57 protein-coding genes and 1 pseudogene (2 of these 58 running past the window's edge) are annotated in these 57,671 nt (G+C 33.4%); 21 read left to right on the top strand and 37 right to left on the bottom strand.

What is annotated here, in order from left to right; all coding sequences use genetic code 11:
- The 6 genes in view from ccoN to BUB95_RS09615 are tightly spaced (at most 29 nt apart) and all read left to right on the top strand, a layout consistent with a single transcriptional unit that may run on beyond the window.
- Positions 1-340: the 3' portion of a cytochrome-c oxidase, cbb3-type subunit I gene (ccoN, locus tag BUB95_RS09640; protein WP_073085918.1), read on the top strand. The gene continues 1,853 nt to the left of window position 1, outside the view; the window shows 340 of its 2,193 coding nt (coding positions 1,854-2,193); the start codon falls outside the window, past its left edge; the stop codon is at positions 338-340.
- A 5-nt stretch (positions 341-345) separates the two neighbouring features.
- Positions 346-531 (top strand): cytochrome C oxidase subunit IV, encoded by a 186-nt coding sequence (locus tag BUB95_RS09635; protein WP_073085916.1) that lies wholly within the window; start codon positions 346-348, stop codon positions 529-531.
- Positions 528-1,496 (top strand): cbb3-type cytochrome c oxidase N-terminal domain-containing protein, encoded by a 969-nt coding sequence (locus BUB95_RS09630; protein ID WP_073085914.1) that lies wholly within the window; start codon positions 528-530, stop codon positions 1,494-1,496. The genes BUB95_RS09635 and BUB95_RS09630 overlap by 4 nt, the downstream gene beginning before the upstream one ends.
- A gap of 29 nt (positions 1,497-1,525) precedes the next feature.
- The gene (ccoG, locus tag BUB95_RS09625) at positions 1,526-2,950 is read left to right on the top strand and encodes a cytochrome c oxidase accessory protein CcoG (protein ID WP_073085912.1); all 1,425 of its coding nucleotides are present in this window, start codon (positions 1,526-1,528) and stop codon (positions 2,948-2,950) included.
- 10 nt (positions 2,951-2,960) lie between these two features.
- Entirely contained in the window at positions 2,961-3,407 is a 447-nt protein-coding gene (locus BUB95_RS09620; protein WP_073085910.1) for a FixH family protein, read from the top strand.
- 2 nt (positions 3,408-3,409) lie between these two features.
- Positions 3,410-4,111, top strand: a complete 702-nt coding sequence (locus tag BUB95_RS09615; protein WP_073085908.1) for a sulfite exporter TauE/SafE family protein — start codon at positions 3,410-3,412, stop codon at positions 4,109-4,111.
- Between the two features lie 128 nt (positions 4,112-4,239).
- On the opposite strand, the gene BUB95_RS09610 is transcribed toward BUB95_RS09615, so the two are convergent.
- Both BUB95_RS09610 and hemN read right to left on the bottom strand, forming a co-directional pair.
- The gene (locus BUB95_RS09610) at positions 4,240-5,073 is read right to left on the bottom strand and encodes a universal stress protein (protein ID WP_073085906.1); all 834 of its coding nucleotides are present in this window, start codon (positions 5,071-5,073) and stop codon (positions 4,240-4,242) included.
- A gap of 33 nt (positions 5,074-5,106) precedes the next feature.
- Positions 5,107-6,471, bottom strand: coding sequence for an oxygen-independent coproporphyrinogen III oxidase (gene hemN / locus BUB95_RS09605; protein WP_073085904.1), 1,365 nt, complete (start codon positions 6,469-6,471; stop codon positions 5,107-5,109).
- An 88-nt stretch (positions 6,472-6,559) separates the two neighbouring features.
- Between hemN and BUB95_RS09600 the strand changes: the two genes are divergently transcribed.
- From BUB95_RS09600 to BUB95_RS09575, 6 genes are all read left to right on the top strand, one after another.
- Complete coding sequence (locus tag BUB95_RS09600; protein WP_073085902.1) at positions 6,560-7,048, top strand: YdeI/OmpD-associated family protein; 489 nt, start codon at positions 6,560-6,562, stop codon at positions 7,046-7,048.
- 53 nt (positions 7,049-7,101) lie between these two features.
- The gene (locus tag BUB95_RS09595; RefSeq protein WP_449488977.1) at positions 7,102-7,686 is read left to right on the top strand and encodes a superoxide dismutase family protein; all 585 of its coding nucleotides are present in this window, start codon (positions 7,102-7,104) and stop codon (positions 7,684-7,686) included.
- A 75-nt stretch (positions 7,687-7,761) separates the two neighbouring features.
- Complete coding sequence (locus BUB95_RS09590; protein WP_073085898.1) at positions 7,762-9,360, top strand: tetratricopeptide repeat protein; 1,599 nt, start codon at positions 7,762-7,764, stop codon at positions 9,358-9,360.
- Positions 9,361-9,472: 112 nt separating this feature from the next.
- Entirely contained in the window at positions 9,473-13,933 is a 4,461-nt protein-coding gene (locus tag BUB95_RS09585) for a carbohydrate-binding protein (protein ID WP_073085896.1), read from the top strand.
- A 108-nt stretch (positions 13,934-14,041) separates the two neighbouring features.
- Positions 14,042-14,569 carry an RNA polymerase sigma factor gene (locus tag BUB95_RS09580; protein ID WP_073085894.1) on the top strand — a complete coding sequence of 176 codons (528 nt, stop codon included), beginning with the start codon at positions 14,042-14,044 and terminating at the stop codon, positions 14,567-14,569.
- A 1-nt stretch (position 14,570) separates the two neighbouring features.
- A complete protein-coding gene (locus tag BUB95_RS09575) occupies positions 14,571-15,359 on the top strand; it encodes an anti-sigma factor (RefSeq protein ID WP_073085892.1) in 789 nt (262 codons plus the stop codon).
- A gap of 132 nt (positions 15,360-15,491) precedes the next feature.
- Here BUB95_RS09575 and BUB95_RS09570 read toward each other — a convergent pair whose 3' ends face one another.
- The 3 genes and pseudogenes from BUB95_RS09570 to BUB95_RS14400 all read right to left on the bottom strand — a co-directional run bounded on the left by BUB95_RS09570 (position 15,492) and on the right by BUB95_RS14400 (position 20,312).
- A complete protein-coding gene (locus BUB95_RS09570; protein ID WP_143185585.1) occupies positions 15,492-17,717 on the bottom strand; it encodes a TonB-dependent receptor in 2,226 nt (741 codons plus the stop codon).
- Positions 17,718-17,719: 2 nt separating this feature from the next.
- Positions 17,720-18,997, bottom strand: a complete 1,278-nt coding sequence (locus BUB95_RS09565; protein ID WP_073085890.1) for a tetratricopeptide repeat protein — start codon at positions 18,995-18,997, stop codon at positions 17,720-17,722.
- 76 nt (positions 18,998-19,073) lie between these two features.
- Positions 19,074-20,312: pseudogene (locus tag BUB95_RS14400) on the bottom strand (DUF4331 family protein).
- 142 nt (positions 20,313-20,454) lie between these two features.
- On the opposite strand from BUB95_RS14400, the gene BUB95_RS09550 reads away from it, so the two are divergent.
- Positions 20,455-21,627, top strand: coding sequence for an LETM1-related biofilm-associated protein (locus tag BUB95_RS09550; RefSeq protein WP_073085884.1), 1,173 nt, complete (start codon positions 20,455-20,457; stop codon positions 21,625-21,627).
- A 49-nt stretch (positions 21,628-21,676) separates the two neighbouring features.
- Positions 21,677-22,108, top strand: coding sequence for a DnaJ domain-containing protein (locus BUB95_RS09545; RefSeq protein WP_073085882.1), 432 nt, complete (start codon positions 21,677-21,679; stop codon positions 22,106-22,108).
- Here BUB95_RS09545 and BUB95_RS09540 read toward each other — a convergent pair.
- The 11 genes from BUB95_RS09540 to BUB95_RS09490 form a co-directional block, all read right to left on the bottom strand.
- Entirely contained in the window at positions 22,100-22,855 is a 756-nt protein-coding gene (locus BUB95_RS09540; protein WP_073085880.1) for a LytR/AlgR family response regulator transcription factor, read from the bottom strand. The two genes, BUB95_RS09545 and BUB95_RS09540, sit on opposite strands and share 9 nt — an antisense overlap.
- On the bottom strand, positions 22,852-23,325 hold the full coding sequence (locus BUB95_RS09535) for a DUF2306 domain-containing protein (RefSeq protein ID WP_073085877.1): 474 nt from the start codon (positions 23,323-23,325) through the stop codon (positions 22,852-22,854). Before BUB95_RS09535 ends, BUB95_RS09540 begins: the two co-directional genes overlap by 4 nt.
- Before the next feature lie 12 nt (positions 23,326-23,337).
- Positions 23,338-23,652 (bottom strand): 2TM domain-containing protein, encoded by a 315-nt coding sequence (locus BUB95_RS09530; RefSeq protein ID WP_073087368.1) that lies wholly within the window; start codon positions 23,650-23,652, stop codon positions 23,338-23,340.
- On the bottom strand, positions 23,645-24,004 hold the full coding sequence (locus BUB95_RS09525) for a 2TM domain-containing protein (RefSeq protein WP_073085875.1): 360 nt from the start codon (positions 24,002-24,004) through the stop codon (positions 23,645-23,647). The genes BUB95_RS09530 and BUB95_RS09525 overlap by 8 nt, the downstream gene beginning before the upstream one ends.
- A gap of 4 nt (positions 24,005-24,008) precedes the next feature.
- Entirely contained in the window at positions 24,009-24,332 is a 324-nt protein-coding gene (locus BUB95_RS09520; protein ID WP_073085873.1) for a 2TM domain-containing protein, read from the bottom strand.
- An 11-nt stretch (positions 24,333-24,343) separates the two neighbouring features.
- A complete protein-coding gene (locus BUB95_RS09515; RefSeq protein ID WP_073085871.1) occupies positions 24,344-25,702 on the bottom strand; it encodes a histidine kinase in 1,359 nt (452 codons plus the stop codon).
- Positions 25,703-25,732: 30 nt separating this feature from the next.
- The gene (locus tag BUB95_RS09510; RefSeq protein WP_073085869.1) at positions 25,733-26,356 is read right to left on the bottom strand and encodes a tetratricopeptide repeat protein; all 624 of its coding nucleotides are present in this window, start codon (positions 26,354-26,356) and stop codon (positions 25,733-25,735) included.
- 25 nt (positions 26,357-26,381) lie between these two features.
- Positions 26,382-26,807, bottom strand: a complete 426-nt coding sequence (locus tag BUB95_RS09505; protein WP_143185583.1) for a DUF2141 domain-containing protein — start codon at positions 26,805-26,807, stop codon at positions 26,382-26,384.
- A 162-nt stretch (positions 26,808-26,969) separates the two neighbouring features.
- Positions 26,970-27,665 (bottom strand): tetratricopeptide repeat protein, encoded by a 696-nt coding sequence (locus BUB95_RS09500; RefSeq protein ID WP_073085868.1) that lies wholly within the window; start codon positions 27,663-27,665, stop codon positions 26,970-26,972.
- A gap of 75 nt (positions 27,666-27,740) precedes the next feature.
- On the bottom strand, positions 27,741-28,160 hold the full coding sequence (locus BUB95_RS09495; RefSeq protein ID WP_073085866.1) for a hypothetical protein: 420 nt from the start codon (positions 28,158-28,160) through the stop codon (positions 27,741-27,743).
- A 167-nt stretch (positions 28,161-28,327) separates the two neighbouring features.
- The gene (locus BUB95_RS09490) at positions 28,328-29,260 is read right to left on the bottom strand and encodes a peptidylprolyl isomerase (protein WP_073085864.1); all 933 of its coding nucleotides are present in this window, start codon (positions 29,258-29,260) and stop codon (positions 28,328-28,330) included.
- A 248-nt stretch (positions 29,261-29,508) separates the two neighbouring features.
- Here BUB95_RS09490 and BUB95_RS09485 point away from each other — a divergent pair, with 248 nt between their 5' ends.
- Complete coding sequence (locus BUB95_RS09485; RefSeq protein ID WP_073085862.1) at positions 29,509-29,937, top strand: hypothetical protein; 429 nt, start codon at positions 29,509-29,511, stop codon at positions 29,935-29,937.
- A gap of 8 nt (positions 29,938-29,945) precedes the next feature.
- Here BUB95_RS09485 and BUB95_RS09480 read toward each other — a convergent pair whose 3' ends face one another.
- Together BUB95_RS09480 and recQ are read right to left on the bottom strand one after the other, a co-directional pair.
- On the bottom strand, positions 29,946-30,398 hold the full coding sequence (locus BUB95_RS09480) for a hypothetical protein (protein ID WP_073085860.1): 453 nt from the start codon (positions 30,396-30,398) through the stop codon (positions 29,946-29,948).
- Between the two features lie 31 nt (positions 30,399-30,429).
- Positions 30,430-32,634 (bottom strand): DNA helicase RecQ, encoded by a 2,205-nt coding sequence (recQ, locus tag BUB95_RS09475; RefSeq protein ID WP_073085858.1) that lies wholly within the window; start codon positions 32,632-32,634, stop codon positions 30,430-30,432.
- A 96-nt stretch (positions 32,635-32,730) separates the two neighbouring features.
- Between recQ and BUB95_RS09470 the strand changes: the two genes are divergently transcribed.
- Genes BUB95_RS09470 through lptB form a run of 4 tightly spaced genes read left to right on the top strand, consistent with a single transcriptional unit; the run spans position 32,731 to position 35,673 of the window.
- Positions 32,731-33,696: a KpsF/GutQ family sugar-phosphate isomerase gene (locus BUB95_RS09470; RefSeq protein ID WP_234969254.1), complete on the top strand. Its 966-nt coding sequence runs from the start codon at positions 32,731-32,733 to the stop codon at positions 33,694-33,696.
- On the top strand, positions 33,696-34,526 hold the full coding sequence (gene tatC / locus BUB95_RS09465; protein ID WP_073085856.1) for a twin-arginine translocase subunit TatC: 831 nt from the start codon (positions 33,696-33,698) through the stop codon (positions 34,524-34,526). Before BUB95_RS09470 ends, tatC begins: the two co-directional genes overlap by 1 nt.
- Before the next feature lie 2 nt (positions 34,527-34,528).
- Positions 34,529-34,879: a carboxymuconolactone decarboxylase family protein gene (locus BUB95_RS09460; protein ID WP_073085854.1), complete on the top strand. Its 351-nt coding sequence runs from the start codon at positions 34,529-34,531 to the stop codon at positions 34,877-34,879.
- 50 nt (positions 34,880-34,929) lie between these two features.
- On the top strand, positions 34,930-35,673 hold the full coding sequence (gene lptB / locus BUB95_RS09455) for an LPS export ABC transporter ATP-binding protein (protein ID WP_073085852.1): 744 nt from the start codon (positions 34,930-34,932) through the stop codon (positions 35,671-35,673).
- A 153-nt stretch (positions 35,674-35,826) separates the two neighbouring features.
- On the opposite strand, the gene BUB95_RS09450 is transcribed toward lptB, so the two are convergent.
- The 3 genes from BUB95_RS09450 to BUB95_RS09440 are packed head-to-tail and all read right to left on the bottom strand — an operon-like array spanning position 35,827 to position 37,810.
- Positions 35,827-36,252, bottom strand: a complete 426-nt coding sequence (locus BUB95_RS09450; protein WP_073085850.1) for a hypothetical protein — start codon at positions 36,250-36,252, stop codon at positions 35,827-35,829.
- A complete protein-coding gene (locus BUB95_RS09445) occupies positions 36,242-37,051 on the bottom strand; it encodes a TerC family protein (RefSeq protein WP_073085848.1) in 810 nt (269 codons plus the stop codon). Before BUB95_RS09445 ends, BUB95_RS09450 begins: the two co-directional genes overlap by 11 nt.
- Before the next feature lie 6 nt (positions 37,052-37,057).
- Positions 37,058-37,810 (bottom strand): CDP-alcohol phosphatidyltransferase family protein, encoded by a 753-nt coding sequence (locus tag BUB95_RS09440; protein WP_073085846.1) that lies wholly within the window; start codon positions 37,808-37,810, stop codon positions 37,058-37,060.
- Between the two features lie 126 nt (positions 37,811-37,936).
- Here BUB95_RS09440 and BUB95_RS09435 point away from each other — a divergent pair, with 126 nt between their 5' ends.
- Together BUB95_RS09435 and BUB95_RS09430 are read left to right on the top strand one after the other, a co-directional pair.
- Complete coding sequence (locus tag BUB95_RS09435; protein WP_073085844.1) at positions 37,937-39,007, top strand: putative type IX sorting system protein PorV2; 1,071 nt, start codon at positions 37,937-37,939, stop codon at positions 39,005-39,007.
- Between the two features lie 16 nt (positions 39,008-39,023).
- On the top strand, positions 39,024-40,193 hold the full coding sequence (locus tag BUB95_RS09430) for a lipoprotein N-acyltransferase Lnb domain-containing protein (protein WP_073087362.1): 1,170 nt from the start codon (positions 39,024-39,026) through the stop codon (positions 40,191-40,193).
- Here the strand turns inward: BUB95_RS09430 and BUB95_RS09425 are convergent, their stop codons facing one another.
- The 16 genes from BUB95_RS09425 to BUB95_RS09350 all read right to left on the bottom strand — a co-directional run.
- Positions 40,194-41,591 carry a sugar transferase gene (locus tag BUB95_RS09425; RefSeq protein ID WP_073085842.1) on the bottom strand — a complete coding sequence of 466 codons (1,398 nt, stop codon included), beginning with the start codon at positions 41,589-41,591 and terminating at the stop codon, positions 40,194-40,196.
- Between the two features lie 54 nt (positions 41,592-41,645).
- The gene (locus BUB95_RS09420) at positions 41,646-42,662 is read right to left on the bottom strand and encodes a glycosyltransferase family 4 protein (RefSeq protein ID WP_073085840.1); all 1,017 of its coding nucleotides are present in this window, start codon (positions 42,660-42,662) and stop codon (positions 41,646-41,648) included.
- Positions 42,619-43,872, bottom strand: coding sequence for an O-antigen ligase family protein (locus BUB95_RS09415; protein WP_083573362.1), 1,254 nt, complete (start codon positions 43,870-43,872; stop codon positions 42,619-42,621). The genes BUB95_RS09420 and BUB95_RS09415 overlap by 44 nt, the downstream gene beginning before the upstream one ends.
- A gap of 124 nt (positions 43,873-43,996) precedes the next feature.
- The gene (locus BUB95_RS09410; RefSeq protein ID WP_073085836.1) at positions 43,997-45,121 is read right to left on the bottom strand and encodes a glycosyltransferase; all 1,125 of its coding nucleotides are present in this window, start codon (positions 45,119-45,121) and stop codon (positions 43,997-43,999) included.
- Positions 45,118-46,224, bottom strand: a complete 1,107-nt coding sequence (locus tag BUB95_RS09405) for a glycosyltransferase family 4 protein (protein ID WP_073085834.1) — start codon at positions 46,222-46,224, stop codon at positions 45,118-45,120. The genes BUB95_RS09410 and BUB95_RS09405 overlap by 4 nt, the downstream gene beginning before the upstream one ends.
- Positions 46,224-47,543, bottom strand: coding sequence for a glycosyltransferase family 2 protein (locus BUB95_RS09400; protein WP_073085833.1), 1,320 nt, complete (start codon positions 47,541-47,543; stop codon positions 46,224-46,226). Before BUB95_RS09400 ends, BUB95_RS09405 begins: the two co-directional genes overlap by 1 nt.
- Positions 47,533-48,387 carry an FkbM family methyltransferase gene (locus BUB95_RS09395; RefSeq protein ID WP_073085831.1) on the bottom strand — a complete coding sequence of 285 codons (855 nt, stop codon included), beginning with the start codon at positions 48,385-48,387 and terminating at the stop codon, positions 47,533-47,535. The genes BUB95_RS09400 and BUB95_RS09395 overlap by 11 nt, the downstream gene beginning before the upstream one ends.
- Entirely contained in the window at positions 48,380-49,549 is a 1,170-nt protein-coding gene (locus BUB95_RS09390) for a glycosyltransferase family 4 protein (protein ID WP_073085829.1), read from the bottom strand. Before BUB95_RS09390 ends, BUB95_RS09395 begins: the two co-directional genes overlap by 8 nt.
- Positions 49,550-50,653, bottom strand: coding sequence for a glycosyltransferase (locus tag BUB95_RS09385; protein ID WP_073085827.1), 1,104 nt, complete (start codon positions 50,651-50,653; stop codon positions 49,550-49,552).
- Positions 50,646-52,031, bottom strand: a complete 1,386-nt coding sequence (locus tag BUB95_RS09380) for an asparagine synthase-related protein (RefSeq protein ID WP_073085825.1) — start codon at positions 52,029-52,031, stop codon at positions 50,646-50,648. Before BUB95_RS09380 ends, BUB95_RS09385 begins: the two co-directional genes overlap by 8 nt.
- Positions 52,032-52,103: 72 nt before the next feature.
- A complete protein-coding gene (locus tag BUB95_RS09375; RefSeq protein WP_073085823.1) occupies positions 52,104-53,297 on the bottom strand; it encodes a glycosyltransferase family 4 protein in 1,194 nt (397 codons plus the stop codon).
- Positions 53,294-54,052, bottom strand: coding sequence for an SAM-dependent methyltransferase (locus BUB95_RS09370; protein WP_073085821.1), 759 nt, complete (start codon positions 54,050-54,052; stop codon positions 53,294-53,296). Before BUB95_RS09370 ends, BUB95_RS09375 begins: the two co-directional genes overlap by 4 nt.
- Positions 54,052-55,041 (bottom strand): glycosyltransferase family 2 protein, encoded by a 990-nt coding sequence (locus tag BUB95_RS09365; protein WP_073085819.1) that lies wholly within the window; start codon positions 55,039-55,041, stop codon positions 54,052-54,054. Before BUB95_RS09365 ends, BUB95_RS09370 begins: the two co-directional genes overlap by 1 nt.
- Positions 55,042-56,148 carry a glycosyltransferase family 4 protein gene (locus BUB95_RS09360; protein ID WP_073085817.1) on the bottom strand — a complete coding sequence of 369 codons (1,107 nt, stop codon included), beginning with the start codon at positions 56,146-56,148 and terminating at the stop codon, positions 55,042-55,044.
- 8 nt (positions 56,149-56,156) lie between these two features.
- Positions 56,157-56,909 (bottom strand): class I SAM-dependent methyltransferase, encoded by a 753-nt coding sequence (locus BUB95_RS09355; RefSeq protein WP_083573361.1) that lies wholly within the window; start codon positions 56,907-56,909, stop codon positions 56,157-56,159.
- A gap of 8 nt (positions 56,910-56,917) precedes the next feature.
- Positions 56,918-57,671, bottom strand: partial view of a glycosyltransferase family 2 protein gene (locus BUB95_RS09350; RefSeq protein ID WP_073085815.1) — the 3' portion only. Its footprint extends 170 nt past the window's final position; 754 of the gene's 924 nt are visible here — the last part of the coding sequence; its start codon lies beyond the right edge, outside the window; its stop codon occupies positions 56,918-56,920.

The raw sequence follows: 57,671 nt of genomic DNA, 5'->3' as shown, positions 1-57,671 counted from the left end.
AAAATCTATTATGCCAAGATATCAATGGTTGATTAGAGACGAACTTGACAAATCCATGACCGAAAAGAAAATGGAAGCTATGGTAACACTCGGTGTGCCTTATACTGATGAAGATATTGCAAATGCGCAACAATCTATGCTAGAACAAGGTGCACAAATAGAGAAAAATCTATACGATGACCCTGATTTTGTAAAAAGTTACGAAGCAGATAAAGCAGCTTCAGGAGCTGATTTTGTAGAAATGAAAAATCGCGAAATCGTTGCCATTATAGCTTATTTACAGCGCTTAGGCACTGATATAAAAGTGAAAGAAATCTTAGAAGAAACCGCTCAAAACTAAAAACCATGCTAAAATTTGTAAAAGGACATATGGAAAGTATCACTGGTATAGAAATATACCCATTGATATCCTTACTTATATTTTTCATCTTTTTTGTAACCCTATTTTACTGGGTATTTACAGCCAAAAAAGAGTACATCAACACCGTGAGTAATTTACCATTAGACAACCAAAACGACACAGAATCATGAGAAAGTTAATCCCATCATACATAAGAGTACCTCTAATATTCTTTATTATAGCTGGACTCACCGAATATTTTGTAGACTCAGGAGACCAACCAGCGTTTATGGAAAACCCTGTAGTAATTGTATTTCTATTACTCGTTCTGCTAATACTTATTGCCATAGAAGGCATTGTAGGCTCAATTGAGAATGTGCTTTACCAAAGTTTAGACGAAGAAGGAAAAGCACGTTACGATGCAAAACAAACAGAACCTTCTAAGTTAGTACTGTGGGTAAAAGACGCTTACAAAAAACTTCTAGGCTCAAAACCTATTGAAGAAGAAGGCGAAATCATCCTTGACCATAATTACGATGGTATAAAAGAGCTTGACAATAATCTCCCTCCGTGGTGGGTATATAGTTTTTATATCACCATAATTTTTGGAGTGATTTATATGATACGCTATCATGTATTTAACGCAGATGACCAGTTTGCAGAATATGAAATTGAATATGCAGAAGCACAGCGTGCCATTGAAGAATACAAGAAAAACGCAAAAGATTTGGTCGATTTTAATACGGTAGAACTATTAACAGATGCTTCAGATTTAAAAGCTGGCGAAACTATTTTTGTTGCCAAATGTGCGGTTTGTCATAAAGCTGATGGCGGGGGTGGTATCGGACCAAACTTAACTGATGACTATTGGATACTCGGTGGTGGTATTAAAAATGTTTTCAAAACCATTTCTGAAGGTGGACGTTCTGGTAAAGGCATGGTATCATGGAAAAAAGAAGGTTTAAAACCTTCTGAAATGGCACAGGTAGCAAGTTATGTATTACAATTTCAAGGTACTACACCAGCAGAACCTAAAGCTGCCGAAGGTGAAATCTGGGTGGATGAGTCTGCTCCTGAAGAAAATACAAATACGGAAGAAGCACCTAAAACTGAAGATACTGAAGTTATTGAAGTTGTAGAGGCTACAGAAAACTAAAATGAATAAATCAACCAGTAGCGTAAAAAATGGAAACTCCAGCAAACGAAGTCTTTAGAGATTCTATTGGCACCATCAATGAAGATGGCAAACGCAACTGGATATTCCCCAAAAAACCATCTGGTCCATTTTGGGAAAAGCGCAAATTAGTTAGTTATGTTTTATTAGCATTTCTATTTGCTTCGCCATTTATTAAAATAAATGGTAACCAATTTTTGATGTTCAATGTATTAGAACGACGTTTCAATATTTTTGGTTTTCCGTTTTGGCCGCAAGATTTTCATTTGTTTGTTATATCAATGATTATCATAGTCATTTTTATTACACTATTCACAGTAGGTTTTGGTCGTATTTTCTGTGGTTGGTTATGTCCACAAACCATCTTTATGGAAATGGTTTTTAGGCGTATTGAGTTTTGGATTGATGGAGACAGAAACAAACAACGTAAACTCGCAAAACAAAAATGGGATGGAGAAAAAATCAGGAAGCGTGTTTTAAAGTGGTTTATCTTTTTAGTGATTTCATTTTTAATTGCTAACGTTTTTTTGGCCTACCTTATAAGTGGTGATAAACTTATAAAATATATTGTTGAAGGACCTTTTAAGCATCTAGGCACGCTTATACCACTAATAATTTTCACTGGGGTATTCTATTTTGTTTTTGCATGGTTTAGAGAACAAGTTTGCATTATTGCATGTCCTTATGGTCGACTACAAGGTGTACTCTTAGACACAAAATCTATTGTTGTTGCCTACGACCATAAAAGAGGCGAAGGCGAAAATGGGAGAAAGTCTTTCAGGAAAAATGAAGATCGAGAAGCTTTAGGTCATGGAGATTGTATAGATTGCTTTCAGTGTGTACACGTCTGCCCTACCGGAATAGACATTAGAAATGGCACGCAATTAGAGTGTGTTAACTGTACAGCTTGTATTGATGAGTGCGATACAATTATGGAAAAGATAAATCTTCCTAAAGGACTCATCCGTTATGCTAGCGAAGAAAACATAGAGAAAAAAACCAAGTTTAAACTCACAGCTCGTATGAAAGGTTACATAGCTGTACTAGTTATCCTAACTGGTATTTTAATTGGGATGCTCGCCTTACGGAATGATGTTGAAGCCAATATACTTAGACTACCAGGACAACTCTATGAACAAAAAAGCGAAACAATAATTAGTAACGTTTACACTTATAAATTAGTAAATAAAACATCTGAAGATATTGAAAACATCAGCTTTAAAATCAGAAATATGGAAGGCGAAGTAAAACTCGTTTCCAACTCAGATAATTTAGTTTTAAAATCACAAGATATCGCAGAAGGCACATTATTCATCGAATTGAATAAAACAGATTTGTCTGGAGATAAAAATAAATTAACCATTGATATTTATAGCCATAATAAACTTATTGAAACCACAAGCATTGGTTTTTTAGGACCTAGAAGCTATAATTAAACAAAAAAAGATGAAAATAAATTGGGGAACAGCAATAGTAATTGCATTTGTTGGGTTTATATCCTTTATCATGTATTTTGTTATAAACATGAGTACTAATGATAAGTATAATCACGATTTAGTAACTGATGATTATTACCAACAAGAGCTCAAATATCAAGAGGATATTGATAAGGTAGAAAATGCTAAAAAACTATCAGAAAACATTAGCTGGAAAAAAACAGAAGAAGGTATTGTTTTAAACTTCCCTCAAGACTTAAGTATAAAAGATATTAAAGGAAAAGTGTTCCTATATAGACCATCTAATAAGCAACTAGATTTTGAGATACCTATCTCATTGTCTAATCACAACTTGCTCATACCTGACAATCGTTTATTAGATGGTCGCTGGAACATTACTATAGATTGGTCCTACAAGACTGACGAATTTATGTATAAAAACGAATTTAATTACTAAATATGATAGCTACGGCATTTGCATTAGGGCTTTTAGGGAGTTTACACTGCGTAGGTATGTGTGGCCCTATAGCTTTTATGCTACCTGTTGACCGTTCTAATTCTTTAAAAAAAATAACCCAAATTGCCATTTATCATTTTGGTCGATTATTGGCTTATAGTCTAATAGGTTTAGTTTTTGGCATTGTTGGCAAAAGTCTTTACATCTTTGGTTTTCAGCAACAATTATCTATTGGCATTGGTGTATTGATGATTGCTTTAGTCCTAATCCCCTATAAAACTATAGGAAAGTATAATTTATCAAAACCTATGTATCGTATTATATCTAAAGTAAAATCTTCTTTAGGAGCTGCATTAAAAAAGAAAACCTCGGACACATTTTTAACTATAGGCTTCCTGAATGGTTTTTTACCATGTGGTTTGGTTTACATGGCTGTTTTTGGATCTATAGCCACGGGAAGTTTAACTTCTGGAAGTTTATACATGGTTCTCTTTGGTTTAGGTACTATTCCTTTAATGACCTCAGCAATTTATTTTGGTAAGTTTCTAAATAACTCTATAAAACAACGTATACAAAAAGCAATTCCAGTATTTGTAATTATAATAGGTACTTTATTTATTCTAAGAGGTTTAGGACTTGGAATTCCTTATATCTCACCTGAGCCTTTTGTAGAAACGGCATCAGGACAGATGAATTGTCACTAAAATTTCCCTTCTTCAATTTTCCTCTTATACTATGAGTTACACAAAAACGCCAAGACCTTTAAGGGTCTTGGCGTAATTGCGCTTGAATCCAAAAAAATACTAACCAAACATTGAAAAAGAGTCAAGCATTATATTTTAAATGTCATTACTGGCAACGTAGAATGATTAGCAACATCTTCTGAAATACTTCCTTCAAAGAAGTGCGCTAGGCCTCGTCTACCATGTGTTGCAACAGCCACCAAATCAGCACCAATATTATTTGCATAATTAAGTATGCCCTTTTCTACAGAATAATCTGAAACTACTGTAACATCTGGATAAGTCTCTAAATCTCCATCTGCTCTTTTAAGAAATTTACTTACTAGAACATCAATCTCTGTAGAGCTCTTAAATCCATTATCTGGTGTGTTTACATATAAGATGTGCATTTTAGAGTCTAACTTTTCAAATGTGCTTTTTGCTCTTAAGTAAGCTTCAATAGCGTCTTCTGAAAAATCAGTTGCAAAAATTCCTGTATTAAACTCAACCAAAATAGGATTGTGCTTAACTACTAAAACTGGCACATTTGAATAACGTACAACACGTTCTGCATTAGACCCAATGATAACATCTTTAACTCCACTTGTACCATGCGAACCCATTACAATCATATCTATATTATGGGCATCAATAATTTCATTTATTTCCTTAAACACTTTAAAGTGTTTTATAACGGGTGTTATTTCTATCCCTTCAAGAAAATTTCTATCCAAAAAAGTATTCATTTTCTTCTCAGCTAGTTTGTAATAAAACACACCTTCTTCATTTAAAGTTGCTGAACTGGCAGTGTATATAGCATTAGATAATTCTAACATGTGTAACACATAAAGCTCGGAACCATGCTTTTTTGCTATGGCTGCAGCTGTTTCTAGGGCATTCTCTGAGTGCTCCGAAAAATCAATGGGTACTAGTATTTTTTTCATAATCAATTGTTTTAAAGGTTAATAAATACTGTGCTATATGGTCATTGAAAATAACTGGTTATCAGGACGTTTTCGCTGTAAAAGCAAATCAAATGCCATACATATGTTTCTTATAAATGGCTTACCTTTTTCGTTTACGACTAAGCCTTTATCTGTGAAAGTGATTAAACTATCTTTTTCTAGTTCTTTAAGCTTTATGAGAACTTCAGGAAGTTCATCAAATTGCGTTTCTTTTGTTTCCCAATTGGTTTCGAAATGACACATTAAATTGAGAATGTGTGTTCTAATTTTTAAATCTTCGTCATTAAGTATATGCCCGCGATATACTGGAAGAATATTTTCTCCTAAAAGGTGGTAATACTCTTCAATAGACTTTACGTTTTGGGCAAATCCATACCAACTATCTCCTATAGAAGAAACGCCTAGACCTATCATTGCTTGTGTTTTTGAAGCCGTGTAGCCCATAAAATTTCTATGCAGTTTATTAGTCTGCATAGACTTATAAAGCGAATCGTTTGGCAGAGCAAAATGATCCATACCAATCTCTGTATAACCGATATTTTGTAACATAATTTTACCCGTATCATATTGTTGTCGCTTGTCCTCTGCTTTTGGCAAATCTTCGTCCTTAAAACCGCGCTGTCCATTTCCTTTAATCCAGGGTACATGCGCATAACTGTAAAATGCTATACGATCTGGTTTAAGCATACCTGTTTTCATAATGGTTCCTATAACATCCTCTTTAGTCTGAAACGGAAACCCGAAAATTATATCGTGACCTACAGAATTATACCCTATAGCTCTTGCTAAGTCTGTAGCTTTTTTGACATTTTCAAAAGGTTGAACACGATTGATAGCTTTTTGAACTTTTAAGTTATAATCTTGTACACCAAAACTTACACGTCTAAAACCTAAATCGTAAAGCGTTAGTAAATGAGCTTCTGTAGTATTGTTTGGATGTCCTTCAAAACTGAACTCGTAATCTTTAGCTAAATCTGATGTTGCTAATAATTCAGATATTAAAAATTTGAGATTTTCAGAAGAAAAGAACGTTGGTGTACCACCTCCTAAATGTAGTTCTTTAATTTTTGGTCTGGCCTTAAATAGTTTTAGATATAGTCGCCATTCTTTTAATACTGCTTTTATATATGGTGTCTCTAAATCATGACGCTTGGTTATGCGCTTATGGCAACCACAGAAAGTACATAGACTCTCACAGAATGGTAAATGGATATAGATGCTTAGACCTTCATCTGCATTACTCTCATCAAAAGATTGCTTTAATGAAGACTCCCATTTTTTCTGAGAAAACGTGTCAATATTCCAATAAGGTACTGTTGGATAACTTGTATACCTTGGACCTGCCACGTTATATTTATTAACTAGTGATTTGCACATACCTATGTTTTAACATTCAAATTTACTGGGGCATATGCAGATAAAACATGATATTTGTCATAATAGGCTTAACCAATTAATTTAGATTATGATTACAAGCCAAACTTTTGAAACACAACTCGCCGATAAGCAATCCGTTATTATTCCTCAAGAAGTAGCATTATTATTCTATAATGCTGGTCATAAACGGGTAAAAGCGAAGGCCATATTCGAAGAAAAAAACATAGCCTTTTATGCTGCGCTGAAAAGAGAAAAAACAGGTATATTCAGAATATATTTTAGCAAGGCAAAACAAAAAGAGCTCGAAATTTTTCCCAATGATTATTTTAAAATCATACTTTCTGAAGACCAATCTAAATATGGTGTAGAACCCTGTGAAGAGTTTGAAGCCGTTATGCTTAGCGATTACGAAGCTTATGAAATTTTTGAAAGCCTTACACCAGGTAAAAAACGAAGTATAATTTATGCCATAGGAAGATATAAATCTTCTCAGACTAGAATTGACAAAACATTACTATTTATAAACAACCTAAGACGCGGAATTTTTGACCCAAGGCTTTGGTTAAAAGGAAACTAGTATTTGCATAGCCCAGTCAATCTGCTTAACTTTACTACAAACCAAAAACATTAATGATGAAACATCTTAAACAAACCGTATTTCTATTTGCTTTAATGACTATTGTTGCTTGTAAAAATGACAAGAAAACCGAAGAGGTTATTGAAGAGGTTGAAGTTGAAGAAATAAAAACTCCAGAAAGTACCACAAAAAAAATGACGATTAGCCTTTCTCCAAAAAGTGATAGTAATGTTGAAGGCACCGTGTATTTTGAAGAAATAAATGGTTCTGTAGCCTTTAAAGCTGAAATGACAGGCTTAACTGAAGGCACTCATGCTATTCACATTCACCAAACTGCGGATTGCTCATCTGCCGATGGAAAATCTACAGGTGGCCATTGGAATCCTACAGCACAACCACATGGAAAATGGGGTGACGAAGCTGGTTATCACAAAGGAGATATTGGTAATTTTGAAGTTGGTGCTGATGGTAAAGGAGCTATAAAAATGTCTACTGATGAATGGTGCATAGGATGCGGAGACGACAACAAAGATATTTTAGGCAAAGCCATAATTGTACACCAAGGTCAAGACGATTTTACATCACAGCCATCTGGTGCGGCTGGCGCTAGAGTGAGTTGTGCTGGAATTATTGAATAAAGGCTATCTTTTTATGATAGAGTAATTTTATTTTCTATAGTAACAGAAGCGAAATTTTACACTGATAGATACCACATGAGTAAGTTTTTTATTGCATTTTTTCTCTTAGTATGTTGCAATAGCTATGCTCAAAAAGAGATGGATTCTTTGCGCATTGTATGGACTAACACCAACGAAGATAATTCTAAAAGGTTTAAGGCTATTGGTGCTTATTACAAAGAGTACAGCAACTTTCAACTCGACTCAACTCTTAACTTAGCAAACTATCACTATAACTTAGCTAAAACAAATAATAACAGGAATCAAATGGTAGTGGCCCTGAATAAAAAAGCTAATATCATTTGCCTTTTAAATGATTACAAAGGAGCCTTAAAATATTTCAATGAAGCTGAGAATTTAGTTAATAAAATTGAAAACAATAACTTAAAAGCCCTTGTCATTGGGGATAAAGGAATAGCATTATCTAAACTTGAACGGTATTCTGAAGCTTTAAAGCAATATACTAAGGCCCTAGAAACATATAAGGCAGGCGAAAATAAGCTTGGACAGGCAAGAATGCTAAATAACATTGCCGGCATATACTACATAATAGAAAATTATGATTTGGCATTAAAGTATTATGGCGAATCGTTAGGTATTTTTAAATCTTTTGAAGAATCAAACCGAAGAATAGCTGTTTTATATCTGAATTTAGGAAACATAAATCAAAAGAAAAAAAAATATCCTGAAGCGCTATCTAATTTTAATCAAGCTCTTCAAATTTCTAAAGACAATAAAGACACCTATTTTATTGCCGCTGGAAATTACTCCTTAGCATCTTTATATGACGAGATCAATAATTTAGAGTTAGCAAAATCTTACGCTTATAATTCAATTGACACAAAAAAAAAATTAAATAATGAAGCAGATGTAAAAGAAGAGACCTTATTATTGGCAAAAATAGAATTTGAAGAAAACCCCAAGTTGGCCGAAAAAGAAGCTGAAAAATTATTAAATAAATTATCAGAAAACTCGAGTAATTCCTTCAAGAAAAATCTTTACAAATTATTATACGATTGTTACAAATCTGGAGGCAGCACCAATAAAGCTCTTGAAGTTTACGAGAAATATGTTACCATCAACGAAAGTATAAATGAAAGAAAAAATAAACTATCCTTGATTAGAGAGGTTATTAAAAATGATTTTGAAATCCAACTTTATGAAACCCAACTTAAAAATGATAAAATACAATCTGAACTTAGAGTAAAACAATTACGAAATATATTTTTAATACTCTTTTTTTCTGGATTAATAATTGGCGGGGTAACACACTATTTTAGGGTTCAAAATTTAAAAAACAAATCTAAATTAAAAGAATTATTGCTTGAGCTTGAACAATTAAAGTCTTCAAGAGATTTTAAAATTACTTCTTCTGAAGAACAGAAATTTCTCGATAGAGAAAGGATTGAAAAATCTATAGAAAGAAAACTTAATGATACGGATTGGAGAGTTCTTAATGTTCTTATTAAAGACCCTGTAATTCAAAATAAAGAAATTGCAAAAGAAGTATACTTAAGCGTAGACGGTATAGGTTCTTCTCTGAGACGTATGTATGATTATTTTGAGATTAGAGAAACCAAATACAAAAAAATTGCACTTTTAAATGATGCTGTAAAACGGTCTAAGGCAGCATAAAAATAAAACATAACTTTCCCAAATATTTACTTCTTATTTGTAAAAAAATAAAATCACCCCTAGGCGTGAAGCATTTTTTATTCTCTTATAATACTTTCGAAAAAAACTTATTATGAGAAATATAAAAACACTTCGCAAAAACTTTTTAAGTCTATTTCTAATTGTATCAGGATTATTATCTCAAGCACAAACTCCTAATTGGACGCAGTTAGAACTTTCTTTAGGACAACCCAATCTAGAGTTTAATCCATTAAAAGGAATTGCCTCAAACTTTGGCGATGATAATGGATTCCCTTCAAGTATTAAAGGACAAGTATTTCAGTTTGGTGCTTTATACAATGGTAATGAGTTCAACTTTACAAAAATTGACAGCTTACTAAATGCTGAAGCAGAGAAAGGCCGTTTTACAATACTTCAAATTAATATAGATGATGGTCTCTTTATTAACCCAGCAGACCAGACAACGCTGGGAGATGGTACAATGACTTATCCTGGTAAAAAGAACGACTTACCAGATTTCTTAGATGCTGTTGATAGACTTTATTATTTGGGCGGAGATGATGATTTTTTAACCGAAAACGACTTAGTAAATAGAGTTTTTAAAGCAGTTCCAGGAGACGAACAAGGGAATCCTTCATTAGTTGTTAACTATAACGACCAACTTCTTATGGACACTATAGTAGCCCTGATTCAACAACTAGGTGAAAGATACAATAATGACAAGCGTCTTTTTGCCATTGGTTGGGGATTTTATGGGATTTTTGGAGAATTACAATTAGGATCAGGAAAATTTTGGATTGACCAAATACCAAATCCAGATGGAGGAAACTATCAAATTACAGATTGGGAAATGACATTCGAAAATCAAAAAAGAATATCGGATGCATATCTCGAATATTTTCCTGACAAATATATTTTAGCTCGCGATGGCACTATACCGTCTTCTAATGAGTTTGGTTTTAGCGACGGACTATATTTTGGTGCATCAGTAGCTGATGATGGATCCTTTTCTTTTTTATCCGGTTTGGAAGAAAATAATGTAGATAATAATTGGAAACGACAAATTATTGGTGGAGAAATGGATCCTTTTGTACAACCGCACGTGTGGGGTAATATACCAGTTAGCGCAAGCGAGTCAAGACCTTTTGTAAACTTAACTAACACAGGAGATCCGACATTAACTAACGAAAGACCACAAAATGTTCAAGAAATAATTGAACGGACGCATATATCTTTTGTTTACCAAAATTATATGTTTAAAGCTGGAGAAGTTGGACTTAGAGGTCGGAATCACAGAGCAGCAGAAAGTAACAGTGCTTTTGACCTTGCCAAATATAAGTTTCAAAATATCAATAATACCGTATTTTGGGATAATGCCTTAATTGCTGTAAAAAAAATGGGATATACATTTCATGTAAATGAATATAACCTATCAGCCAGCGATGGTAATACTGCTATTGAGATGAATATCAAAAATACCGGAGTTGCCCCTATGTATGCCAACTGGGATGTAGAATTTGCATGTTTAGATGCAAATAATACATTAGTTACATTAGGTAGTACAAGTACTTGGAATCTTGATAAAATTCTACCTGGACAAAATATTATTAATAATCGTCAATTTATTTCAGATGTAGTTCTGCCTGAAGGCAATTACAAAGTCTTGATGCGCGTAATTAACCCACTTAACACAGACCTGACATTTGCCAGTGGAGTAAGCGGAATAGAAACTAGAAATTATGAAACCGGAAAACCTTTAAGATTTGACAATGCCTCCCAAGATGCTGACTTAGATGGCTGGTTAACAATTGGCGTAGCTCAACTTGATGCTAATGGTAATTTTGGCAACTTTCCTCAAGAAACTACAAGTCTAACAGCCAATCCATATCAAACAATAATGCCTTTGAAAGGCCTACAAGAATTATCTGTTACGGCACTACCAAACGACACCAATTACATTTGGACCTCTAATTTGGAAGAAATTGCAACAGTTAACCAAAATGGAGAAGTTATAACTTTTAACGAAACAGGAGACGTCATCATTAAGGCAACAACACTAGATGGAAGCCTCGAAGTAGAATTTCCGATAACAATTAATAATTTCACAGAAATACCTAATAGGATTGAAGCTGAAGACTATTCTGAAGCTATTTTTTCGGATTCAAACGGTGCATTCTCAATTGAAACAAATGCAACTTTGAGTGATACAGGAAATCCTGCACTTGGTAATTTGCAACCTGGTGATGTTATAAAATATAATGTTACAGTAACTAATCCGCTTGGTGAAGACTTTTACATGAATTTTAGAGCCTCAGTGAATTTTAGTGGCCCAGGACCTACAGCAAATAAAGTCAGAGTATTTAATGAGCTTAACGAAGAAATTACAACAGTAGATTTTTTAGTAAATCAAGGAGATGATGCTGGCAATTTTACAATATACCAAAGCTCAGAAAGTACACCTTTTTTCTTACCTGAAGGCAATCATATAATAAGTCTCGATGTAACAGCTGGTAATTGTAACTTTAATTGGGTTGAATTTGTTAAAGTAGATTATGAACCTAAACACATAATTATTCCAACACCAGAAAACGAAACTGTAAATCCTTCGAGATACACTCAAATTTCAGGTATAAATGTTGAAGAACAAGCACCAGACAATATTAAAGTATTAACCAATTTATTTGACCAAGGAGATTATGTCGAATATCAGGTTAGTGCTGTAGAATCTGCTTTATATCAAATAGAGTTTAATGCTGCTACATCATTAAACTCTGGAGAATTTAAAATCTTTAAAAACGGTAATAACACTTTTGAAAGTGTAATATTTACTAGTTCTACAGAAACGCAAACCTACATCTCTAACCCAATTTTTTTAGAACAGGGTGATACTAGTTTAAGATTTGTTGGTGGTGGAGCAAATGTGTCTAACTATACTTCTGTATTAGAATCATTAAGATTTGTTAAAGTCGAAGACGAGGATGGGCCACAGCTAATCCAAGATGGTTTTTACACAATTAAATCATTAACTGATAACTTTTTAACGGTCAATCAAAGTGGTGCTTTCGTTACAACTCAAACAGAAGTACCAACAGAAAACGATAATACTGCAAAGTGGCAATTTACTCATCTTGGAGATAATATATACGCTATTAACTCTCCAAATTATAATGCAAATTATCTAGGCGTACCTATTGGAGCGTGCATTACAGAACAAATTGCTGTTACGGAATCTGCCAATGCAACATTAGACAATTTTAGATGGAAGGCAACAGAATTTAATGGTGCTCTTATGTTCAATGTGGTAAATTGTACAGAGAAATTAGGTGTTTCTGAAGCAAATACAGATAATGTAAATGTTACAAATACAGCAGCTAATACAGATAATCAATCATTCATATTAACACCAACTACCTTTACGCCGAGTATTATATTCGTCTCAATTCCTAATTTAGGTGATGATTTAATCCAAGCAGAAGATTATGTTGCTATTTCAGATATTGGTGGATTTGATGAAGAAGTAGCCCCTCAAGATGAGCCAGATGGCGGATTAGTATTAGCAAATATTCCTGATAATGGTTTTATAGAATTTGCGGTTGAAGTCAGCGATGTAACCAATTTTGTACTAGAAATACGTGCTTCCAATCCATTTGGTGCTTGTTGTGCCAATATAAATATTAGTGATAAAATCAGTGATACCGAATTTGTACCACTGGTAGCAGGAATGACTTTTGACCCATCAACAAATGATTTTGATGTATATGACACCTTTACATCTAGTGAGTTTGAATTACAACCAGGAGAACATATTATAAGAATTGATGTAACAAATAGTGCATTCAAACTAAATTGGATAAAGTTCGTAGAAGTCATAGAAGAGCCTATAGTCTATGTTGCTATCCCCAACCTAGAAAGTGAGGTTATAGAAGCAGAGGATAATGTTGGCACTTCAAATATCGGAGGTTTCACTGAAGAAGCAGCTCCAGTTGATGAGCCAGGTGGTGGATTGGTATTAACAAATGTCCCAGACAACGGTTTTATAGAATTTGCTGTTGATGTAAGCGAAACCACAAATTTTGTCATAGATATTCGTGCTTCTAATCCTTTTGGTGGATGTTGCGCCAATATTAACATAAGTGACAAAATTAGTGATACGGAATTTATGCCGCTAGTTACTGGATTTGTGTTCAATTCATCTACTAATAGCTTTGATACGTATGATACATTTACTTCTAATGAATTTGAACTAGAAGCAGGCCAACATATTATTAGAATCGATGTTATAGCTAGTGCTTTTAATTTAAACTGGATAAAATTTAGAGCTAATAATACTTTAGGTTCTAATGAATTTACTTTAGAGAATGAAGTCTCAGTATTTCCAAATCCTACATCTAATGCTTTACACATTTCATCATCCTTACAGCTCGATACTATTACACTCTACGATTTTCATGGTAGAGAAGTTTTAAAAACTAATAAAAATATAATTAACATGGCGTCTTTGGCTTCAGGAGTTTATCTATTAAATATTAGCGTTAATAATAGAATAATCACTAAAAAAGTTATTAAACAGTAACATTAATACGTTGGTAATTCTGGATACTAATTATTGATTTAAAGCCGCTAAGTGCGGCTTTTTTTATAGCTAATATTTCTTTATTTTCGCTAAGCTTAAAAAAGCTGTATGAATCTCGAGCAACTCATATTACAATTTCAAAAAAAGGACGCTAAAGCCTTTGAAACTCTGTACAACATGTATAGTGATAGTATACATGGTGTTGTCTATAATATTGTAAGAGATTCAGCAATTAGTGACGAAGTGGTTCAAGATGTTTTTTTAAAAGCATGGAGTAATGCTGAATCTTATTCGCAAAAAAAAGGCCGCTTCTTTACTTGGGTACTTAATATTGCTAGAAATGCGGCCATAGATAAAATTAGGTCAAAAGCATTTAAAACATCTAAACAAAACTTAGATGTCGATTTTTTCGTAGATATCATTGCAGGAAATACCAATTTAGAAAATCAAACGGACGCTATTGGGATTAAAAAATTTGTTTCCCAACTTGGAGAGAAATGCAAATTGATTATTGAATTTTTATACTTTAAGGGTTACACTCAAAAAGAAGTTGCCGAAAGTTTAGAAATACCCATTGGTACTGTTAAAACAAGAAATAGAAGCTGTATTCAAAAACTAAGGGATATTGTTTTATAATATGGATATAAAAGCATACATAGAATCCGGAATATTAGAGCTTTACGTTGCTGGCCAACTTTCTGAAAAAGAAAATCAGGAGGTATACGAGCTTATGCAACAACATCCTGAACTGCTTAAGGAAGTCCTAGAAATAGAAGCCTCAATTGTAAAACTTACTGCAGCAACTTCTCCTAACTCTGTAAAATTTGATGCTTTTAAAGACAAGATTACTGATGCTAAGGTTATTCAACTGAACCCTAAAAAGACTGATTGGGTAACGTATTCTGGATGGGCAGCCTCAATAATTCTTGCAGGTGGATTAATATGGACACTTAATAATAACACAGAGCTAACTAACCAAATAGAAACAGTCTCTACAGAAAGGCAATTGCTTGAAATACAAATCGAAAAAGCTAGAGATAATCTCGCAGAGACAAGACGTCTGTTAGATGCGCTTAGAACAAAAGATATCTTAACAGTGCCTTTAAATGGTCAAGGTAATTATGATTTTGCATATGCAAAAGTCTATTGGAATAAAAATGACAATACAATTTATCTGGATGCTAAAGGATTACCAAATGCTCCAGAAGGAAAAGTTTGGCAAGTATGGTCGTTAACATTAAATCCGCTAACTCCAACTAGCCTAGGAATTATTGATAATTTTAATACTGACGATAATAAAATATTTGCCATTACCAATACTAATGAAAGTCAGGCTTTTGGTATAACCTTAGAGCCAGATGGAGGCAGCGCCTCTCCTACTATGGAACAGCTTTACACCCTAGGTGTTGTAAATACGGCGCCTTAAAAAAAACACCCACTATTTCTAGTGGGTGCCTCAACTAACAAAACTCAAAAAACAGCATTTTTCAATGCTAGTGATTCCCTTAAATCACTACTGTTAGTTATCAATCAATCAACAAAAACTTTTCTTTTTCTTTTAAAAATTATAAGTAATCTGCCCTTTAATAAAAAAAGGCGTTCCTGGCGTAAAATGAATTTCTTCGACTGGCGTAACTTCATTTTGCAATCTAGACGCTGTTGCAAATTGTGTTTCGTTCCAATCGACGTCAAATAAATTTTCAACCGTTAGACCTAATGTGATATCTTTCCACTTGTAATTGATATTAAAGTCTGCAACTGTATATCCTTCGGCGACGATAGAATTGTCCTCGTTTGCAGGTCTATCATCCAAATAACGTAATCGTAATCCTCCAGAAAAACCATAATAATCGTCTACAGATAGACCTGCAGTTAAGGTAAAATCTGGTGCCAAAGGAATAAAGTCTTCACCACTTCTAGCGTCTAGGCTTCGTGCTTTTGTATATGTTGCATCTGTATCAAAAAATAGGTGGGTTGTAAACTGGTAGCGTAAGCCTAAATCTATACCCATACGCTCAGTCTCACCACTTGGCTCTACAATACCAGCATCGCCTACATAAACAAATTCTTGTTCTAAAAATAAGTACCATAGAGCCGAATTAATCATCAGTTTTGGCAAAGGTTTCCAAACTAACCCTAAATCTGTTCCATAAGATTTAGGCAAAATTTCTCTTCCATTATTAGCAATAACGACTCTTGTATCGTTAGAATGGAAACCAATACCTGATTTTGAATAGAGCTGCAAATTACTATTGGCGTTGTAGTACATGTTAAGCTTGGGGTTCAGTGTCGTTTTAGTTTCTGCTTGCGTTTCAAAATTTTGCTGTAATTGATCGTTGTACAAAAACTTAAAATAGTCCAATCTAAGGCCAGGGACAATCCGGAAATCGCCAAAATCGAATTCTGCCGAAGCAAAAGCGCTAACGTTAGTTTGATTAATATCACCTAATTGAACGTTTTCTAGGGTTTCAGTTCTATTTCTCGTTTTTGATAGTTCTACATCATCGACATTATCATGTCTTAATCCTACACCGGCTGTGAGGTTAAATTCAGTCTCTCCTAAATATGCACTATGATGTATGCTGGTATTAAATCCAAAAATGTTTCGGTTTTCTTTTTGTCTTATCTGATCGCCATTTATTGGATCTTCCAGAAAAAATGTGAAATTAGAATACAGCTCAAAAGCATAGTGCGAATAAAATGCATTGGCTTTTAGCGTTGTGGCATCATTGATATATTTATGAAAAGCTACATTAAAGTTAGTTCGTTCTGTGGTGCCGCCTTCGGTATCGTCGATAGCACCAAATCTGGAAATATTACCATTGTTAACTTCTCTTGTTGGTATCTGTCCAGAAGCATCCCAACGGCTTGTAAAGTGCGATGATGTTAAGGTAACTTTACTGTTATCTTGAGTACGCAAAATATATTTTCCAAATAGATTTAAACGATTGAAATTTTGTGGAGAATCGAATGGGCCATCAGTTTCGATGTACTCTAAAGCCAAGTAAGCGTTTTGGTCTTTTTTATTTTCTAAAAGGTCAAACAACCCTACTGTTCTTAATGTGTTAAATTGCCCTAAAGAAAAAGAAACACTGCTTTCTTTTAGATAATCTTTGGTTTTAAAATTAACATAGCCTGCAGTATTAAAATCGCCCTTATCCGCATAATAGCCACCTTTACCGAAGTCAATTGCATTAAGCGTCTCAGGTATTACAAAATGTAAATCACTGTAACCCTGGCCATGAGCATGAGATACCATATTTACCGGCATATCATCTACAGAAATTGTAATATCTGTACCGTGGTCTATATCAAATCCTCTAAGGAAAATTTGTTCTGCCTTTCCACCTCCAGCATGCTGCCCAATGAACAATCCCGGTACTTTTCTTAAAATATCTTGTGATGAATTTACAGGTGTAACTTTTAAGTCTAAACGCGCAAGTGTGCTTGCCGCGTCTAATTCTTCTTTTATTGTAAGCTCATCAAGCTCAAAAGCTTTTTCATTTAATAAAATTGTTAGGTTATCTGTAGATTTTAAGACAACTTCTAAAGTCTTATAACCTAATAAGCCTACTTTTAGTGTATCACCCATTTTAGAATTTGTAATTACAAAACCACCAATTTCATTAGTATGGGCATGGGTTTTAGAATTTAAATTAAAAACGTAAGCAGATTCTAACGGTTGACTGTTAGCATTTACGACAAGACCTTTAATATTCTGTGCATATATGCTTGAAGACATCAATACAAATACGAGCATGGATATAAATGTTCTTATCTTCATAATTAAAGATTTAAAATTTTTGTTTCCATCAAAGGTCCGAGCTCGTATACGCTGGCCAACAAGCCTTCTTTTAAATCAGCAACTTCCTTAGTTCTTCCTTTTGCTTTGTATATTTCTGCAATGTGGTATAGTACCTCTGGCTCTTCAGTTTTACCTGTTACATAAGCATCTATAATTTCTATAGCCTTATCTATGTTACCAGCCTTAAAGTAACTCCATGCTAATAAATCATAGCTTTGCGCTGTAGGCCTATGATTAACCTCTTGTTTTGCTATTTCAATCGCTTTTTCAGGCTCTTGTAACTCTTCTGCATAAAGCATTACATCATACTTATTATACATATGCCCATAGAGCGCGTTATCAACTTTATCCGTATACTCTTTTTGTGCTTTATTTTTAAGTCTGATATCGTTCTTGTATTCGGCAATTTCGGCCTTTATCAAGTTGTAGTCCGGAGCATTGTAATAAGATGTGACTTGATTTAGAATAGACAGCGCTTCATCTGGTTTTTTCTCGTAAGAATAGACTATCCATGCAATTCCTTTTTTGGCATAAGCATCATTAGGGTTTAATTCTAATGCCTTTAGATAATAATAATAAGACAAATCTATCTTGCCTGCATGACCATAAAAATCTGCTAGATTAGTATATGCCCACTGCTTTAAAGACGTTGTGTTACCGGATTCTGAAATTTTTGTAGCACGTTCCATATAATTTATGGCTCCGTCTAAATTACCATTGTGGTCTTCCCATTTTGCTAAGCGAATTAGATAGTCAAAATCTGAAAAGTCCTTAAATTCTGAAAGATATTTTTGTGCTTCAATGGTATTGCCTAATTCTAAGTTGACATCGAAAAGCATTTTTTGTGTGTTTTCTAGTTTCTCTCCTAAATTTTCAGCTTTTTTTAAAAGCTCTAAGGCTTTTTTGAATTTATGTTGAGAGAGATAATTGTATGCTAATGCTCTTAAATAGCTTGTGTTTTTGTAATCAGTAGCATTGTTTGCTACTAATAAATCCTTTTCTGCATTGATTAAATTATCGATTTTTCCGGTTGTATTAAATAACGCTGTATATGCACTTGCTCGCTTTAATAGATATGGAAACTGATTAGGAGTTATATTTAATTTTAAGGTCCAAAAATCGACTTCTTTAACAATTTTTGAGGTGTCTAAATTTTGCGCTAAGTACGCTTGATAATCTGCTTTATCTGATATCTTTTTAGAATCACAACTAAAAAATAGTGATAAAAGAAATAAGGGAAGTATTCTATCAATTGACATAATATTTGAGTTTTGTGTGTTTAAAATAATTCTAGAGCAGAACTAAATCTGCTCTAGAATACTAATTATTGGTAGCTTACCATGGTGAGGCTAGATATGGAAAACTTGAGGAAAAAGGCTTATCATTGGCGTTTACATTATCATCAGACAATCCTGGATTTTCAGAGGCTGTCAATCCGTTTTCACCTCCAAAAATTAAAATAAGCTCTACAGTGATAACATCGTCAGCCAATGCACGTCCCGTTAATACATTTGTTCCATCGAAAAATGTAGTCGTTCCATCTAAGGAAAGGTTAAGAACGTCAGTTGCTAATAACCCTGTGAATTGAGCGGAAGTTAAACCTAACGCATTTGCATCTCCAGGATTAGCATAGGCAGGACTCAGAGCTTCTAAATTATTCTGAAACATGGTTTGAAAAGCACCCGACTGTTGTGACGGTACCGTAGTGTTAAAATTGTCTTTCATACTTGAAGACACAAATACAGTATTCACTGCTGGTCTACCCATTTGGTCTTGTTGTGCAAATGTTCCTGTAAAGTTAATTCCTGTAGGACCTGTAGGTCTATCGTCATCATTACTACAACTTGTTATCGTAACAGTAACTAAAAGTGAAGCTAGTAATAGTTTTATATTATTAAATTTCATCGTCTTTATTTTTTTAGATTATTGTTTTCTTTTTGTTTCTACCCATGTGTTGATGGTTCCAGAACCGCCAACCATAGATTTTGGAACTTCTACCACTACAGATAGCACATTAGTTCCTGCAAATGTATCCGACCCTGGATTATTAAATCCTGTTGCATTACCACCTACGATTTGAGTAAACTGTGCAAAATCCATAAAGAACGGATCATCTCGTGGACCAGCGAAAAATCGCATCCCGTTTTCTGATGACGTAATAGCACTCTGACCGTAAGGCGTAATGTCTACACTGCCAGATGCTTCATTTGCTAAAATGGTACTGTTAAGCCCAGCCTGTGTAGGTGTGGCTGGTCCAAAAAAGTACATTTTTCCGTCTCTTGGTATTGCCTGAATGACTAGGTCTTCAATATTATCACCAGAAGTATCAATATTAAATTCAATTAAGACATTCTCATCAAACGAAGCATCACCAGTTGCCATTGGACTTAACAAACCTTGTAAATTTGCTACAAAGACAACATTAGATGTGTTTTCGCCTTGAAAAGCATAAAAATCAGTGATATCACTTGTACCACTAGCTACAGCTGGAGCATCAATATGGTCCGCTGCTATGGCAACAATACTGGATACTCCAATAATAGCTGCCAAGAATAAAAATTTTGTTTTTTTCATAATACTGAGATTTTGTTAATTATTTGTTCTCTGCACTACCTACGGAAAAATGAATAAGAGGGTTTTATTTTATTTCAAAAAAAAGTTTTGAATCAAAAAAATAAAGAGATAAAAACTATCTTTAGGCCATAATTATCAACCTATGAATCCTTCAGCAACTGGTTGGATAAAGAAACTACTCACCTTTTTACCTGAAAGTAATGTCTTGCAATTAGACAAGGCTTCCTTCTACAAAAGATTAAAAGCCACTGGGTTTATTTATGGCAGTAACATTAATTGCATTTGCGATTTGGTTGATGATACCGATTTTAATGAGGAAGAACGCTGCAAAGTCAATCTAGTTACGGCTTTCTATTACATATTTAATCTTGAAACGGTTGAAGGTAATTTTCTTAATAGTGTAGTTGACTATTACAAAGCTACTGACGAGCATAAACGTTCGTTTTTATCAGAACTCTTTGGGGAGCCAAGTAGCGATAAGTTGTTAGAGCAAATTATTCATAAACGTATTCATATTGATGATAATATCATTACCAAGAATTTCAACTATTTTTTGATTAATGCATTTTTGTTTATAGACATCATCGGTTACCATAGGTTTTTAACAGAAAGAGAAAATACAAAGACATACATCTCTAATTTTGAATCTGCATTAGAAACCATCGTATTTACAGTTTTAGATTCTAAAACGAACAAAACAGAATACGACCAAAACCTAATTAAGCTTTTTGAAGCTTCGTTAAGGCACAAAAAAGAAACACAATTATCTAAAGACCAGGTTGCTGCTTCTATCTCTGGAACCTTAGAAAAACGATATGTTGTAGATATTGTATGTATGGCGTCTTGGAGTGATAAGCAAATAGATAAAAACGAATACCTATACCTCAACCAACTGCGGCAAGACTTAGATATAGACTCACATATTCTTATTCAATCCATAGATGATATTAATGCGTTTTACGAAAAAAATCGGGATAAAATAGCGTTTTTAAGCGCCAAGAATTTGGCCCAAAGTTTTTATGACAATAGCAGTAGTATAGTTACGCGACTTATAAAACGAAACAGTAAAAGACTTACTAAAGAGCTGTCTCAAAGCAAAGAAGCCATTTATCTGTTAACGCAATCTACAAAACGCAACTTAACCGAAGAGGAACAGAAAAAAATACAGAATCAGCTTTTAGATATTTTTAAATCCATACCAAGTCTGGCTATTTTTATGCTTCCTGGAGGTATGCTTTTATTACCGCTTTTCGTAAAATTTATTCCAAAGCTATTACCGTCTGCATTTGATGAAAACAGAATTGACGAAGATTAGTTGTAACAAATTGATTTGCAATGTGACTTATTAGGTAAATTCTACCATAATGATAACTGACTACTACTCTATTCTTGGCGTTACCAAAGACGCTAACCTAGAAACCATTAAGAAGGCGTTTAGAAAAGAAATAGCACTTTATCATCCTGAAAATAATAAGGCTCCAGAAGCTAGAGAAAAGTTCGATGTACTGATTGAAGCATTTAACGTATTGTCTAATAAGAAAAAGCGTGAAGCTTATGACCTAATGCTAGAAAAAAGTTTTTCTAGTACCGTACCTATGGTCATTAGTCAAAAAGAGGAAGAAACCTATGAAGATTGGAAAAAAGAAGCCAAAAAGAAATCTAAAAAATCGTGGGAGTCGGATTTAACAGATTTATTACTTCTCGACCTATTTTTTGATGTGGGGATTTTTGGTATGTTTGATGATTTTGGAGACATCATTGGTGACACAATCGGCGATGTTTTCGATTTATTCTAACCAATTTTTAAAGTCTTTTACACGTTCTCTAGCAACAATAACATCTTGTTCGTTATAAGTATTCAACTTTATTTGCAACCTAGAGTTGGTATAACTTACCATGTCTTTTATAGCATTAACGTTAACATAGAATTTTCTGCTAATTCGGAAAAAAACATGAGGTTCTAAGTCATTTTCTAATTGGTCTAACGTGGTATCGAGCAAATAATTTCTGCCATCTTTTGTATAAGCATAAGTGCCTTTATTTTCACTATAAACACATTCTATATCTTCTATATTTATCAGTTTTAAGTGTTGACCAACTTTAACGGAAAACCGCCTCTTATATTCGCGTTCAATTGGGTTTACTAACAGATTTTTAATATCATTAAAATCTAGAGTTACAGCTTGTTGTTGCGGTGCTCGTTCTCGAAACTTATCGACAGCCGTTTTTAAATCGTCTTCGTCTATAGGCTTCAGTAAATAATCAATACTATTGAGTTTAAAAGCCTGAAGCGCATACTCATCATAAGCTGTGGTAAAAATAACGGCAGACTTAATTTCTACAGTATCAAAAATTTCAAATGACAAACCATCACTTAACTGTATATCCAAAAAGATTAAGTCTGGATGCGGATTGTCTTTAAACCAACTAACGGCTTCTTCTACGGAGTGAAGCATAGTTTCTGCATTTACATCTATAGCTTTAAGCATACGCTGCAATCGGCGTGCAGATGGCTTTTCGTCTTCTATAATAATAACATTCATTTCTTAAGGTTTAATTTCTTTGCTTGTTTATTTATTATTCTACTACCTATAAATGCCGTAACTCCTGTAGCCAAAGCTACCATCCACCAAAACTCTTTCATGTTGCTTACAAAACGGGTTCCTACTTCTGCCCAAAACGCACAATATAAGCCGACGACTGACCAACTCATAAAATAAAAGTGATAAGGAAACCAATTGTTGATTCTGAGAATTGTGGGGATAATTCCTGCTAGAACAGTAATTAAACTAATTATTGCAAAAAAATGAAATAAACTAAATCCATTAAAGTTTACAATAAAAAAAGAACTAATATTTAGAGATAGCATCGATAACACATAGATGTAGCCAATACGTTTATGAAACTTCGTTCCTTTAACATTAAGTATCACTATAACTCCTGACAGCATGGCCAATATTGAAGTGACAAAATGAAACCAACCTATATTACTATCTATAATATCTACAAACATGCTTCTTAATTCTTATTCCCAAGTTTTATGGTTTTCACCCATAAACTCTTTTATCTTTTTCTCTTCCCATTTTTTATTGAAAAGACTACGACCTTTAAATACTTTGATAGCATTGAGAACAACAAAAAATCCCCAGATGACAACAGTAGAATAGTTTATCGCTAAAATTGCATCTGTGTATGGCGTATCTTCAATTATTAAAAGATTCCAGATGACAAAAGTAACTACGACTAAATAAGCTGCTAAATGAATGTAAAACCATTTGAGTTGAGACACTCTTTTTTTAGCCTCTATGTAATATAATTCTTCTTGTTCTTTATTACTCATAACCATTGAATTTACTGTCTTTTTCACGTTCCTTTTGCATAAATTCTTCAATTTTACGTTGTTCCCAATTTTTACCTAAAAGAAAATTGAAACCAAATACGCCTATAAAATGAAATAAAAGTCCAATACCCCAAAAGAATGCCGTAGCATAAGGTCCAAATCCAGAGAAACCTGCATTAAAACCTATGAGTAATATTAAAAACACATTGACAATAACATAAGATGCCAAATGCCAATAAAACCCTGAAATGGCTTCAACTCTCTTTTTTGCCCTTAGGTACGCTTCTTCTTCTCTAAAATCCTTCAGAGGAGATTGCTCTTCTTTATAAGGTTCTATACTATATTTTTCCATGATGCTACTTTTTTTTATTTAATTCTTCTTGCATAAACTGTTCAATTTTTCGCTCTTCCCAATCGTAACCCAACAGGTTTGGAAGTAGAAAAACCGAAAAGGCATGTACACACAAGATGGCTCCCCAAACTATGAACGTACTTAAAGTATGTAGGCTCCATAATTCTGTTATAAAACTATCCCAGCTATCAAGGTTATCGTTTACTCTAAGCCATATGATAACTAAGTTGATAATTGTAAAAATCATTAAGTGTCTGTAAAAGCCTTTTAAGCGCTCAATTTTTCGTTTTGCACGTTGAAGCTTTAAATGTGATTCTTGATTTTTCATAATACGCTCTTTTAATTCCAACGGTTATTTTCTTCTTCTTTACGCATATACTCTTGTATTTTACGCTCTTCCCAACGTGCTCCAAAAGCACCATCTCCTATGAATACTTTATAGGCTTGAAAGCATAAACTTAATCCCCAGCCTAGCATAGGAAACCAAAACCATTGTATAGTATGGCTTGAGTATCTATACCAGATAAATATTAAAAAAGGAATAACTAAGCAGTACGATACTAAGCTGCCATAAAAGGCTTTGAGTTCTTCTAAACGTTTTCGGGCTTTGACGTAACTCTCGTCTAGTCTGTTTTGAGGTAATTGTGATTGTCTCATGATTGATACTTGTTTTGTGAGCATTGGTATGGCTACTGCAAAATCCTGTGCTCGTTGATTGATGATAACTTTTTTATTTGATAGCAACTTATAACGTTGCTTAATATTTTCTAAACCTACGCCACTACTCTTTTTTACAATTTGTTTGGGCTGTAGATTATTCATGACTACTAAGTAACCACCATCTTCGTAAATTTTGATATGTAATGGCTTACTCGATGTTACCATGTTATGCTTTACTGCATTTTCTAAAAGTAATTGTAATGATAAGGGTACTACTCTACTTTCAGGATTTGAAGCCTCTTCAGGTATTTCAAAAATGATACTATCCTCAAAGCGCATTTTAAGTAAAGACATGTAGGTTTTAGCAAATTTCAACTCTTCGTCTACGGTGACTAAATCTTTATTCTTCTGTTCTAAAACGTACCGATATACTTTAGATAAAGAGGTTGTAAATTTTTGAGCGCTCTCTGGATTTTCTTCTATTAAACTTGTTAATACATTTAAGCTATTAAACAAAAAATGTGGGTCTAACTGATTCTTTAAAGCATCGAACTTTGCACTTGCGGTTCCAGCTATAAATTTTTGCTCCTTAACCTTTGTTTTTTGTAATTCTCTATAGTAATAAACAGCATGAAAAAACAATGAAATAACAAGAGTTATAAGCAAAGCACTGAAATAAAACTCTGAGCTCTCCGTAGCTTTAAACTCTTTCCAAGTCTCACCTTCAATAATAACTTCTATGACAACTCTTATAATAAAAATAGTCAATAAGGTTAATATAACTGATCCTATAAAACCTATAATAATTCTGTATTTCTTATAGTTATTCCAAATGACTTTCTCATTCAAATAATCAAAGAATAAAGAATTAACTAAAGTCAATGGCACAGAATACAAAACGTAATAACCAAAATTTCTAAAGAATATACTGTTAAAGCCGCTAAAACTCCCAGAAAAATATCTAATACCCTGATCGATAGTCATAATGACCATAGCTACTAAAATACCGGTACCTATTATTTTTCCTATATTCTTCATTTTATTGCTTTATTGAATTTTAAATTGTGTCTACTCCTTACAAGGCCTTACAGCTTCTTGCGCTCTGTTTTTACCCCAATTAGGATGGTATTTACTTTCTGGCTCAAAAGTATCAAATAAAGCTATTGAGCCTTCTAACTCTTTACAAAATGGTGTTGGGTCTTGTCCAAAATAACGTGCAGATCCCATTGCCCAATCTGCCTTACACATTACCACTCTGGGATTTTTCGGTGCTAGCTCGTAAGCTTTTGCATACAATTCTGAAACCTTTGCAGCATACTTCATTCCATATGTTCTGCCATCATAAGCTACCCAATTGGTGTAAATCTGCCCTTGCATTACCAATAATTCTGCATTGTTTTCGCTTAAAGCCATGGCAGTGTTAAGATGCTCTTGTGCTTTATCTAATTGTGCCTTAAGGACTGTCTCGTCCTTTTCGTTCCAACTTTTTAGACTATTGATTTGTGCAATATAGTAATGTGGCAACCAATTGTCTTTTTCGGCATTGGCAATACGCTCAAATAAGTTTTGTGCTTCTTCGGTTTTATCTGCCCTCCAAAGCTCAAAAGCCTTGTCCATTCCTTTTTCAAAATTTGTTTGTGCTTGAGTAAATCCAATGCCGATTAAGGCAAAAAATAATACGAATGTCTTCATGATAATATATTTAATGATTGATGATTTATAGTTCTATGTTTATAGTTTTATTGCTTCCTTTTAATTCAAACTTAGCATCTTTCCACTTTGGTGGTCCCATTGTACCTCTGGCATTATTAGAACACCCGTAATCTTCTCTAGGAATTCCTAAAAAATTGGTATCCATTTTACCATTATCATTTTCATCATGAATAAAAGAAATAGCATACGTCCCTTCTGGCACATTAGTAAAGACCACCTTACCCGTTTTGTTAGAAATTTCTCCAATTACAGACTTAAAACGCTTGTCTAAAAAGTTAGCTTCTGAGTCGTAAAGGCCCACTAAAAGTCGTCCTTCGTTATTATCTAGCCCACTAATATTAACAATAATATCTTGTGTTTTTGTCTCTTGTAGCATTACAAATGAAGCATTTAGTAATAGCGCGATTAATATTCTTACGATTGTTGACATGATGATTGTTTTTTAATTTGATGTAAATATCTGGCGAAGTCTAGATATTAAAAACCATATTTTACCCAATTGTAGTTTTTTTAGGATGAAATGTAAGATACTAAAAAAAGCACCCTTTAAAAGTGCTTTTTATTGACAAAAAATATCGAACTAAATTTATTTTTATTTACTTTCATAAGCATCCATATAGCGCTTTGCGCGCTTATTGCCTTTATTTAGTTGATACGCTTTTTTATAATTCTCATAAGCATTTAAACTATCCCCAGACACTAGATAGGCTTGACCTAAACTATCATAAGTATTTGGGCTGTTAGGGTGTAGTTTAGTATTCATTATTAAAATGCCTATTGCGTCATCATATTTATGTTCTCTAACATACTTAAAACCTAATCGATTAAACTTATATTGGTTTATAAAATCGCTCATCGAATCTTTTAATTTAATTTTTTGAAATCCTTGAAGCGCCATATCCCAATTTTTTTCTTCTAAATATTGGCTAGGGGTTTTATAGTTATCTGCAACTTTTAAGTAATCGTAACTCAAACTATCTGGGTTACTTTCTGGAATTATCGCTAGATATCTGGCTTTAGTTTCAGGATGTTGTACAAAACGTAATTTTTGATACAAATCTGGAACAAAAAACTCATTAGTATCTGTGGCAACAGGTTTGGTTTTCACACCGCGCCAATCCATGTAGAGTTGATTATCCTTATAAGATATGGTTATAATATCATCTTCGTTAAAAAGATATTTTCCTTGGGTTTGCTTTATAAATGTATCTGAATAATCTATAGATGGAGAACAAGCCGAAATAAAAATAGAAAGAATAAATAGTAAAAATAAAAGTTTAGTTTTCATATAGATTTTTGATTGGTTTTTAATACAAAAAAGTCTCACTATAAGTGAGACGAACATCTGTTGAATTTGTTACGTTTAAATGTCTACCAAAACTCTATCCTTCGCCCATTGTAAAGCCGCTTCTAAACTATTAAATCGTTGTATTTTTTTATTAAAGAAAAGATTTTCGATAACAGTATTCATGATACTACCTTTTGTATTTGCCACAACACCATAGCCTTTAAGGGAATAACTATTTGTAAAAAACTTTAACCAGTCGTTGGGCTTTACCGCATAAGAATTAATCCGATTAGAGATATATACCAAATCGCTACCATCAGTATTTAAAAAAGAAGTGACATCATTTACAATTTGTTTGGCATGCTCATCCCAAGTAATAGTTATGCCGCTATTAATTTCTGATGCTACATAACCTTCAAATATATAGACGCTACCAAAATTGTACTCTAACTCTTTGAGTACATCAGTATAAAAAACAGAATCTTTAATACGCATCGTTGGGGGTAAGGTATTTTCTATTTGAATTAAATATAGATAAAATTCTTAACAATTATCCTAGATTGATTCCAATAAAAAAACGCTTCAAATAAATTGAAGCGTTTTAAAATTATGTAACTAACTAAATACCATTTAGTTAACTTAAAAATATTTTGATGCTCTGCTTACTTTACATCCATAAGCTCAACATCGAATACTAGGGTTGCATTCGGTGGAATAACACCACCTGCGCCAGCACTACCGTAACCTAAATCACTAGGAATAACTAATCGTGCTTTATCTCCTACATTTAAAAGGCAAATACCTTCGTCCCAACCAGAGATTACTTGACCAACACCAACTTGAAAATCTAAAGGTGCATTTCTTTTGTAAGACGAATCAAAAACAGTTCCATCAGCTAACTGACCTTTGTAATGTACAGAAACCATGTTTCCTTTTTTTGCTTTTTTACCATCTCCTTTTTGAAGGATTTGGTAGCGTAAACCTGAAGCTGTTTCTTCAAAACCAGCAGCTAACTTATCTAACTCAGCGCGTCTAGCTTCGCGTTCAGCAGCAACTCTTTTTTCTCTAGCACCTTCAAAAACTCTAAACGCCTCAACTGCATTAAAGTTTTCAGCGGCTTCTCCTACTCTTACGATTTCTAAACTTTCAATCGCATCACCTTGTGCTATTGTATCTACAACATCTTGTCCTTCAACTACATTTCCAAATACGGTATGCTTACCATCTAACCAATCTGTAGCAATGTGAGTGATAAAAAACTGACTTCCGTTTGTTCCTGGACCAGCATTAGCCATAGACAATACACCTGGACCATCATGCTTTAAGTCAGGATGAATCTCATCATCGAACTTATAACCTGGGTTGCCTGTACCTGTCCCTAAAGGGCAACCTCCTTGAATCATAAAATCTGGAATCACTCTATGAAATTTTAAGCCATCATAGTAAGGTGTTCCTTGAGGTTTAGCTGAATTTTCTAAATTTCCTTCTGCTAAAGCTACAAAGTTACCAACTGTTCCTGGTGTTTTTTCAAATTCTAGATTGACTAAAATTTCCCCTTTTGATGTATTGAATTTTGCGTATAAACCGTCTTGCATCTCTTCTGTGTTTTATTTAAGGCTGCAAAGATAACAAATGAATGACGATTGACGAATTTAGAGTTACGATTTGTTTTAGTGAGCAATTGCTATTTGTAGATATGGATTAAAATGCTTCGTAATTTGTAAGTTTGAGCTTGTCGAAACCTCGCAACTTAAAACTACTTTTTATTACACTTCGACAAGCTCAGTGTTACATTTGTTTTCAAAATTGAATTAATCTTTTAGTTTTGCTGAAAACTAAACTTATGGGATTTTCGCTTTCTAAACTCGTCGGGAAAAACAAAAACAAATCTACTGATACTGTTGAAGCAATAATAAATGATGTTGAAAATACGCCTTTTGGTGTTTCTGAAAGCAATGTGCTTTATGCTGGATTAAATGAACTTGGCGGTTATTACTTTTTCCAAACTGTAATTGTTGGACAACTGTATATTAAAACTATGACTGGTGCAAAATTGATTCTAAAAGGTGAAGGTATTGAACTAGAATTGAAATCCGATTCCTCAGAATTTGAGTCTGACCCCACACCAGTAAAAAGCAGAAGCATTACTAAAATAGATTTCCAAATAGAAGAAGCAGATATCAAAACACTACAAAATAGCAGGATTACGAGCATACAGCTAAAAGCTAAAAAGCATGATATTTTATTTACGAAGTATGTTAGTGATGAGTAAGAGTAATATTATTGCTTTTTAAAAAATTTAAGCCTTCTTCCCCTTTCGAAGTGTTTGATAATAAGTTTTTTATCATTCATTTTTATAAGGTGAAATTCTTCCTTTCTCTTTTCTCCTAACTTATAACCTGTGTAAGTCTTGTAAAACTCCTCATAAGACTTTGAGCTATCAGACATTTTATAAGCTTCTTTTATATCGAAATCATATTGATCAATGTCATAAACAAAAACTAATTCATCTTCTTTTAACTTATAGCTTCCTGTTTCAACAATATTAACATCACTAATTATAGTCCAAACAAATTTACCATCATTCTTGAATTCAATATTATGCTTCATATGAAATCCTTCAGCCAAATAATTCTTCTCTAACTTCGAAGAATAAGAACCATTCAACTCTTGTCCAGAAATATAAACAGTACTTAAAAGAAAAAAGAATAACAATTTACACTCTAAATTCATTGAGTTTTGCATTATCAAACAAATACAACTTCTAATTCGCAACCTCACTAATAAACTTAATACGATACAAGCGGAGTTCTTCGTCATCGTAATCGCCATCAAACTCATCAATAGCAACGTCTATTTTATCGGTTTCAGATTCCATAAAGTAGTCATGGATTTCTTCTTGTTGGTCTTCGTCTAGGATATCGTCTATCCAATACGAGATATCGAGTTTAGTTCCTGAGAAAACTATAGCTTCCATTTCTTTAATAAACTCAGGCATTTCCATGCCTTTTGCAGAGGCAATATCAGATAATGGCAACTTTCTATCTACATTTTGTATAATGTAGAGCTTTATAGCAGAATTACTTCCTGTAGACTTAACAACCATGTCTTCTGGTCGCATAATATCGTTCTCTTCAACATACTCTTTAATTAGGCTAACAAAGTCTTTACCGTATTTTTTGGCTTTACTTTCGCCAACACCATGAACGTTAGAGAGTTCATCAATACTAATCGGATATTTTAAAGCCATATCCTCTAAAGATGGGTCTTGAAAAATCACAAATGGTGGCACACCCAAACGCTTTGCATTAGACTTACGCAGGTCTTTGAGCATTTTCATGAGTTTATCATCGGCAACGCCTGCGCCGTTAGACTTTGCATTGGTGATAATGCTATCGTCTGTAGTTTCATCAAATACATGGTCTTCAGCCATCATAAATGATGTGGGATTCTCTAAGAACTTATCCCCAGCTTCAGTAATTCTTAAAACACCGTAGGTTTCAATATCTTTTTTAAGAAGCTTGGCGACCAATATTTGACGAATTAAAGCCATCCAATGCCTTGCTTCTTTGTCTTTACCAACACCAAAAAAGGCTTGCTGGTCTGTTTTATGTGAAGAAATCAATGCATTAGACTTACCAATAATGACTTGGACTAAATCTTTAGCCTTATACTTTTGGTTGGTCTTTTTTACAACATCTAAAACAACTTTAACGTCGTCTTTGGCTTCTTTTTGTGGTTTAGGGAAACGAACATTATCATCCATATCACCACCTTCGCCAGTTTCATTATCAAACTCTTCACCAAAATAATGAAGAATAAACTTGCGCCGAGATACGGACGTTTCTGCAAATGCTACAACTTCTTGCAGTAAAGCATGCCCAATTTCTTGCTCAGCAACAGGTTTACCTGCCATAAATTTTTCGAGCTTCTCAATATCTTTATAGGCATAATAAGCCAAACAGTGGCCTTCACCTCCATCACGACCCGCACGACCCGTTTCTTGGTAATAACTTTCTATACTCTTTGGAATATCATGATGAATCACAAAACGTACATCTGGTTTATCGATTCCCATACCAAAAGCTATTGTGGCTACAACAACATCCGTATCTTCCATCAAAAACATATCTTGATGTTTTACACGTGTCTTAGCATCTAATCCTGCATGATAGGGAACAGCTTTAATACCATTAACCTGAAGCACTTGGGCGAGTTCTTCAACACGCTTGCGACTTAAACAATAGATGATACCTGATTTACCTTCATTTTGTTTTACAAAACGAATGATATCTGCATCCACATTTTTGGTTTTAGGCCGTACTTCGTAATATAAGTTTGGTCGGTTAAACGACGCTTTAAATGTCACAGCATCTTGTATACCCAAACTTTTTAAAATATCTTCTTGTACTTTCTCTGTAGCGGTCGCTGTTAAACCTACGATTGGGATATTATCTCCAATACGTTTTATAATATGTCTTAAGTTTCTGTATTCTGGTCTAAAATCGTGTCCCCATTCACTTATACAGTGAGCTTCGTCAACAGCCATAAAAGAAATAGTCACAGACCTTAAAAACTCTACATTTTCTTCTTTAGTCAAAGATTCTGGAGCAACATAAAGAAGTTTAGTAACACCATTAGTAATGTCTTCTTTTACACGCTTAACTTCGGTTTTATTTAATGAAGAATTTAGAACATGGGCTATACCATCATTCTCAGACACACCTCTAATGGCATCAACCTGATTTTTCATTAGGGCTATTAAAGGCGATACCACAATTGCGGTGCCTTCTTTAATTAAAGCTGGTAATTGGTAACAGAGCGATTTACCTCCTCCAGTAGGCATAATTACAAACGTATTATTGCCTTCTACAACATTTTTTATAACGTCTTCTTGCAATCCCTTAAATTCCGAAAATCCAAAGTATTTTTTTAGTTCTGCATGCAAGTCAATTTGTGCAACACTCATTAATCCCTATTCCTAATTTTATATTTACCTTTGCGTGAAGTTTAAAGATAATAAAAATCTTTATATCTAACGTATCATTCAAATTACGAAATTATTTTGAACACAAAAGCCTCTATTCTTGATATTGCAAAATCAACAATCACTATGGAAAGTAATGCTATTGCTCACCTTTCCGACTTGCTTACAGATGATTTTGCTAACGCCACTGAGCTGATATACAACTCTAAAGGACGCGTAATTATAACCGGAATTGGTAAGAGTGCTATTATTGCAAATAAGATAGTAGCTACACTTAATTCTACGGGTACACCTGCCATTTTTATGCATGCGGCAGATGCTATTCATGGAGATTTAGGCTTAATTCTTAAAGACGATGTGGTGATTTGTATTTCAAAAAGCGGAAACACGCCAGAAATTAAAGTCTTAGTGCCACTTATTAAGAATGCTAAAAACAAGATGATTGCCATTACAGGTAATACCGATTCGTTTTTGGGACAACAAGCCGATTACGTTCTCAATGCTTATGTTGAACAGGAAGCTTGCCCAAATAATTTAGCACCAACGACAAGTACAACGGCGCAACTAGTTATGGGAGATGCATTGGCGGTTTCCTTATTAAAACTAAGAGGTTTCTCAAGTAAAGATTTTGCAAAATACCACCCAGGCGGCGCTTTAGGAAAGCGTTTGTATTTAAGAGTAAATGACTTATCCTCAGTAAATCAAAAACCACAAGTCTCATTAAATGCAACGCTTAAGGAAGTTATTATAGAAATTTCTGAAAAAATGCTCGGCGTAACTGCTGTTACAGAAGATTCTAAAATTGTGGGCATTATCACAGATGGTGACTTAAGACGAATGCTGAGTAAAAGTGATGAGATTTCTCAATTAACAGCCAAAGATATCATGGGCAGTAGTCCTAAAACCATAGACGAAGATGCCATGGCGGTTGATGCTAAAGAATTGATGGAAGAATATGGAATTTCACAATTACTAGTAGAAAAAGCTGGTAAATATGCAGGCGTGGTTCATTTACATGATTTAATAAAAGAAGGCATTATATAATGGCGAAGAAAAATGTAGATGAAATGTCTTTTCTAGACCATCTTGAAGACTTAAGGTGGCATTTAATTAGAATTACAATTGCTGTGCTATTAGCTGGAATTATAGCTTTTTGCATGCCAGGAATTTTATTTGATGTTATCATTTTTGGTCCAACAGAAATGAGCTTTCCTACTTACGAATGGCTTTGCCAAATGTCTCAAAATATAGGTATAAAAGACACCACATTTTGCGCAGATAGATTTCCATTTGATTTGCAAAACAGAACTGTTGCAGGTCAATTCTCTGCACATATTTGGACGGCCATATATGCCGGTTTTATTATAGCTTTTCCGTATGTTTTGTATCAACTATGGCGATTTATAAGTCCAGGTTTAAAACCTAATGAGCGTAAAACATCTAGAGGCTTTATTGTTATAGCATCATTACTCTTTTTTATTGGTGTCTTATTTGGTTATTACGTAATAACACCATTATCATTCAACTTTTTAGCTAATTATAGTATTAGCGACTTAGTAGTAAATGATTTTGATTTAAATTCGGTTATCGCTGTTGTCAGGTCTTCATCTTTAGCTTCAGGTTTGGTATTCGAATTGCCAATAGTCATCTACTTCTTAACCAAAATAGGTCTAGTCACACCAGAAGTATTAAAAAAGTATAGAAAGTTTGCGTTGGTTATTGTACTAATTATTTCAGCAGTAATTACACCACCAGATATTGCAAGTCAAGTTATTGTGGCAGTTCCTATTCTAATATTATACCAAGTGAGTATTTTTATTTCGCGAATAGTTGTAAGGAATCAAAAACGAAAAGAACAAAAAGCAAAAGCATAAACATGTCAGATATAGTAAAAGAATTTAATGACTATCGTTCTAAAATGAACGATAAGATTTTAGCCGATAACAACAAGATTATCAAACGTATTTTTAATCTAGACACTAACGCTTATCAAGCGGGTGCTTTAGATGTAAAAACTAAAGAACTTTTGGGTCTTGTAGCCTCAGCAGTATTACGTTGTGACGATTGTATTCGTTACCATCTTGAAACGGCTTACAATGAAGGTTTAACTAAAGAAGAAGTTTCTGAAGCTTTAGGGATTGCTACTTTAGTCGGCGGCACCATTGTTATTCCGCATTTAAGACGTGCATACGAATATTGGGAAGCATTAGAAAATCAAAACGATTAAGCTTAGTACGAAAATTGTATTTTTACCGTTCTTGGTTTAGAAATTTGCTTATGAAATTACATGCCGAAAATTTAATGAAGTCCTATAGTGGACGAAAAGTGGTAAAAGATGTCTCTCTTGAGGTTAATCAGGGTGAGATTGTGGGGTTATTAGGACCAAACGGTGCTGGTAAAACCACATCGTTTTACATGATTGTTGGTATTATAAAACCAAACGGCGGTAATATCTATTTAGACGATAAAAACATTACCAAATACCCAATGTACAAACGTGCTCAAAATGGTATTGGTTATTTAGCTCAAGAGGCTTCAGTTTTTAGAAAGTTGAGCATCGAAGATAATATTCTTAGTGTACTACAAATGACGAAACTGAGTAAAAAAGAGCAACATGATAAAATGGAGTCACTTATCGAAGAGTTTGGTTTAGGTCATATCCGTAAATCTCGTGGTGACCTCTTATCTGGAGGCGAGCGTCGTCGTACAGAAATTGCTCGCGCTTTAGCCACTGACCCAAATTTTATTTTACTAGATGAGCCTTTTGCAGGTGTAGACCCTGTAGCGGTAGAAGATATTCAACGAATTGTGGCACAATTGACCAAAAAGAATATTGGTATTTTAATTACCGACCACAACGTACAAGAAACCCTAGCCATTACAGACAGAACTTACCTTATGTTTGAAGGTGGCATCTTAAAAGCAGGAAAGCCAGAAGAACTCGCCGAGGACGAAATGGTACGTAAAGTCTATCTCGGTAAAAACTTTGAGTTACGTAAAAAGAAACTTGATTTCGAATAATAAGAATAATTTATTCTTATACAGATTTGCTAATAAAATCTTTAGATTTTGTAGATTTTTATAAGTTTTCAAGAGTATAGACCGCTTGCTTCTTCTACCCACGTTATTGGTAACTATTAAACCAAAGTAAATAAACTTTAATAGAAACTGGAGCTATTTCCAAGGTTTAGTTTCCCAAATACATTCAAAACAATTTTTTAAACTATCGGGAACCTTTCTATAAAGAAAGAGTTCACTATACTTTGGCTTTTCATAACTATACTTAACAAAATATTTCTTTCCTATATAATTTTTTGAGAGGTCATTATTAATTTTTAAAGCCAGTTCATCTACTATATTATAAGACCCTTTTTGAATTTTTCCATCAATCTGAAAATTATAAGTAAAATAGGGACTAGTTTTATAACCCCAATTGAAATCAATAATCTCTGCAATTGTATAATTGACCTTACTTGTCACAAGACGATTTGCCCTATCTTGCACAGAAGCAAATATATAAATGACAATGATAGTTACAACACAAACAAAGAATAGGTATTTTTTATTTTCCCTATCAAGATGAATACTTTTATGCTTCATTTTGTTCAGCACTTTCTTTCAGTAACTTCTTTTGATATTTACTTTGTACAATATCAACAATAACTAATACCACAATAACAAAATAGAACGTAGTCTTACTCATTGGTACAATTTCATTATCAAAAATCTTAAGATGCGCTAAATGACCACCTTCGGTAACTAGCATAATACCAACAATAAAAAGAATAAATAAACCAAGTACCTCGTACATTCTATTTTTGGCCAAGAAAGTAGAAATACGGTCTGCTAAAAACAGCATCAGCAAACCACTAGCTACAATAGCTATAGCCATAACAATAAAAGCTGTGGTAGAATTTTCAATTTCACTCGTTAAGCCAATAGCTGCCAAAATAGAATCGAAAGAGAACACTAAATTCATAATAACAATGCTGGTAATTACAGCATAAGAAGATTTGGTACCTTTGGATTTGTCTTCAACATCAACATCCAAATCTTTTAAAGAAATCATATGCCAAATTTCTTTTATAGCCGTGTAAATTATAAATCCGCCACCTGCTAAAACAATAATGCTGTGACCATTAAACGCAAACTCTAAAACATCTTCAATCTTACCTGTTAAAAATGAAAAAGGATTTTGAAAATACCCAATTAAAGATACCAACAAAAAGAGTAAAACAATTCGTAAACCAATAGCGATTAATATGCCCACTTTACGCACGCGTTTTCTATCGCTTTCAGGTGCTTTTTTAGACTCAAGAGAGATGTAAAGTAGATTGTCAAATCCTAAAACAGCTTGTAGCATCACAAGCATAAGTAGCGTAAAAATAACTTCAGCCATAGTTAATTATGAAATTGATTGTTGTGTAAATAATGAAACCAAAACGTATAATATGATGATTATAGGAATGGCAATAAAATGAAAAAATAGAATAAGTATCAAGCTCGCTAAAAGAAATGAATATCGTAATGCATTAGCCTTAAAAGCCCATGTTTTAAACTTTAATGCAAACAGTTTTATATTAGAATTAAGTAAATAGCAACTCACCAAGGTTAACCCAATTAAAAACCAAATATTACTAAATAAATAAGATACCGTGATTGAATATTGAAAATGAAGAATCAATGGTAATGATAGTATTAATATAGTATTTGCTGGTGTTGGTAATCCTTTAAAATAGCTTTGCTGGTCTTCGTCTAAATTGAACTTTCCTAAACGATAGGCCGAAGCTAAAGTGATTAAAAAGCCTATTAATGCTATTGGACGAATTTCACCACCAATCCAATTTATAGATTGATTCCAAGAGTCTTCTACTACATAAACATTTCTTCCTCCAAGAGCTTCATTAATTAATCCATACATCACGAGACCAGGAACCACTCCACTAGTCACCATATCTGCCAAAGAATCGAGTTGTATTCCTAAATTGCTCTGCACATTAAGCTTACGCGCTAATAAGCCATCAAAAAAATCGAAGAAAATCCCCAAAAATACAAATAAAGCAGTACCAACATAATCGCCATTAACAGCAAATAAAATAGCAATACAACCAGACATGAGATTGAGACCTGTCACTAAATTAGGGATATGACGTTTCATTTAGTTTGTTAGTTTCTGTAAAAATAGAAAAGTATTGTTAGTTGTCTATAAATTACACACAATAACATGCATTTTTTATAGTTTAATAGAAACAAAATATTGTGCATCTTTGTAAAAAAATTGCTCTTGAAAAATTACTTAGTAATTCTCTTAGTTTGCTTGTCAATATCCACATATGGGCAATCCGCTAGAAAATACTCCAATGAATTTATGAATATTGGTGTAGATGCAGCTGCTCTGGGGATGAGTAATGCAGTAACGTCCCATACGAGCAATGTAAATTCAGGGTATTGGAATCCTGCGGGTTTAGTAAATATTGAAGACAAAGAATTGGCTTTAATGCACTCTAGCTATTTTGCAAACATTGCAAATTACAACTACATAGGCTACGCGATGCCAATTGACGACAGAAGTGCCCTAGGAATTTCTGTGATTCGCTTTGGAGTTGACGATATTTTAGACACCACTCAGCTTATAGACGAACAAGGCAATATTAATTACGATAGAATTAATGTGTTTTCTACAGCAGATTATGGCGTAACATTATCCTATGCCCGTAAACTCCCTATTGATGGGTTGAATTATGGTATTAATGCTAAAGTAATTCGTCGTATTATAGGTGATTTTGCATCAGCTTGGGGTTTTGGTTTTGATGCTGGTATTCAATTTGAAAGTAAAAACGATTGGAAATTTGGTTTTATGGCGCGTGACATTACAACCACATACAACTCATGGAATATTGATGAAGAGGAGTTTGAAAAAATCAGCGGCGCCATTGATGGGCAAAACCAAACCTTACCAGAAAAATCAGAGCTAACTTTACCTAAGTTAGAACTAGGGGTTTCTAAACAATGGACATTTCATTACGACTATACACTATTAGCAGCTTTCAATCTCAATGCTCGATTTGCTGAAACTAACGATATCATTTCCACATCATTTGCTAGTTTCGCACCTGCATTAGGTTTTCAGTTTGGATATACAGATTTGGTATTCCTTCGTGCCGGAGTTGGAAATTTTCAGAATGAATTACAAATCGATAATTCTGAAAACTTAACCTTTCAGCCTAATTTTGGAGTAGGATTTAAATATAAGGGTATTGAAATCGACTATGCATTTACCGATATTGGTGACCAAAGTGCGGCATTATATTCTAATGTGTTTTCGGTAAAAATAGATTTCAGTATTTTTAGATAGAATTATTGACATGCAGATGCTACGACAACTATCTATTTTTTCACTCTTTGTTTTTTTTAATCTTAGTTTTTCACAACAATTACAGTTATCTCCTCAAGCTGAGATTTCAGTTTTAACTATAGACCAAGGTGATAATCTTAATGATGCTTTTGGCCACAACGCGTTTAGAATTAAAGACAGAACCCTTGGACTTGATGTTGTATACGATTATGGTAGATATGATTTTGACACCCCGAATTTCTATTTAAAATTTGCGCAAGGAAAACTCAACTACCTCATTGGAAAACGTAATTTTTCTGATTTTTTTCAAGTATATCGCTATTATGATAGAACTATTGATGAGCAAAAATTAAATCTTTCAACAACTCAAAAACAAAAATTACACAATTACCTCATCAACAATCATAAACCCGAAAACAGAAGATATCTTTACGACTTCTTTTATGACAATTGTGCTACCAAAATAAGGGATGTTTTAAACACAGCTACTAACGGAAGCATTAATTATTCTGAATTGCAGGGGAATGAAAACAAAACGTTTCGTGATTTAATCCACGAACATGTGGGACATAACACATGGGGAAGTTTTGGGATTGATATTGCTCTTGGCTCATTAACAGACAGAGTTGCAAATAAAGAAGAACAGATGTTTCTGCCACGCTATATTTACAAACATTTTGAAGCCGCTAAAATAAACTCTAATCCTCTTGTAAAAAGTACAATTACAATTTATAAATCTAAGCAGGATATAGGCTATAAAGCTTCAACTTTATTTAATCCTCTAGTGATTATGCTAATCTTAGCATTTATAATCATTTTTATAACATATAAGGATTATAAAAAGCTAAATAGAAGTAAATGGCTAGACATTGTACTATTCGCCATCACTGGTATTGCTGGCATGGTATTACTATTCCTCTGGTTTGGCACAGACCATACGGTGACGGGCTATAATTACAATCTCCTTTGGGCTTTTCCAATAAATCTATTTGTCATAGGTCAATTGTTATCTAAACAAATTAAAAACTGGTTTAGAGGCTATCTTAAATTCTTGTTAGTAATGCTTTGCTTAATGTCTTTGCATTGGACGATTGGTGTACAAGTATTTGCATTAGCATTTTTACCAATACTAGTAGCTTTGATTATAAGATATGTGTATTTACTAAAATACTATAAAACAGCTTAGCTACTGCCCTCTGTAATACAAAACTGTACTCAGTGTTTTTAGAAGAATGTTTAAGTCTAGAAATGGACTTCTATGCTTTATATAATACAAATCGTACTGTAATTTGGTAAGACTTTCTTCCACAGAACCTCCGTAACGCGAATTGACTTGTGCCCATCCTGTCAATCCTGGCTTAATGATATGTCTAGTCTCGTAAAATGGTATAGAGCGTGACAATTCCGCAACAAAAAATGGACGCTCTGGCCTAGGACCAATAATACTCATTTCGCCTTTTAATACATTAATAAATTGTGGAATTTCATCTATTCTAGAACGTCTTAAAAACTTACCGAACGTTGTAACTCTAGCATCATTTTTAGTCGCCCATTGGGCTCTTCCTTCTTCAGCATCTGTCACCATGGTTCTGAATTTGTATATAGTGAACAGTGTACTATTTCTACCTATACGCTCTTGTGTGTAAAAAAGAGGACCTTTATTCCCGAACAAATTCCCTAAATAAACGAAAGGAATAATTAAAATCATAAACAAAAGACCAAAAAACGAAAATAAGATATCAAACGTACGTTGAAAAAAACGATACAGTTTATTCTCGTTATTACGACTAAACGGAAAATATTTATAGAAATCTTTACCAACATATTGTATAGGAACTTTATTGGTAACTTCCTCATAAACTTGGGTATATTCTCTAATTTTAAAACCACGCTCTAACAAAAGCATTAACTCATGATACAAATCTGAAGTAATATTTTCGGCATTATTGGCTGCAACTATAATCTCAGAAATTTGTTCATCAATAATCACATTAGACAGATGCGTAGTGGTGTATTCTTTTAAACGTTTATATTTGATGGATTCGGTTTCAGAATTAGCCTCGCTATTGATAAATCCAATAAATTTATAATTAGAATCCGCCTTTGTTAGTGTAGTAACAACATTATCTATATTAGATAAATCACCTACCAGTAATACATTCTTGTAAAAACGAGGAGAAGCAATAAGAGTATTATATAGCACTCGCCATAAAAACACAAATGCTATTAGAGCGACATAAAAATAGATAATTTGTAGACGTGCTTCTGGTAAAAAAGGAGTAATAATTGGTGTTAGTAGATAAAAGAGAACTACTGTAGACATGCAAAGAACTATATTCTTAAAACTCACATCTAATTTGCTTGCTTGTTGCAAATCATAGAGCTCAAATATGGTACCGAATATTGTAATATAAACGACTAAAACGAGTAAGGGCACAGTATTCTCAAAAGAAATACTTAAGTACTCAAAACCAAAATAGTTAGAGAGTACAAAAATTCCAAAAAATGCCATGAGTAAATCTACGATACGTAAAAGCACTTTACGCTCAGAGATTTCAAAATGTATAGCGTTATTCTGTTTCATTAAGGGGATTTAATGATGTCGTAAAGATAATGGACTAGAGCAAAAAACAAATTATTAATCAAACTTTAAAACGGAATGCCATTGTTTTTTTACTGTATTCCAGTCAAAGCTTTCAGCCTTACGTCGAGCGTTTATAGTCAACTCATTCCTTAGACTTTCATTTTCAAAAATTCTAACAATATCCTCTGACATTCCTTCAACATCACCTTTTTTTACCAATAACCCGTCACTAACATCTTCGATTAAAAACGGTATTCCTCCTACACTTGTTGATACAATTGGGAAACCTAGAGCCATAGCCTCGATAATACTTACAGGCATATTATCAAAATTAGTGGTATTTATAAATATATTATATTGTTCTGAAAGCTTATGCCATTCTTTTTTATCTAATTTCCCAGTAAATTTTACATCTACACCGAGCTTTTTTGCAAGTGCTTTTACTGTCTCTAAGCTTCCATCTGAATCTGGTCCAACCATACACAAATCTGCTTTGAATCCATTATCTAAAAGTGCTTTTAGAACTTGAATAGCCATTTCAGGATTATATATTTTAGAGAATGAGCGTACCCAAAGAAGCCTAATGCTCTTGTAATTTTTTGATTTAACTGAATAATTCTCAATTTGAATAGCGTTTGGAATAAATTGAATATTCTCGTAACCAAATTCTTCGAACTTTGATTTTAAATACAACGAAGGAGAGATATTCGTCTTAGCATTCTCAAAAACTAATCTAGATTTTTTAGGACTTCTTTGAAGTCTACTCGGTAAATCGCCGCCATGTAAAATAGGAAAATAGGGTATAGAAAAAATACGACAAACTTGACTACATATTAGAGCAAAATAAAAATTCTGAGTGCTGTATGTATCTATCAGAACTGCATCCGTCCATTGTGAATATCTAATACAATACCAAACCATTTCTATAAGACGTAACAACTTATACGAGTAAGATGAAGCGTACTTTAAGTTGTAGCCTTCAGACTCTAGCTTTTCACCCAATATTTGGATGGAAGACACATTAGTTTTAGCTGTGTTTAAGTTGTTTCCTATGTATAGGAGGTTTTTCATAAGTTACATTTAATAAAGCTAAAGCATAAAGTACCGCTGGTGCCGCTATTCGAATTCCAGAGTGGTTAATAGTTGCAAACCAAAAAGCCAAAAAGGAAAAGAAAAAGATATTACGCCGATTATTAGCTCTATAGACTAAAGGTTTAAAAACCAAGATAAATATGCAAATGATACCCAGTAACCCATGCTCAGACAAAAGACGACCAAGTTCGTTATGCGAAGGGAGTTGCTGTCCTGTCTCTTGTACACGTTTATTCTTTACTCTTGATGCACCAATACCCAAAAATGGACTTTCTAAAAACCCATCTACTTCTTGTAAAAACAATTGTAAACGACCAGTCGTTAAATCATTTTTCTCTCTTCCTAGAGCATCTTGATTGGCATAGCGCTTGTCTATTAAACCTCTAGTTTGATTGGAACTTACAACCCACGTAACTCCTAATATACTAACTAACAAAAATATGGACCCAAACAAAGGAATCAATCGCTTAACCTTTAACCTTAAAACTACAGTGCCAAAAAACGCTGCAACGACTAATGCTGCTGCTAAAACTCCTCCTCTACTGAATGTAACTATAGCTCTGAATGTCATAGCCGCCAATAAAACAAGATTTAAAATCTTTAAAAAAATGTTAGGTGATTTTAAAACTAACCTTACTACCACACAAAATATCCCTAAACCTAAGATTGTAGATACCTGATTAGGCCCGAAACCACCAGATAATGCAGCATTAGAAGCTGTTCCACTTAATCTATCTTTTATTGAGGGCGTATATAAAAACAAATATGTTGTTGTGGAGATGATGGGGAGTAAAATATATAAAACAAGTTTATGTAATTGCTGATACGTTACTTTCCTATCATAACAAAACAAGGCTGCTAAACCTAAACAAACTGGTCCACTTAATACAAAAGTAATATTTGACCTAAACTTAGCATCTAGTGTAAGGGTTACAGAAGCAACAACTATTGCAGGCACAAGCAAAACTAGATAGATAAAGTATGCATATCCTTTTCCTGAAACACCTTTGTAAAACATGCCTATAAGTACAAAAACGATAACCAAATATTTTGAAGCTTCATAAGCTAAGCCTCCTTTGGTCATACGAAATAATATTTCAACACCTGTAAAGTAAGCACAAGCCAATAGCACATTCATGGTCAACTGCTTGGAGGTAGACATCACAATACGATACAAAAAATATCCCATAATTATGAGGAAAAATAGTTTTGCAAAGGGCTTAAATATAAAGAATACCAAACCTAAACCTATATGTAATAATACAAGTTGAATGTAAGAATCGGTTTGTAAGAATCGTGCTCTCAATCTAGCTTCAAGATAAGATTTCTGTTAGTATTCTATGGGTATAATGCTTAAAAGTAAATTTCTCTACATAATTATTATTATCGATTAACTTTTTATAATCAACATTATTAAGACTAAAAATTTTATCAAGTTCTCCTTTAAGGCCTTCACTCGAAACAGATGCAATTATAAATCCATTTTTCTCATGTTCTACATACTGAGCAATCGCAGAAACTGAAGAAACTACTGGAATACACGCAAAATTAGCAGCCTCAGCAATAACCTTTGGAAATCCTTCAGAAGCACTAGTAGGCATTAGGAAGAATTGACTGGTTTTGTAAATTTCAAAAACAGCCTCTCTATCCATATAACCATGAAATATAAAGCTTATACCAGAGTCTTTTGCTCTCGATTCAAATTCAAGTTTTTCTTTTCCGTCTCCAACCAAATGCACATGACCAACTCTAGCTTTTTGTACTTCGCTTAACGTTTTAAAAGCATTAATAATACGTCCAACTCCTTTGGGAGTTTCTAGTCGACCAACGAAGCAAAAATTAAGCTTCTCAGTGAGTTGTTTTTGATTTATAGTTTCTGAACCTTCATTTAGATCAGCTTCGGTCAAACAAGGGTTTTCAAATGTTAAGCAATGCTTAGTTTGATTATCCCATCTCCCATTTATGGTCACAAATCGTGATTGCTTTTTAAGCATCCAACGTTGTAACCTATAACCAAATGGTGGACGTTCTTGGTTCCAATTCCCGGCATATTTAAACCAGCCTTTTTTCTTTGAAAACCATGACAAATATGGAATTAAAAATACGCCTATCCCAGTTGGTGTTCTTAATTGAAACGCATCAGCATCTTTCAATGCTTTTCGCACAATAGAGATAACCTTCGGAAGGTGAAGTATTAACTTTAGTTTACTCCAAACCGATGTACCTCCTAAAGCAGGTAAGGCAACAAACATAACATTAGGTTCAGAATAGTTTAAAACACTTTTAGGTGCTTTGGTGTCATGAAGCATGGCCACATGAGTAATTGATGTAAAATAGGGTGCTAAATGATTAATTTCATTCACAGTAGGACTCCATCCAACAATATCGCCATCAGAAGTTTTATAATGCTCAGTATGTGATATAATGACTAGTTTCATGCTTCAATATAATCTACATACTGTTTTATAACATGACTCCATTGATGTTGCTCCGCCCAAAGCTTTGCTTGCTCAGTATAATGGGTTTTATTATTCAAAATACTGCCAATAGCATTTATAAAAGCTGATGTGTCTTCTCTATCAACTAAAAGACCTGAATTTTTATCTAAAATAGCATCTTCAATACCACAACTTTTAGACCCAATGGTTGGCAATCCAAAATGATTGGCTTCGATTAAAGCAATTCCAAAGCCTTCTACATCTCCTGTTTCTGTATTTTGACTTAGCATCACGCAAATATCTGAGTTTTCATAAAATTGGTTTAGTTGCCCATGTGACAAATGCCCGTGAAAAGTCACATGTTTTGAGACATCAAGTGATTTAGCTAAAGTCAATAGATATTCAGCTTCAGTTTTAAATCCCACACAGTGGTAATGAACGTTTGGATAAATTTCCTTGAGTTTTGGTAAATGCCTTATAACATTGGCCTGCCCTTTTCTTTTAGTAACATTACCAACGGTTAGCAGTTTTGGATTTCCCTCTATTTGAATCTCACTATCAATATATGAGTCAGATTCTGAAGGCGAATATCCGTTTGGAATAACCTTAACCTGCTTAAGATCTAAATCACCAACTAAAGATTTTGTGAAATTTGAAACTGCAATGACTTTATCAAAGCGTTTTAATGACCAATTGATAGATTTCCGCAATCTGCTATTTGAAAAATTAACTTCTGTACCGTGTATGACAGCAATTAACTCTACTGATATAAAAGGCTTTAAAATAGCACCTATCCAAAGTGGAAACTTTCCTGAGCATATAAGTTTATCGGCTGATTTGGACAACTTATAACAGTTCCAAATTCGCTTTAAATACATTAAAAACCGAGGAGATGTTATGGCTACGCGATGAATCTTACTTTTTAGTTGTGAATCGAATTCTTTTTCATTACGCGATGTATCACGCTGGTCAGCAATTACAGAAACCTGATAGCCTAAGTCCGATAAATATTCCGCAAAATTATAGGCGTGATTGCCTATACCGCCAGGTAAAGGTGGAAACTCAGAAGTTAAAAGAACAATATGTTTGCTTGTCTCAGACACTAGAGCATTTCAATTTTTGGCCCTTCTTTTAATTTTTTAGATGACAATCGCCATGATTTTATAATTTGAAAAAGGATTAATGGAAATAAAACTAAAGCAATTAAACCACTTAAAACCAACATTGGTTTATTGCTTTTGTACTGATAAGGCACAACTGAAATAGGAACTGTTCTTAAAACGGATAATAAACTTCGTTTATCACCAAAATAACGCCGATAAAAATAGAGTACGCTTGGTATTGGTCTTGGTTGAAACAGGTTTTTAGTTCTAAAAGCATCCCAACTTCCCATATCTCGTAAACCTCCAGAACCAACCTTTAAATGCAAGCGCTTAGCATGTGGATTTGATACATTCTTATAACCATTTAAAAAAGCGCGCAAACCAAACTCGCCATCACCCATACGCTGTTTCTCAAACTGTCTATCAAAAAGACCAATCTTAGTAAAAATAGATTTCTTTAAAAGTACATTCCCAGTGTCTAATTGGTCACTTATTTTAAAATAGCTATAATGCGCTGGAATTTTATCGCCGACTTTAGAAATCGAAACACCAGAAGAAATGTCTGCATTAAAAAAATCTAGTGCCTTTAAGTGTTCAGAAATCCAATTCGGTTCTACTCTACTATCATCATCAAACAATAAGATATAATCGCCTTTGGATTGTTTTATAGCTGTATTACGCGCTAACCATAAAGCCTTTTCTTGTTGATATTCGACTCTTAAATTTAAATCATAGTTGTTATAGAAGTCTTTTTCAAATGGCTCCGACTGGTCAACGACTATGACTTCAAAATTACTGTAATCTTGAACTTCCAAATCTTTTAGAACATCCTTAAGGTATGGGTAGCGATTGAGAGTTGGGATAATAACAGAAACCAAAGGCTGCGTTTTTAAAAACTGACTTTGATAGTGTTCGTATTCAGTATAATCGAATGTTTCCGAACCAGATAAATAACGAGTTATCTGTCTGCTTTTAAAAAATCCTGAAAGTTCTTCAATTGGATTTTTAAGACTCAAAAGCCGTAGTAATAAAACATAATACACCCAAGCTTTACTAAAATATTTTCTCGAAAACACATAATTATCAAAAACAGATAAGACTTCAACTTCTTTAATAGTGTCTGAATAATTTATATACCCATTTAATAAGGCACGCCAAGATTGGTCATAGGTTTTTGCTGTCTCGGATTGATACCTATTATCTCTCGGAAAATTGGAGTTAATAGTCGCATCAACTTTTGGAAACACAAAATTCCCATTTTGGATTTTTAATCCAAAATAGTGCGTGGGTTGCAAATATTTTCGAAATCTAAACAACATTTTTGTCTAGTTTTTTTGGCACACAGAAAATGTTTAGAGGCAAAGTCTGAGAATCTTGATATAAGTCTAGCTTCATGTTATAAATGAAATAATCTAGAGCTCTAAAATGGTTTACTATGCGTTGGTCGTTATTGGTTTCTACTATTATAATTGCAGTATTCTCTTTTAAAATATGTTCAGCACCTTTTAAAATATCTAGCTCTATACCGTCTACATCAATTTTTAGTAAATCGACTTGCGCGATATCATGATGTTTCACGAAATCATCGAGCTTTACCATGTCTACATCATAAGCCTCAATAGCAGCTGACATGTCCTCGGTGTTAGACGAGAAGGCACTTGCATTTAAATGCACAACTCCTTTTTTGGAGCCTACAGCAAGATTATAAACTTCAAAATTCTGAGAAAATTTAGTATTCGCTTCGATGGTTTTTTCGATAGTTTGAAATAAATTTCTATTAGGCTCAAAAGCTAAAACTTTTCCATTAGCTGCAACAGAGTCAGCCCAAACAGCCCCCAAATACCCAAAATTTGAACCCACATCTAAGACCGTTAAATCATTTCTATTGGTTTTAAACTTATTGATTAACTCAAAACTATTTCTTAGTAGCGTATTTTCAACACCTAATTCTTTGGCTTTTGAAGCGATTTTTATTGAAGCTACAAAATTGAAATTCACATGATGCTCACCATAACGATGATTAACTAAGACTTTGGCTATTTTAAATCCTTTTGGTGTGTATAATAGCATTTTCCTCAAGTCTTTTAAAGCCTGAGATTGCCCTATCTTCTGTTTTAAATTTTCAGGAACTAAACTGTATATTTTAACTAAGAGTCTATTCATAAAAATTTATAAATGCTTGTATTTGATTATCGATAGTAAAATCTTTTAAAACACGAGTTCTAGCAGCTTTTTTAATTGGGGATAAATCTAGTTCATCCATACTTAAAACCCTAAATATAGATTCAGCTAATGCATTGGCATCTCTTTTTTTCACTAGGAAACCAGTTGTATTATCAATAATATTTTCTGGCAATCCGCCACCATCTGAAACAACACATAAACAACCCATAGCTTGCGCTTCTAAAACCGCATTGCAAAAGCCTTCAGTATGACTGTATTGCAAATAGATATCCGTGTTTTTTAAATGTTCTAATGTGGTTTGATGCGATAATTTTCCTAAAAAGGAAACTTCATTTTCTAAATTTAATTCATGCACAGCATAACGTAAGGATTCATATTCTGAACCTTCACCAATTATAGTATAATTAAACTTCACTCCTTTTTGTTTCAATAGTTGTAAAGCTTCGAGCGTGTAATCCAAGCCTTTAATCCAATGTAATCTTGCTATAGTCGTTATATTTAACGACTTGGATTCTGAGAATTGTTTTTCATTTTTTCCTTTAAAAAAATAAGGACTAATAGCAGGATAAATTATAGCTGATGCAACGGAGTCTGGTAATCCAAGTTCTTGTGCCTTACTTAACATATAATTAGAAATCGCATGAACCTTATCAACTCTTTTCCATACTAAATCATACACTTTTTCATGCTTTAAAGGATAAACATCCATATCATAACCTCTGCAACTTATTGCCATTTTTGCATCAATACTTTTAGCCACATGTTCACTTCCTAAGGCTAGCGTGGCAAACCCAAAATGCAACCAATCTACATTAGCCTTTAGCAAATGAGCATTTTTATAACAATTTTTGAGAGTATCAGTAATACTTCTACCCGATGATTTTTCGAGTTTAATAAATTTTAAAATACGCTTTAGATAAAATACCAAACTTAATAATACAAATCCTGTACTCAATACTTGCAGTATTGGATTCTTAAAGACTCTCGGCGCATTGTAAACTTTACAGTTCTTATATTCCTCGGTATTTTCTCTAACGTATAAAGTAACATCATACCCGTGCTCTAGTAGCCCTTTTATTTTTGAGTTGAAAAAGGTCTCAGAATAAGACGGTGGTTTAGAAAGTACGATGCCTAACTTCATTTAGTTTCTATACAGATTTAAATATAAGGTTTCGTGTAATTCAATACTCTTTTCAATCGTGTAATTATTAGAAGCAAATTCAAACATCTCCTTAGCTAGCTTCTCTCTTTGACTGACTTCCATTTGCATTACCATCTCTAACTTACGTTTTAAATCTTCAACAGAATTTGGTTGAAACAAACAATCTTGAAATAGTTGTAAAATATCTTTTATTCCTGAAATTTTAGACCCAAGAACCACACGGCCAGATAACATAGCCTCGATAGGCGCAATAGGTTGTCCTTCCTTACGTCCTTCATCTTTAGTTGGTATTACGAATACATCCGCCAATGCCAAATACGATTTTATATTTTGCCTTTTCCCAGTAAATATAACTTGATTTGATTCGTATTCTTTTCTGAGGTTTTTAGCATAATCTGAAGTATCATCTCCTACTATAAAAATCTTTAGTTTAGAGTTATTGATTTGTTTCGCGGCTTTTAGTAAAATTTCTATCCCTTTTACGGCTACTAAATTAGCGATACTTACAACTACAAAATCATCTTTATCTACTTTATAACCATCCTCGTTGGAATAGATTTTATCTAAAATACCAAAATCTCTGACATTAAGACCTATAGGAATAGCCTCAACCTTATCGTCCATATTAGAAAAAAACTGTGACTTCATATCCGAATTTATAGTCACAATTTTAGTGCTCAATTGAGAACGCCAACGCCAAGCCTTGTTTCCCCAACCCATTGCTTTTTTGGTATATACATAAGGTACGCCAGCAAATTTTGCGGCTAGAGACTCAGTAAAATCAGATTTCCAATGCCAGGAATGAATAATATCAAATCGCTGCTTCTTAAAGAATTTACGAATCTTAAGAACTCTAAACGGTAAACTCACTAACGGTTTGTATTCTGTAGCAAAGGGAAATATATGGATAGGCACACCTAAACTTTCAATAGTTTTAAAATAAGCGCCTTTTGTGTGCATACAACAAATATGCGGTTCAAATTTGGTTTTGTCGATATGCTTCACCAAATCATATACTACTTTACCGCTGCCAGCCGTATCAAAATTAGGAATGGTGTATAGTAGTTTAATGCGCTTAGCCATTGTTCTGTGTTTGATTAAATTTTGCTAAAACCAATAGCATATTTAGGGCATGTGCATTTTGTAATGCGTTTTTATTATAAAATTTATCTATATAAGTTGAAATGATTCCTTCTGGAATGAAGTCTGATAACTTAGATTCATTTAGTACATTTTCTAATTGTTTTCTGTTGTCTTCACCCAAAAACTGAAGCTCCCAATTACGTTGATTATAAGGATTACCAGAAATTTGTTTCGCTTCACGTTTCAGTTTATTTAAAACTTTATAGCTAAATGTTTTTATCGCTGTTGGCTTGTTGAAATCATATAAATTATATGGGCGCTTATCTTGCCAAGTCAACTCCGCCAATTTTGGATTTCTCCTTTTTATGTAAGCGATTTGAAGTTGTCTATCTTTCAAATAATCTTCAGGAACTGTACAAATAAACTCGCACATACGATTATCGTAATAGGGTAAAGTTATGGGTTTATAATGTTCAAAAACAGACAAATTCACTGAGGTCCATCGTGGTGCCCAATATTTAGATTTAAAAGCACGGAGTCGTGCATTGGTATCTTCAATTTTAATAGTATTTAAGGCTGAAGATATTCGATTGAAAAAGTAGGATTTAAAGTCACCTTCTAATCCCCAAGTTTGCCATAATCTTGAAGCAAATTCTAGCCCACCACGTTTTAGTAATTTATTGCTCAAAAATTCAACTTGGGCCTCATGAGACATGGTCTCACAATTATAGCTATCAAACAAAACATCGCCCCAATGCCCTAAGGAAAATACGTCTCCCATCGATGCAAATTCATCAGCTATGGCCATTTGCCTGGGACTTGTAAAATCCGAACAACATCCATTCAATTTAGCTAAGTCAACTAGCTTCTTCCATAAATAGCCCTTTTTAATCTTAAAAGATTGAAAGTCAAAACCACAAACAGCAGCAATTTGTTTCGCTATTTTAGTTTCAGAATAGCCATTTTCAAACTCGTAGCTATAGGATGACACTTCAGCACCTATATGTTTTAAAGCTACCGCTTGCGTACGACTATCTAATCCTCCTGACAAGGGTAAAATAACGCGTCTACCTTTTGTTCGTTCCATTATTATGGTTTCAAAAAGTGAAGTGAATTCCTCTAGAGCTTGATTAAAAGATATAGTCCTAGGTGAATAGTGCCAATTAAAATACGGTTTGGAAGTTAGTAATTTATGATGATTATCTAACTCGTGAAATGCTGCTGGAGAAAGTATTTTCTTATGCGTCCAATACGTATCTTCTTCTAAGAAAAATCCAATAGCTGCAAAAACACAAATCGCTTTAAAGTCTAATTCGCCTTTAGTTTCTACGAAGACTTCGATGGGACTTGACGGAATGATTGGGTTAGTGATTTTCATATAAAAACAACTGCCCTAATATATAGTTTTTACTACTATTTGCAAGGAATAATCAACGGACATTGTTAACAGTTAACTTTTAACAACTGTGTTGTAGAGGGATATAAATTTTGAAATGTTATTTTTAAAATCAAACTCATTTTTAACAAACTTGTAGGCATTATTTGTAATGCTTTTTAGTTCTGATTCTGAAGTCGAATTAAAATCAATAACAGCCTCTGCAATAGCATCTGTGTTTCGCATAGGGATTAACCAACCTGTTTCTTTATGTTTTACAACCTCAGCCATACCACCACAATTGGTTGAAATTACAGGTAAACCCATGCTCATAGCTTCTAAAGCTACGTTTGCTATGCCTTCTCCCAGGCTTGGCAATAACAGAATATCTTGTTTTTTTAAAGCCTTTAATAAATCTTCTTGATTTAGTTGACCAACAAATGATATCGAATCTTCTACGCTTAATTGATGTATTTGAAATAACAATGCCTCTGTTGGTGAAGATGGGCCAATTAAGGTGTAATGCACATTATACCCTTTTTCTTTGAGTTGCTTTATGGCATCTACAGCATATTGATAGCCTTTTTTCCAGTGATTACGACCAACAGAAACTATTCGAATAATCTCTGATTCTTTTTTTTGAAATTCCTCATAAGCTTCAAAGAAAAACTGAGGGAGTGGTGAATATATAACAGTACTTCTATTTGCAATATCTCCATATTGTGAGGCTTTGTCTATAATAGTTTTTGAGACTCCGTGAAATGCATCAACCAAAGGAAAGGTGGCTTTATATTTTTCGGCAAAATCTGGCTCTACAATTGGTGTATAATTGATATGCGCACCACGAAAACTTACAACTATCGGAATCTTAAACGTTGACTTTAAAAATGCATACTTTGGTAAATCTTTTGCCCACTGCAAGTGTAAAATATCTGGCTTGTGCAATAAAATAGGTATACATTTGGAAAGTTTCATAAACTTTGAGTAGTTCGACGCTTCTTTTTTAACTTCCTCTAAAAGTTGAAATAATGCTTTTGGATTGGTGAAAAATAATTTTGTTGCTCGCCATAATGTTATAAAGCTATTTTTCAATTTTGAATTTGGTGTAGAGAAAATTCTAATTGAATTGGAGCTATAATCTACTTTTTGCTTTTGCATTCCGAATAACAAGACTTCATGATGCTTAGATACACCATCGATAAGTCGTTCAATAAATGAGGTACTTGGAATGTTTCCAGAAAAGATGGCTATTTTGAGTCGTTCTTTCAATCTTTAGGTTTTTCAAAAACACCAATTAATGTTGCACTAAAATACTTAGACGGATGCTTAATTAGATAATTGTTTACACCACCTTTAAAAATAAACCTAACGCCTTTGTAAATAATCTTCTGAAATAGATTTAGTTTTTGATGCACAGAAAAAGGGAATCCACCATAATATTGCAAGGTATTTGTAATTAGGTTGTTCCGGTTTGCAAAATCTCTAAAAACACTTTGCTTCATGCACTTGAGATTATGAAGTTTTAAATTTTCATAATCACATAAATAACCATAAACCTGTCTTAAATATTTTTTGTTAGGAACCATAATTAGCATCTTACCACCAGGTTTTAAGTACTTACAATGCAAATCTAAAATCTCATCAAAATTTTCAAAATGCTCTATAAAACCATTTGAAACCACATAGTCATACAATTCCTCAGGTTCATGCGTAGTGAAGTCTGCATTAATGATATTATAGTCCTCAACTCCCATTGTTTTAAAAGCGTCTTCAATTTGCGAAACATTTGAGTTATAATCTAAGCAAGTTGTTTTTACTCCATATTCAGACGCTAAATATGCCAAATAACGTCCTGGATATCCACCAATCTCAATTAATGATTTGTTAGTATTCTTTTTTTCTACAAGCTTATCCCAAAACTGATTGTAAAAAGAGCAAACTTTTACAATGTGACTTCTATCCGTATGTTGGGCTTTATAATAGGTTTCCCAATATTCTTTTGTTGTGAGCTTATTTTCGGACATTAAATATATCTATATTGGTGTATGCTCGAGCTTAAGAGCTTGCGTCTAATTTTGTACATTAACTGAAATAATGGTCTACGATTATTAAATGGTAAACTGATAATTAATCGTAAAATTAAAAGTTCAAAACGTTTTATGATGGATTTACTCGTTTTTTCTGCAACTTTCAATAAAATTAAACTTTCATTTTTATAACCTGTAAGATTAACTCGCATAGCTGCATGAAATAGTCGCTCTGCCAATGGTTCAGCATATTTCACTTCATTAATAAGTCCTGCTTGCTTCAATTTAGATTGCATTGATAGATTTAATTCTAAACAATCTTTCACAAAACGCTTATGATTTTTTGACAGCTCGCTAGCATTTGACAAACCACCATCTGGATTGTCAAAAACGAGATTGACCATTATTTTATTTTCAAAATGTACATTTCCCCTATTTTCAATAGCAACAGTAAAATCATGTAACACATCTTCTCCATTGAATAAACGAGACCAATACTTCCCTTTTTTATAATGCCATAAAGGTGAAGATGTATGCCATTTGCGCACTTCAAGTACATTTTTCAGTAAATCATCTACAGTTTCTCGGTTGAGCTTTGGACGATGCAACTTATTAGAATTGCCGTCAATCATGCTTAAACCGTAGGTCATTATCACATCAGGATTTGCTTCAAAAATTTTGACTTGTTGTTCAATTTTATTGGGTAAAAGTTCATCTCCTGCATCTAGATAGTTGATGTACTTTCCGCTAGACTTATCTAAACCCAATTGCCTTGCTAAACCTGGACCTTCGTTTTCTTTATCTATAAAAATTACTGAAGTTGTATTCTTAAACTTATGCTTAACAGCAGTATAATCTACGGTAGAGCCATCGTTAACCACAACAACTTCTATATCTCTATAGGTTTGCGTCAATGCAGAATCTACCGAACGTTCTAACTGTTTAGGATTATTGTAAGTGGGTATGATTACTGAAACTTTAGACATTTAAAACAAGCTTTTGTATAAGTCTAAGTAAGCTTTAACTTCTATTTGATTGATGAATTTTTTATTCACATTTTTGATTCCAGCCTCAGAAAATTGAGCATATAACTCTTTATTATTTATGAGTTTAATAATCTGTTTAGATGCTAATTCAGGTTCTGAAAATGGAATGGCAAAACCAGACACACCATCTAAAATAGTCTCTGGCATTCCTCCAGAGTCAGATATAATTGCAGGTAAGCCTAAAGATTGCGCTTCTATTGTACTAATTGATAATGATTCTGATTTGCTCAATTGTAAGTAAAAATCGTATTCACCAAGTTGATTGATATACACATCATTTTCAACCTTACCTTTAATAGTTACAACCTCATGCAAATTGTACATATCAACCATAAAATAGGCTTCACTAATATCATTTCCTCTGCCGTAAATATCATATTGCACGTCGTATCCTTCTTCAATTAAATACTTCACAACTCTTAGATTTCCTTCAATATTTTTTTCCCATGTCATTCTGAAAGAAGAAACAATTCTAATCTTTTCTGAATTTAGATGTTTAGGCTTAGAATTCTTAGTTTTTATCGACGCTGGAATAATATGAATCTTATCATCTGAAACTCCCCACTTTTGAAGATAGGTTTTCTGATGATTACTCATAACCACAAATGCATCGATTGCTCCTGAATTGTTCTTATAAAAATCTACCCAACGTTGGTCGTGCCATGGTCTGAGATAAGTATCACTACCTCTAAGTGTTACAACGAGCTTTGGTCTTTTAGTTGCTTCTATTTCAGAAATTCCTTTGAAATATTTAAACAAAAACGAATGGTGCAAATGCACGACATCTAACTTTTCTTTTAACCATTTAATTTCCCAATATGATAAGTCCTTGTAGGATTTTGCAAAAAATCCATTGAAACGTTCGTATAATCTTTTTGAAAAATATTTTGGAGCAACTTTTACGCTAACCTTAGAGCTGTATTCACTATTTTTTAGACAATTAACTTCTAAATCTACAGAAGATTCATCATTAAGCAATTCAACCATATCAGAAATATAAGATTGGTTGAATGCTGGAAAATGCTCGAAAAAGAGGTTAACTTTCAATATTAAATTTAATTAAATATTTTGTGTAATATACTATATAATCTAAGCCTAAGAGGAATTCTTAAATCGTTGATTTCCCATAAGGCCATTGACTTACTTTTATACTTTTCTTTACCTTGATAATTCTCGTTTAGGAGTTCAATGGGTTTCGGAAAAAAGAATGGATAAATAGCAAAATTAAGAGGTCGCCACTCTCCAGAAACAATATCTTTATTGTTATTAATGTCTGGAAAAGTAGTTGTTAAAAGGTACTTACTACCACTTCGTTTTAGATTTTTAATCGTTTTAACAATATTTAAGTATGAAAAATGCACCAAACAATCTCTAACCAATACCAAATCGTGTTTTCCCAAATCTGAAGTTATAATATCCATCATTTTAAAATTGATAGAATCAGTCTCATACTTCGATTTATTATCGATAATTATTTTTTCGACTATATCTGCACCTACATACTTAACATCATTTAAATTGACATTTTTCATCCAATTAAAATCACCACATGGTAAATCTAAAACTGTTGAAATTTTATATTCTTCAAACAAAGAATTTAACTCTGCTATTAAAGTTTGCGTATGTTGCAATTCTGAACCTGGACCAGAAACGCTCTCTTCACTAGACCAAAAATTCTCATCAGCTATAGCATTAAAAGTTTCCTTAATGTTCTTATGCTTGAATTTACTTTTTCTCTTTTTTAGTCTGTAAATTTCAATTAATTCGTGTGGCAAAATTGCTTTTATAACCTTTCTAACGCTTTGCATTTATACTATTAATCTTTATTATTCTTTGTGAAATATACTTTTAGTTTTTTGAATAAGTAATCTGTAAAATAAGAATCTCTATATTTTATAAAATTCACTATTGACATTAAAACAATTTTAGGCTTTGAATAACTTCCGAGTTCTATTTTATGTTGGACTTTCAATGCTTTTTTATAATCTCTCTCACTAATAATTTGACTGAATTCGTTTTTCATATCAGCTAATAAAGCCTTGGATGCTTTGTACTGACCAGAAGCATCTGAAGCCGTCACAGAATCACTAGCAATCACCCTATTCATAGTCACTAGTTTTTTAGGGATACCATGTATTTTAGATTTCAAACAAAATCGTAAAATAAAATCCCAGTCTACATTAAAATTACCATAGGTATTTCTGAATTTAAAGCTATTATCTTCATGAACAGAACGGCGCCATAGCATACAAGTATTAACAACTTTCAACTGGTTGATGTACAAAAATTTGAACAATTCTTCAACTTGCGGAAACTGTTCTCCTCGTAATAGTAAACCTGGAAACATGAGATTCTTTTCAACGCCAGTATACTCAACAATTCCAGAAACTAAACCAACATCAGTATGATTACTCATAACTTCAATTTGCCACTCCAAACGTTCTGGGACATAGATATCATCTTGCTCTGCCATTGCGAAATATTGACTATTAGGTGACGCATGTTTAATGATTTTATTGAGGTTATTGGCTAACCCTAAATTCTCAGGGTGCTCTATTACCTTAATCCTT

The organism is Winogradskyella jejuensis (assembly GCF_900129745.1).
Lineage (GTDB): Bacteria > Bacteroidota > Bacteroidia > Flavobacteriales > Flavobacteriaceae > Winogradskyella > Winogradskyella jejuensis.
This window is presented reverse-complemented; position numbering and strand designations above follow the sequence as displayed.

Bases quoted from the DNA above. Each gene is read 5' to 3' on its own strand.
- tatC (WP_073085856.1), top strand. From the start codon at position 33,696: ATGGCGAAGAAAAATGTAGATGAAATGTCTTTTCTAGACCATCTTGAA.
- lptB (WP_073085852.1), top strand. From the start codon at position 34,930: ATGAAATTACATGCCGAAAATTTAATGAAGTCCTATAGTGGACGAAAA.
- BUB95_RS09380 (WP_073085825.1), bottom strand. From the start codon at position 52,031: ATGAAAATCACTAACCCAATCATTCCGTCAAGTCCCATCGAAGTCTTC.
- BUB95_RS09365 (WP_073085819.1), bottom strand. From the start codon at position 55,041: ATGTCTAAAGTTTCAGTAATCATACCCACTTACAATAATCCTAAACAG.
- BUB95_RS09580 (WP_073085894.1), top strand. From the start codon at position 14,042: ATGAATCTCGAGCAACTCATATTACAATTTCAAAAAAAGGACGCTAAA.
- BUB95_RS09585 (WP_073085896.1), top strand. From the start codon at position 9,473: ATGAGAAATATAAAAACACTTCGCAAAAACTTTTTAAGTCTATTTCTA.
- BUB95_RS09510 (WP_073085869.1), bottom strand. From the start codon at position 26,356: ATGAAGACATTCGTATTATTTTTTGCCTTAATCGGCATTGGATTTACT.
- BUB95_RS09430 (WP_073087362.1), top strand. From the start codon at position 39,024: ATGCTACGACAACTATCTATTTTTTCACTCTTTGTTTTTTTTAATCTT.
- BUB95_RS09390 (WP_073085829.1), bottom strand. From the start codon at position 49,549: ATGAAGTTAGGCATCGTACTTTCTAAACCACCGTCTTATTCTGAGACC.
- BUB95_RS09400 (WP_073085833.1), bottom strand. From the start codon at position 47,543: ATGTTGTTTAGATTTCGAAAATATTTGCAACCCACGCACTATTTTGGA.
- BUB95_RS09525 (WP_073085875.1), bottom strand. From the start codon at position 24,004: ATGGAAAAATATAGTATAGAACCTTATAAAGAAGAGCAATCTCCTCTG.
- BUB95_RS09565 (WP_073085890.1), bottom strand. From the start codon at position 18,997: ATGTCAATTGATAGAATACTTCCCTTATTTCTTTTATCACTATTTTTT.
- BUB95_RS09550 (WP_073085884.1), top strand. From the start codon at position 20,455: ATGAATCCTTCAGCAACTGGTTGGATAAAGAAACTACTCACCTTTTTA.
- BUB95_RS09530 (WP_073087368.1), bottom strand. From the start codon at position 23,652: ATGAGTAATAAAGAACAAGAAGAATTATATTACATAGAGGCTAAAAAA.
- BUB95_RS09630 (WP_073085914.1), top strand. From the start codon at position 528: ATGAGAAAGTTAATCCCATCATACATAAGAGTACCTCTAATATTCTTT.
- BUB95_RS09570 (WP_143185585.1), bottom strand. From the start codon at position 17,717: ATGAAGATAAGAACATTTATATCCATGCTCGTATTTGTATTGATGTCT.
- BUB95_RS09445 (WP_073085848.1), bottom strand. From the start codon at position 37,051: ATGGCTGAAGTTATTTTTACGCTACTTATGCTTGTGATGCTACAAGCT.
- BUB95_RS09415 (WP_083573362.1), bottom strand. From the start codon at position 43,872: ATGGGATATTTTTTGTATCGTATTGTGATGTCTACCTCCAAGCAGTTG.
- BUB95_RS09545 (WP_073085882.1), top strand. From the start codon at position 21,677: ATGATAACTGACTACTACTCTATTCTTGGCGTTACCAAAGACGCTAAC.
- BUB95_RS09420 (WP_073085840.1), bottom strand. From the start codon at position 42,662: ATGAAAAACCTCCTATACATAGGAAACAACTTAAACACAGCTAAAACT.
- BUB95_RS09425 (WP_073085842.1), bottom strand. From the start codon at position 41,591: ATGAAACAGAATAACGCTATACATTTTGAAATCTCTGAGCGTAAAGTG.
- BUB95_RS09440 (WP_073085846.1), bottom strand. From the start codon at position 37,810: ATGAAACGTCATATCCCTAATTTAGTGACAGGTCTCAATCTCATGTCT.
- BUB95_RS09480 (WP_073085860.1), bottom strand. From the start codon at position 30,398: ATGAATTTAGAGTGTAAATTGTTATTCTTTTTTCTTTTAAGTACTGTT.
- BUB95_RS09515 (WP_073085871.1), bottom strand. From the start codon at position 25,702: ATGAAGAATATAGGAAAAATAATAGGTACCGGTATTTTAGTAGCTATG.
- BUB95_RS09485 (WP_073085862.1), top strand. From the start codon at position 29,509: ATGGGATTTTCGCTTTCTAAACTCGTCGGGAAAAACAAAAACAAATCT.
- BUB95_RS09635 (WP_073085916.1), top strand. From the start codon at position 346: ATGCTAAAATTTGTAAAAGGACATATGGAAAGTATCACTGGTATAGAA.
- BUB95_RS09355 (WP_083573361.1), bottom strand. From the start codon at position 56,909: ATGCAAAGCGTTAGAAAGGTTATAAAAGCAATTTTGCCACACGAATTA.
- BUB95_RS09505 (WP_143185583.1), bottom strand. From the start codon at position 26,807: ATGTCAACAATCGTAAGAATATTAATCGCGCTATTACTAAATGCTTCA.
- BUB95_RS09600 (WP_073085902.1), top strand. From the start codon at position 6,560: ATGATTACAAGCCAAACTTTTGAAACACAACTCGCCGATAAGCAATCC.
- BUB95_RS09535 (WP_073085877.1), bottom strand. From the start codon at position 23,325: ATGTTTGTAGATATTATAGATAGTAATATAGGTTGGTTTCATTTTGTC.
- BUB95_RS09385 (WP_073085827.1), bottom strand. From the start codon at position 50,653: ATGGCTAAGCGCATTAAACTACTATACACCATTCCTAATTTTGATACG.
- BUB95_RS09620 (WP_073085910.1), top strand. From the start codon at position 2,961: ATGAAAATAAATTGGGGAACAGCAATAGTAATTGCATTTGTTGGGTTT.
- BUB95_RS09610 (WP_073085906.1), bottom strand. From the start codon at position 5,073: ATGAAAAAAATACTAGTACCCATTGATTTTTCGGAGCACTCAGAGAAT.
- BUB95_RS09410 (WP_073085836.1), bottom strand. From the start codon at position 45,121: ATGAAACTAGTCATTATATCACATACTGAGCATTATAAAACTTCTGAT.
- BUB95_RS09370 (WP_073085821.1), bottom strand. From the start codon at position 54,052: ATGTCCGAAAATAAGCTCACAACAAAAGAATATTGGGAAACCTATTAT.
- BUB95_RS09575 (WP_073085892.1), top strand. From the start codon at position 14,571: ATGGATATAAAAGCATACATAGAATCCGGAATATTAGAGCTTTACGTT.
- hemN (WP_073085904.1), bottom strand. From the start codon at position 6,471: ATGTGCAAATCACTAGTTAATAAATATAACGTGGCAGGTCCAAGGTAT.
- BUB95_RS09395 (WP_073085831.1), bottom strand. From the start codon at position 48,387: ATGAATAGACTCTTAGTTAAAATATACAGTTTAGTTCCTGAAAATTTA.
- BUB95_RS09590 (WP_073085898.1), top strand. From the start codon at position 7,762: ATGAGTAAGTTTTTTATTGCATTTTTTCTCTTAGTATGTTGCAATAGC.
- BUB95_RS09615 (WP_073085908.1), top strand. From the start codon at position 3,410: ATGATAGCTACGGCATTTGCATTAGGGCTTTTAGGGAGTTTACACTGC.
- BUB95_RS09595 (WP_449488977.1), top strand. From the start codon at position 7,102: ATGATGAAACATCTTAAACAAACCGTATTTCTATTTGCTTTAATGACT.
- BUB95_RS09540 (WP_073085880.1), bottom strand. From the start codon at position 22,855: ATGAATGTTATTATTATAGAAGACGAAAAGCCATCTGCACGCCGATTG.
- BUB95_RS09520 (WP_073085873.1), bottom strand. From the start codon at position 24,332: ATGAAAAATCAAGAATCACATTTAAAGCTTCAACGTGCAAAACGAAAA.
- BUB95_RS09450 (WP_073085850.1), bottom strand. From the start codon at position 36,252: ATGAAGCATAAAAGTATTCATCTTGATAGGGAAAATAAAAAATACCTA.
- recQ (WP_073085858.1), bottom strand. From the start codon at position 32,634: ATGAGTGTTGCACAAATTGACTTGCATGCAGAACTAAAAAAATACTTT.
- BUB95_RS09495 (WP_073085866.1), bottom strand. From the start codon at position 28,160: ATGCGTATTAAAGATTCTGTTTTTTATACTGATGTACTCAAAGAGTTA.
- BUB95_RS09490 (WP_073085864.1), bottom strand. From the start codon at position 29,260: ATGCAAGACGGTTTATACGCAAAATTCAATACATCAAAAGGGGAAATT.
- ccoG (WP_073085912.1), top strand. From the start codon at position 1,526: ATGGAAACTCCAGCAAACGAAGTCTTTAGAGATTCTATTGGCACCATC.
- BUB95_RS09460 (WP_073085854.1), top strand. From the start codon at position 34,529: ATGTCAGATATAGTAAAAGAATTTAATGACTATCGTTCTAAAATGAAC.
- BUB95_RS09500 (WP_073085868.1), bottom strand. From the start codon at position 27,665: ATGAAAACTAAACTTTTATTTTTACTATTTATTCTTTCTATTTTTATT.